Below are 56,550 nucleotides of genomic sequence, written 5' to 3'. Positions count from 1 at the left end.
GAGCAAGATCAGCGGCGCGGGTGGTGCGCTGACGCCGGTGTCGATCCTCGGCGATACGCAGCGCGCGTGGTGGCAGCAGCAGATGGCGAGTGCCTCGACGACGTGGAAACTCTGGGGCAACGAGGTCTCGCTGCTGCGCATGCAGATCGATGGTACGCAAGCCATCGCCGCATTGCTCGCCAGCGGCCTGGTGCAGGCGAACAGCGCGCTCGCGCCGCTGCAAACGGGCATGATCGGCGCACTGGTGGCCGACCTGACCACGGCCAAGGGCGATGGCACCTATCCGACGCCGGCCTATGCCTCGCTCAAGGCGTACTTGCTGACCAATGCGGGCATCTCGAACGGCGTGTTCGACGCAGGCATCGCCCCCGTGCTCAACGCCGCCCTGCCCTCGGTGGCGCTACTGGACAAGTACATCCTCAACGCCGATCAGTGGGATGGCTACAACGCCGAGCGCAAGGCCATGATGGCCTTCCTGAAGAACGGCAGCATCAAGAATGTAGTGGCGCTGACTGGCGATATCCACGCGTTCTTCGCCGGCCCGGTGATGGACGACTACGACGCCACCACGCCGGTGCCCGTGATGGTGGATCTTGTCACCGCTGGCCTGTCGAGCAACTCGTTCCAGAGCTACTTCAAGAGCGTGGTGGATAGCGATGCGGCATTCAAAGCTGCCGCGCCGCTGATCTACACGACCGACTCCAGCGGCACGGTCACCAACACCTTCAACAGCACGCTGACGACGTTCAATCCGTGGCTGAAGTATGTGAATACGGACGCGCAGGGGTATGCGGTGGTGACGTTGACGGCGTCGAAATTGAGCTGCAGCTTCCGCAAGCTCAAGCCGCTGGCGAACGGCGTGGCGCCTGCGCTGCCGGCAACGGAGAGTGTGAAGGTGGTGGAGGTTGCGGCAGGGGTGCCTGCGGTGACGGTGGTTTGACCTGCTGATGGCATTCTCCCCTCTCCCGCGTAGCGGGAGAGGGGAGCAAACAAGCAGCGGGCGATCAGTCGACGCGCTTGTCGCGCTCGATCACAGCATAGGCACTGTGATTGTGGATCGACTCGAAGTTCTCGGCTTCCAGCGTGTACGCCACGATGCGCGCATCGGCATTGAGTCGCATCGCAATATCGCGCACGAGGTCCTCGACGAACTTCGGATTTTCGTAGGCGCGCTCCGTCACGAACTTCTCGTCGGGGCGCTTCAGCAGGCCCCACAGTTCGCACGACGCTTCTTCCTCAGCCATGCGTACCAGTGTTTCCACGTCGAGGTCGCCGGCCAGCTCCACCTTCATGGTGATATGCGAGCGCTGGTTGTGTGCGCCGTACTGCGAGATCTTTTTCGAGCACGGGCACAGGCTGGTCACCGGCACCAGTGCGGTCAGGAACAGGCGGGTCTGACCATCGCGTTTCTCGCCGATCAGCGTGACTTCGTAATCGAGCAAAGACTGCACGCCCGAGACCGGCGCGGTCTTGCTGATGAAGTACGGGAACGTGACTTCGATACGGCCGGCGTCGGCTTCCAGGCGCACGAGCATATCGTCGAGCAGCGCGCGGAACGCTGCAAGATCCAGCGGCGCGCGGTTGTCTTCGAGCAATGCCACGAAGCGCGACATGTGTGTGCCTTTCTGGTCAGCCGGCAGGCGTACGTCCAGCGTGAACGTGCCAACCGTGGCCACTGCGCCGGCCGGCGTCTTCAGCGTCAACGGATAGCGCACGCCTTTCACGCCAACGCGCTGGATCACGATCTGGCGGGTATCGACGCTCGATTGCACGTCGGGCATGACAAAGGCGGGATTGATGTCATTCATCTACGGTTTCCTCCAGGACGCCAGCCGGGGCGCGGCAGCCATCCTTACGGTCGCGGCGTTTTTCGCAGGATTAATTCTCCACGCCGCGCAACGAGTGTGAAACGACGGGTCCATGTACATGGTTCATGCACCGGCCCGCAGCTGCGAACACAAAATGGGAACGGCGATTTTACGGGATATCGGCAAGGCTCGCCGCAGGCGTGCGTGATTCCGCGCATTTCGAGCAGCCCATGCCCTGCCCGTGCGGCGCGTTGCCGGTTTGCGGCGCCCAAAACAAAACCGGCGCGGAATTTCCGCGCCGGTTTCAATCTTACTGAGACCGCTCAGGCCATCACGCCACGCGCGAGGTAGCCACCTTGACCGGTTGATCGGCCAGCTTGAAGCGCTCGCGCACCGAGCGCTCGATACCCGCCGCATCCAGGCCGCATTGCGACAGCAGGAATGCGGGATCGCCATGGTCGATGAAGCGGTCGGGCAAGCCCAGCACCAGCGTCGGGATCTCCACGCCGGCCTCGGCCAGCGCTTCGAGCACCGCACTGCCCGCACCGCCCATCGTTGCACCCTCTTCGACGGTCACCAGGAAGTCGTGGTCGGCAGCCAGTTGCTTGACCAGCTCCACATCCAGCGGCTTCACGAAGCGCATGTTCGCCACGGTGGCGTCTAGCGGCTCGGCTGCCGTCAGCGACGGCTGGAGCATCGAACCAAACGCCAGGATCGCCACGCGCTGGCCGGCACGTGCCTGACCCTGGCGGCGAATCTCACCCTTGCCCACCGGCAGCGCCGTGAGTTCAGCCTGCGTGGCCGCGCCCACGCCCGCACCGCGCGGATAGCGCACGGCGGTCGGGCAATCCTGCTGGTAAGCCGTGGTCAGCAGTTGGCGGCACTCGTTCTCGTCAGACGGCGTCATCACCATCATGTTCGGAATGCAGCGCAGGAACGGGATGTCATAAGCGCCCGCATGCGTGGCACCATCGGCGCCCACCAGGCCGGCACGGTCCAGTGCGAACACGACGGGCAAGTTCTGCAATGCCACGTCGTGAATCAGCTGGTCATAGCCGCGCTGCAGGAACGTCGAGTAGATCGCCACGACAGGCTTCAGGCCCTCGCAGGCCAGACCGCCTGCAAACGTCACCGCATGCTGCTCGGCAATGCCCACATCGTAGTAACGATCCGGGAAGCGCTTCTCGAACTCGACCATGCCCGAACCTTCGCGCATGGCCGGCGTCACGGCGATCAGGCGCTTGTCGGCAGCGGCCGTGTCACACAGCCAATCGCCGAAGATCTGCGTGTAGGTCTTGCGCGATGGCTTGGCAGCCGGGCGGATGCCTTCCTCGGGATTGAACTTGCCCGGGCCGTGGTACAGGATCGGGTCGGCCTCTGCCAGCTTGTAACCCTGGCCCTTCTTGGTGACCACGTGCAGGAACTGCGGGCCGTGGCCTTCCAGGGCGCGCTGGCGGATGTTCTGCAGCGTCGGCACCAGCGAGTTGAGGTCGTGGCCATCAATCGGGCCGATGTAGTCGAAGCCGAATTCCTCGAACAGCGTGGCCGGTACGACCATGCCCTTGGCATGCTCTTCCAGACGCTTGGCGAATTCGAGCACGGGGGGCGCAACGGACAGCACCTTTTCGATGCCCTTCTTCGTGGCCGCGTAGAACTGGCCAGACAAGAGTCGCGCCAGATGCTTGTTCAGCATGCCCACCGGTGGCGAGATCGACATGTCGTTGTCGTTCAGCACCACCAGCAGCGGCAGGTCCTTGTAGACGCCCGCGTTGTTCATGGCCTCGAAAGCCATGCCGGCGGTCATCGCGCCATCGCCGATCACCGCGATGCCAACGCGCTTCTCGCCCTGCGTTCGGGCGCCGAGCGCCATGCCGAGCGCGGCCGAGATCGAAGTGGACGAGTGTGCGGTGCCGAAGGTGTCGTACTCGCTTTCGGCGCGGCGCGGGAAGCCCGAGATGCCACCGTACTGGCGCAGCGTCGACATGCGGTCGCGACGGCCGGTCAGGATCTTGTGGGGGTAGCTCTGGTGACCCACGTCCCAGACCACGCGGTCACTGGGCGTGTCGAAGACGTAATGCAGCGCAATGGTCAGTTCCACCGTGCCGAGGTTCGACGACAGGTGGCCGCCGGTCTGCGAGACCGATTCGAGCACGTAGGCGCGCAGTTCGTCGGCCAGCGTCTCGAGTTGGCGCCGGTCCAGGCGGCGCAGGTCTGCGGGGTCGTCGATGTTGTTGAGCAGCGTGTAGGTCATTTGTGTCCGTTCGGCCGCCGGATTCTGTTTGTCCGGCTTGTCAGTTCAGTTTGAGCGCAGCACGATCAGGTCGGCCAATTCGGCCAGCCGGCCGGCGCGTGCGCCGAATCCCGCCAACGCCTCGTGGGCGTCGGTGCGCAGCTGGGAGGCCAGCTCGCGTGCGGCATCCAGACCAAGCAGCGACACATAGGTCGGCTTGTCATTGGCGGCATCCTTGCCGGCAGTCTTGCCGAGCGTGGCCGTATCGGCAGTGACGTCGAGAATATCGTCTACCACCTGGAACGCCAATCCCACGGCTGCCGAGTAACGATCCAGCGCTGCCAGGCCGTCCGGATCGATGCTTCCGCACAACGCGCCCATGCGCACGCTGGCACGCAGCAGCGCACCGGTCTTCATGCGATGCATGCCTTCCAGCGCGTCGCGGCTCATCGCCAGACCCACGTTCTGCAGGTCGATGGCCTGGCCACCGCACATGCCCACGGAGCCCGATGCGTGCGCCAGTTCGGCCACCAGCTTCAGGCGCGCCTCGGCGCCCAGCGCCGGCGTCTGGGCCAGCACGATGAAAGCCTGCGTCTGCAAGGCATCGCCCACCAGCAGCGCCGTGGCTTCGTCGTAGGCCTTGTGGACCGTGGGACGGCCGCGGCGCAGGTCGTCGTCGTCCATGCATGGCATGTCGTCGTGGACCAGCGAGTAGGCGTGGATCATCTCCACGGCGCAGGCCGCAGCGTCACAAGCCTCGGGGGATGCCCCCGCCACTTCGCCAGCCGCATGCACCAGCAGCGGGCGAACCCGCTTGCCACCGCCGAGGACAGCATAGCGCATGGCTTCATGGAGGGTGTGTGGAATTGTGTCCCTGGACGGCAGTGCTGCGTCCAGGGCGGCCTCGGTCCGGGCGCCCTGCGCCCGCATCCAGGTTGCAAAATCGCTCATTCGAAGTCTGCGCCGTTGCTGTTGTTATCGGTACGTGACTCGGCTGCCAGGGGTTTCAGCGCGTCACCTTCCAGAACCTTGACCTGTTGGGCCACCCGCTCCAGGCTGTGCTGGCAATAGCGCACGAGTTCGGCGCCACGACGGTATGCCGTCAGTGAGGCCTCCAGGGGGAGTTCGCCGCTTTCCATGCTGGCCACCAGCGTTTCCAGCTCGGCCATGGCGGCCTCATAGGAAGCCGGCGGCACGCTTGCGGCCACCGGCTCGTCTGCCTCTTGAGGCTGCGCCGGGGCTGTGGTCGTTCTTGGCATGTCAGGCCTTGATCAGGGTAATTCGCGATTTTACGCCAAACCGTGGGCAGGCCGCAGAACAGACTGATCCATATTGCAGACAGCCCCGTGCGGATAGCGCACATATCAATCGCTTGTGACACGGGCGTGACCGCCATGTGACGTGTGCGCCCGGGTCGTCATTCCGAATGCGCCCGAAAGGGCACCTCCATGACGACCCGGGTCGACTTTTTCGCTAAAAAGGCCAAATAATCAGGCCCTTAACTTTTTGGGTCGGGTACAATCCCCGGCTCGTCAGCGAGTTCGCCCCCGTTGCGTTTTCCACGCATTCTCCAGTCTTGCAGATTGGGGAACCGGACCGGTTTCTGCTCGTCTGACACGGTTTCCCAAATCGATTCATATTTCGATGGTTGGGTTGTTCACTGCTTTCGCCTGTTCATAGGGAGTGGGGATAATGTCCAATCTCAGCACCGCGCTCAAACTTGCGCCGGCTGATTCGCAGTTGCCCGTGGATGTCTATTTCGACGAGGCGCTGCATCAACAAGAACTCGAACTGCTGTTCAAGAAGGGTCCCGGCTACGTCGGCCACGAACTGATGGTGCCGGAATCCGGCGACTTCCAGACGCTGGCCGCCGAGGACGAGGGACGCATGCTGGTGCGCAACCCGGACGGCATCGAACTGCTGTCCAACGTCTGCCGCCATCGCCAGGCCATCATGATGAACGGCCGCGGGAATGCGAAGAACATCGTCTGCCCGCTCCACCGCTGGACCTACGACCTCAAGGGTGACCTGTTGGGCGCGCCGCATTTCGCCGAGCAACCCTGCGTCCACCTGAACCGTTCGCCGCTCCAGAACTGGAACGGCATGCTGTTCGAGGGCGAGCGCGATGTGCGGGCGGACCTCGCGCGCATGGGGGTGGCCGAAGACCTGAACTTCGAAGGCTACATGCTCGACCACGTGGAAGTTCACGAGTGCGACTACAACTGGAAGACCTTTATCGAGGTCTATCTGGAGGACTACCACGTCGTACCGTTCCACCCAGGCCTTGGCAGTTTCGTGTCGTGCGACGATCTCAAGTGGGAGTTCGGCGAATGGCACAGCGTCCAGACCGTGGGCCTGCACGCGGGCCTGAAGCGTCCGGGCAGCATGACCTATCAGAAGTGGCACGAGGAAGTGTTGCGCTTCAACAACGGCAAGCTGCCCAAGCATGGCGCGATCTGGCTGACCTATTACCCCAACATCATGGTGGAGTGGTATCCGAACGTGCTCTGCATCTCGACGCTGCACCCGCTCGGGCCGCGCAAGACGCGCAATGTGGTGGAGTTTTACTACCCCGAGGAAATCGTGCTGTTCGAGCGCGAGTTCGTAGAGGCTGAGCGCGCCGCCTATATGGAGACGTGCATCGAGGACGACGAGATTGCCGAGCGCATGGACGCCGGCCGCCTCGCACTCATGAAGCGCGGCGTCAGCGAGACCGGACCTTACCAGTCGCCAATGGAAGACGGCATGCAGCATTTCCACGAGTGGTATCGCCGCGCCATGGACTATCAGAAGCGCTAGGCGCCACTGTGGTAACCCCGAAACGGACCGTGAAAACGGTCCGTTTTGCTTTGGAGCCGACCTCTTCCGACTGTTACAATCGCCATTCGCAATCGTTGCCGATACAACGAATTTCCCGCCCGGCGCCATGCCATGCGGCTTCAACCCGCTTCACCCGTTACCGCCCCTCGCCATGCAATCGCTCTGGATGCTGTTCGCCGCCTTCGCTTTCTCGTTGATGGGGGTGGGCGTCAAGCTGGCGTCGGACTACTACACCACGGGCGAGATCGTCTTCTACCGTAGCCTGATCGGCGTGACGATCATGTGGATCATGCTGCGCTCGCAAGGCATATCGGTACGTACGCCCCACATGGTCACGCACATCAAGCGCAGCCTGTTCGGCGTGACCGCGCTGCTGCTCTGGTTCACCTCGATCACGATGCTGCCGCTGGCCACGGCGATGACGCTGAACTACATGTCGCCGGTCTGGATCGCGCTGATCATCGGTGCTGGGGCGGCGCTGGCTGGCACGGGCCGAACCGCCGACAAGAAACTGATCGGCGCCATCCTGATGTCGTTCGGCGGTGTGATCTGCCTGTTGCAGCCTTCCGTCGTCGGCCACAACCAGCTCGCGGGCGGCATGATCGGCTTGATCTCGGGCGTGTTCACGGCGCTGGCGTATGTGGAAGTGCGCCAGCTCGGCCAGCTCGGCGAGCCCGAAGGCCGGATCGTGTTTTATTTCTCGGCGGTCGGGCTGGCCTGCGGTCTGGTCTGGATGTTGTATTCGGGGGTCAGTCCGATGACCTGGCGCGGCGCCGGCATGCTGCTGGCGATCGGCATTCTTGCCACGCTGGGCCAGACATCGATGACGCGCGCCTACAAGCGCGGCAATACGCTGCTGACCGCAAACCTGCAATACGCAGGCATCGTGTTCTCCAGCCTCTGGGGCATCCTCGTCTGGAACGACAAGCTTAACTGGGTGTCGTGGCTGGGGATGGCGCTGATTGTCGGCAGTGGCATCGCCACCACGCTGACACGGGCGCGCGATACGGACGAGCATCCCACGCCGGCCACGCCGGTGAAGTCCCCGGAAGCCGAGGTCCACCCCGAGGTTTGATCCCTGAGCGGTGTAGCATTGACGGCGATTCGCTCAACGAGAGAGACCGCTGTCCATGCCATCTTCCACGCCATCACCGCTGATCACCGCCACCGAACTGCAGCAACTTCGCTCCGAAGGCCGCCGGACCGTCATCATTGACTGCTCGTTCGACCTGACCAATCCGGCTGCGGGCCGCGAGATCTACCAGCAGGGCCACCTGCCGGGCGCCTTCTATCTCCACCTCGACAACGAACTGTCCGGCCCGAAGACCGGCGTCAATGGCCGCCATCCGCTGCCCGACGCCGAACTGCTTGTGAACCGGTTGCGCGCGCTGGGCGTGGATGACGATACGCTGGTCGTGGCCTACGACGCCCATGGCGCGATGTACGCCGCGCGGCTGTGGTGGCTGATGCGCTGGGTGGGTCACGGTGCCGTAGCCGTGCTCGATGGCGGCAAGGCCGCCTGGGTGGCGGCGGGACTGCCGCTCGAACCCGGCGCGACGCCCGATCCGGAAACGGGTGGCAACCTGACGCGCCGGCCATCGCTGGTGCGCACTGCCAACGCCAATGCCCTGCTCGCCAATCTCGATCAACCTGCCCTGCTCGTGGTCGATGCCCGCGCACCGGATCGCTTCCGCGGCGAGAACGAGACGCTCGATCCTGTGGGTGGTCACATCCCTGGCGCAGCCAATCGCTTCTTCAAGGACAATCTGGCCGCCGATGGCCGGTTCAAGCCAGCCGATCAGTTGCGCGCCGAGTTCGAAGAAGTTTTCGGCGGCAAACCTGCTGCGCAGACCGTGATGCAGTGTGGATCGGGCGTGACGGCCTGCCACAACCTGCTGGCGATGGAAGCGGCTGGCCTGACCGATGCGGCGCTGTATCCGGGATCGTGGAGCGAATGGTGCGCCGACCCGAAGCGGCCGGTGGCTACCGGTAGCTAATCCACTGGCCACTGCAGGCAAAAAGCGGCGTCACCGGGACGCCGCTTCCTCCTGCTTGGAATGCTGGTGGGCGTGCTGCTCGTGCACGCCATTGGTGATGAACACGATGGCCGTGATGCCGGCGGCCACCAGCAACACCTGCACCGCCGATTCCTTGAGCCGTGGCTTGCGCTGCATCTGCGGCATCAGGTCGCTCACTGCGATATAGAGGAAGCTGCTCGACGCGATCACCAGCACGTACGGAATCCAGCTCGACAGCTCGTCCAGCAGGAAGTAGCCGACCACGCCGCCGAGCACGGCCGCCAGACTCGACAGCAGGTTGAAGGCAAAGGCGCGCGCCTTCGAGAATCCGGCATTGAGCAGCACGATGAAGTCGCCCACTTCCTGCGGAATCTCGTGAGCGGCAATCGCCAGGGCGGTGACCAGTCCGATATGCGGATCGGCCAGGAACGCGGCCGCAATCACGATGCCATCGGCAAAGTTGTGGAAGGTATCGCCCACCAGGATCGTCAGGCCACTGCGACCCGCTTCCTCGCGGTCATGCCCATGGTGATGGTGATGGCCGTCACCTTCGTGATGGTGCGAATGGCGCAGCAGCGAGATCTTTTCGAGAAGGAAGAAGCCCAGCAGCCCGGCCAGCAGCGTGCCGAACAGCGCGCGCGGATCGGCGCCGGATTCGAACGCCTCGGGCAGCGAGTGCAGCAGCGCCGTGGCCAGCAGCACCCCCACCGAGAAACTCACCATGCGCTCCACCACGCGCGAGGCAACGGTCAGCGATAGCACTGCCGCACCCAGGATGCTGCCGACGCCCGAAATGGTCGCCGCCAGCAGGATGTACAAAAGCGTGGAATGGATGATGAACTCCCGGACCGGCCCCCGCCCGACCACCGGGCAGTCGTCGCCGACTGAAACGCTCGCACTAACGCAACATGGTTGCAAAAACGCAAGAGTCGGCATTGTACGTACGTCCGGCCTTGCTTTGCAATCACCCGCGCGGTCGTTGGGGCTACTTCACCGTCATCCGGGTCGATGCGGCATCAGGCAACCTTGTGCTGCTTGAACCAGGCCAGGCATCGCTGCCAGCCGTCCTTGGCCGCCGCGTCCACATAGCTGGCCCGGTAGTCGGCATGGAACGCATGCCCGGCTTCGGGGTAGACCACGAACGTCGACGCCTTCGCATTCGGATTCGACGATTCGGCCAGCGCCGCCTTCATCTGCGCCACGTGTTCCTGCGTGATACCGGTGTCCTTGCCGCCGTAGAGCCCCAGCACCGGCGCATTCAGTTCGCCAGCGATATCCACCGGATTGCGCGGCTTCAGCGGGTTGGGCTGGCCCACCAGTTGGCCGTACCAGGCCACGCCGGCCTTTACGCGCTTGCTGTGCGCCGAGTACAGCCACGTGATGCGCCCGCCCCAGCAGAAACCGGTGATGGCCAGGCGGTTCACGTCGCCGCCATGCGCAGCCGCCCAGGCCACGCAGGTGTCGAGATCGCTCATGACCTGTGCATCGGGCGTCTTCTGGATGATGTTGGCCTGCAGTTCCTGGATGGTGCCATAGCTGCTGGGGTCGCCCTGCCGCGCAAACAGTTCGGGTGCGATGGCCAGGTAGCCAAGCTTGGCAAAGCGTCGGCACACATCGGCGATGTGCTCATGCACGCCGAAGATCTCGCTGACGACCAGCACCACGGGCAGGTTGGTCTTGCCCTCCGGCTGGGCGCGGTACACGGGCATGTTGAAGCCGTTCGACGGCACCGTGATCTCGCCGGCCGTCAGGCCCTGGAAATCGGTCTTGATGGTCTGCGCGGTCACCGGCAGCACGGCTGCGGCAAAAGCCGAGCCTAGCGCGGTCTTGACGAAACTGCGGCGGTCGAAGGGCTGGCCGGGGACGAGACTTTCAATTTCTGGCTTCAGCATGGGGCGGGCTCCGGGAATCAGGCGATATCGGGATGCCGCTCCATGTGACGCCAGCGCGGCGCCGTCGATTCTAAGCAAAGATGGCCGGTAGCGCACGCGCCACCGGCCATCCTTCTTTCGCCCATCGACCTCAGTGCAGCTTCACCCGGGGGCTGGTCTTGCTGCGCAGCCAGTGCGTGACCGTGTCGAGCCCCATGCCGATGGCGCCGTGCAGCGCCAGTACGTGCATGCGATACAGCGACGTGTACATGAAGCGTGCCATCAGCCCCTCGATGAACATCGACCCGCCGATCAGGCCGCCCATCAGGCTACCTACCGCGCTGAAGTGTCCCAGCGACACCAGCGAACCAAAGTCCTTGAAGCCGAACTCCGGCAGCGGCTTGCCTGCGAGCCTGGCGCGAATCGCGTCGTACAGGAACGTGGCCTGTTGATGCGCGGCCTGCGCACGCGGAGGCACCGTGGTCTGCTTCTCGGTCCATGGTGCGGCAGCGCAATCGCCAAACGCAAAGATGTTCGGATCGGTCTCGCTCTGCAGCGTGGGGCCAACCACGATCTGACCCATCTTGCTGACTGGCAAACCCAGGGTGCGCAACACGCCCGGCGCGGTGATGCCGGCCGCCCATACGGTGAGGTCGGCATCGATATGCTTGCCACTGGCCGTGAGCACTGCATCCGAAGTGACTTCGGTCACGCGTTCGCCAGTGAACACATCGACTTCGAGCTTGCGCAGCAGCTTGGTCGTTTCTGCCGACACGCGTTCGGACAGCGCGGGCAGGATGCGCGGGCCGGCCTCGATGACGTGGATACGCACATCGCGGCGCGGGTCGAGCTGGTGCAGCCCATACGCGTTCAGCACATGCGCCGTGTTGCGCAACTCCGCCGACAGTTCCACGCCCGTTGCCCCAGCGCCGATGATGGCGACATCGACACGCGGACGGCCGTCCTCGCCCATGCGCCCCTTGCCATTCTGGGCGCGCACGCATGCCGCGATCAGCTTGCGGCGGAAGCGCTCGGCCTGCGCCACGGTATCGAGGGCAATCGCATGCTCGGCCGCACCGGGCACGCTGAAGAAGTGCGTCACGCAACCGATGGCCAGCACGAGCGTGTCATATGCCAACTCGCGCGCGGGCAACAGTTCGGCACCGTCCTGGTCGATACAGGCAGCCACATGGATGACCTTGCTCTCGCGATCGATGCCCGTCAGTTCGCCCTGCTGGAATTCGAAGTGGTGCCAGCGTGCCTGCGCCACGTATTCCAGTTGGTGAGTGTTGGGATCCATGCTGCCGGCAGCCACTTCGTGCAGCAGCGGCTTCCAGATGTGCGTGGGCGAGCGATCCACCAGCGTGATCTGCGCCTGACGCGACTTGCCGAGCTTGTCACCGAGCCGCGTGACGAGTTCGAGCCCGCCGGCACCGCCACCGACAACGATGATGCGATGGAGTGCGTTGGATGCACGCGGCGCCGCGCTGCGTTGCGGACCGCTTGCGATTGGTGTGGTTTCCGTAGGAGTAGGGGCGCTTTCCTCTTTGCCTTGTGCGTTGCTCATGGTCTACCCGATGTTTTCAATTTGAAAACCGGTGCAGGCCCCTGCGGCGTCTTTCTGTTGTGGTCTCGCACCGCGAGGCCGTTATTCTGTACTGCGAAGATTCTGCTGACTACGACTGGGTTGCTGCCAGTGTGCTGCACAGCAACACGACTGGCAAGGGGTCCCCGGTCGTTTCAGCAAGTACTTCTTTGCATACAGCGGCATCGCAGGGGCGACAGACAAGACAGGTGACTTGCTAGTGCGCCTCTTCCCAGTTCGAGCCGCTGCCCACTTCAGCCACCAACGGCACATTCAACTGCGCCACGCCGCACATCAGCTCGGGCAGCTTCACCTTCACAAGTTCGAACTCTGCCTCGGGCACTTCGAGCACCAGTTCATCGTGTACCTGCATGATCTGACGCGAGCCCAGCTTGTCGGCCTCCAGCCAGTCCTGCACGCCGATCATCGACAACTTGATCAGGTCTGCTGCGGTCCCCTGCATCGGCGCGTTGATGGCCGCGCGCTCCGCTGCCTGACGGCGCGGACCGTTGCCGCCGTTGATATCCGGCAACCACAGGCGACGACCGAACACCGTCTCCACATAGCCCTGTTCGCGCGCCTTCTGCCGCGTCTCTTCCATATAGTTCGCCACGCCGGGATAGCGCATGAAGTAGCGATCGATATAGTGCTTGGCCGCCTCGCGCTCGATGCCAAGGTTGCCGGCCAGCCCGAACGCGCTCATGCCGTAGATCAGGCCAAAGTTGATGACCTTGGCGTAGCGGCGCTGCTCGCTTGTCACGGCCTCGCGTTCCACGTTGAAGATCTCGCCGGCCGTGGCGCGGTGGATATCTTCGCCATTGGCAAACGCGCGCAGCAGATTCTCGTCGCCCGAGATATGCGCCATGATGCGCAGTTCGATCTGCGAATAGTCGGCGGAAACAATCACGTTGCCCGGCGCGGCAATGAACGCTTCGCGAATGCGGCGGCCTTCTTCCGTGCGCACCGGAATGTTCTGCAGGTTTGGCTCGGTCGAAGCCAGGCGGCCAGTCACGGCAGTGGCCTGCCCATAGCTCGTATGCACGCGGCCCGTGCGCGTGTTGACCATGCGCGGCAGCTTGTCGGTGTAAGTCGATTTCAGCTTCGACAGCCCCCGGTAGTCCAGCAGCAGCTTGGGCAGGGGATAGTCTTCGGCCAGTTTCTGCAGCACCTCTTCGTCCGTGGACGGTGCGCCGCTGGCGGTCTTCTTGACCACCGGCAGCTTCATCTGGTTGAACAGGATTTCACCGATCTGCTTTGGCGAACCGAGGTTGAACGGCTGCCCCGCAGCTTCATGCGCAGCGCGCTCGGCTTCCATCATGCGCTGGCCCAGGTCCGCGCTCTGTGCAGCCAGACGGTCCGCATCGATCAGCACGCCGTTGCGTTCGATCTTCTGCAGTACCACCGACACCGGGATCTCGATCTTCTCGTAGACGTAGCGCAGCCCATCGGCCTGCTCCAGTTGCGGCAGCATCTTGCGATGCAGGCGCAGCGTCACGTCGGCATCTTCCGCCGCGTACTCGGTGGCACGCTGCAGGTCGATCTGGTCGAAGCCGATCTGGCTCGCGCCCTTGCCGCAGACTTCCTCGTACGTAATCGTCTTCACGTTCAGCAGGCGTTCGGCCAGGCTGTCCATGCCGTGATTGCGGTACGACGCCAGCACGTAACTCTCCAGCATCGTGTCGTGGGCAATGCCACGCAGCGTGATGCCGTGATTCATGAAGACGTGCGAGTCGTACTTCAGATGCTGGCCCAGCTTCAGACGCGAATCATCTTCGAGCCACGCACGCATCCGCTCCAGCACGAACTCGCGCGACAGCTGGCCGTGGTTATCCATGCCCGCCACATCGGGACCGCGATGGGCCACCGGAATGTAGGCGGCCTCGCCCGGCTCCACCGACACCGAAATGCCAACCAGTTCGGCCACCATCGGATCGAGCGACGTGGTTTCCGTGTCGATGGCTACCAGTGGCGCATCGGTCAGCTTCTGCATCCACGCTTCCAACGCGGCCTCGGTCGTCACGGTCTCGTAGCGGATGTCAGCGGGCGGCAAGTCCTCGGCGGGTGCCTCGGCTGCGCTCGGCGCGGCATCGAACAGCCCCCCCTGCGCAGACTGCGCGGGTTGCGGCGTGGCGCGTGCCCCGGCCGCGCGTGCATTCGGCAATGCCTCGCCCGTGGCTTCGCGCAACCATGTCTTGAAACCGTACTTGCGGAAGAAATCGACAAGCTTTTCCTTGTCTTCGCCAAGGTCGTGCAACGCCTGGAAATCGGCCACGGCATCGCTCAGGTCGCAATCGGTCTTGACGGTCACCAGTTCGCGCGCGCGCGGCAGCCAGTCAAGCGTGTTGCGCAGGTTCTCGCCCACCACGCCCTTGATACCGTCGGCACCGGCCATGATGCTGTCGAGCGTGCCGTACTCGGTCAGCCATTTGACGGCAGTCTTCGGCCCCACCTTGGGCACGCCCGGCACGTTGTCCACGGCGTCGCCGATCAGCGACAGATAGTCGACGATACGCTCGGGGGCCACGCCGAACTTGGCGACCACGCCGGGCGGATCGAGGATCTCGCCGCTCATCGTGTTGACCAGCGTGACGTTGCCATTCACGAGCTGCGCGAGGTCCTTGTCGCCGGTGGAGACCACGGTATTCACGCCTTGCGCCGTGGCCTGGCAGGCCAGCGTGCCGATCACGTCGTCGGCTTCCACGCCCTCGACCACCACGATCGGCCAGCCCAGTGCGCGCACGGCCTCATGGATCGGCTCGATCTGGCGAGCCAGGTCCTCGGGCATCGACGGGCGATGTTCCTTGTAGGCGGGATATAGATCATCCCGGAACGTCTTGCCCTTGGCGTCGAATACGCAGGCGATATATTGTGCGGGGAAATCGTTGCGCAGCTTGCGCAACATGTTGATCATGCCGTAGATTGCCCCTGTGGGCAGACCTTCGCCATTCCTCAGGTCCGGCAGCGCGTGATACGCGCGATACAGATAGCTCGATCCATCGACGAGCAAGAGTGTTTTTCGACTATCCGACATTCCCATGGACTCTAAATTGACTGGTGCCCCCGCAGGCGGCGCAGACGCCGCCCCCCTCGCCGACACGGACGTTTCCGACATTTCCGGTAACACGGTGAATCCGCCGCCCGAGAAAGCCTCGGCACACGCCGCGTCCATCGCCGCAAAAGCCGATGCCGCAGCAGCTGGCAAGACACCCGAGGAACAGGACGCTGCCGCCCGCGCGGCGGCCGCTCGCGCAAATCCGCGCAAGATGATTCCAAGCCTGCGTGCGCTGGCGGATGAAGACCGCGCCACGGCAAAGAAGGCGCGCGCATCGTGGCAAATGTTCACGATTATGGCAGAGTTCATCGAGGCGACCGAGTACCTCTCCGAGATCCGGCCGGCCGTTTCGATCTACGGCAGCGCACGGCTGCGCGAGGACTCGCCGTACTACCAGAAGACCATCGAGATCGCCCGGCTGTTCTCGGACGCTGGCTTCGCCGTGATCTCGGGTGGTGGCCCCGGCATCATGGAAGCCGCCAACAAGGGCGCACACGCCGGCAAGTCCGCCAGCGTGGGTCTGAACATCGAACTTCCGCACGAGCAGCAGGGCAATCCGTACCAGGACATCGCCATGCGGTTCCGCCACTTCTTCACGCGCAAGGTCACTTTTGTGAAGAATTCGGATGCGTTCATCGTGATGCCCGGCGGGTTCGGCACGCTTGATGAACTGGCCGAAGTGCTGACGCTGGTGCAGACCGGCAAGTCCCGCGCCGTGCCAGTGGTCATGTACGGCAGCCGCTTCTGGAAGGGCCTGCTGGACTGGTTCCGCTTCACGCTGCTGCCGATGGGGTTGATTGCCGAACACGATCTGGACCTGATGAAGATCGTGGACGAGCCGCAGGAAGTGCTGGAAGCCGTGTACGAGTACTACGAAAAGCGCGGCGGCGACCACCCGATTCCGCCCAAGGAAGAAATGTTCTACCTGTAAGGCATTACGCGTTGCAACCACCCGCTGGCCGGTGTCGCGACGGACCCGGACAGTGGGTGGACGGAAGGCCACGAGAACAGACCGAAAATGGCAGGAATTGCTAGAATGGAAACCTGTTCATCCTGACTGGGCCGGCGCCGCCGGATTCGGCAGGATCCATCCGCGCAGCGGGCCCTCCCTGCCCGCGCGCACAGGAGCTTCAGATGACTTCCCCTTCGCAACCGGGTGCCAGGCTGGCCGATCTGCATGCAGCGATCCGCCGCCCCGGCTATGTGCTCGCGCTTGCCGCCGCCGTGCTTGCCCTGACCGCCAGCCAGCGTGTGCTGGCGCAGGACTCGGAAACCAGCAACGCCTTGACGCAGCAGGAACTCAACAAGATCAACAACCAGCCGATCGCCCCTGCGTCCAAGAGCCAGCTGAACCAGCCGCGCGAGCCGAGCTTCCAGTTGCGTGAGCGCGATGGCACCCAGGTGACCGAATACAAGGACAAGGGGCGCGCCACCGAGATCCAGGTGCAATCGGGGTTCGGCACCAAGTACGAGATGAGCAAGCCGGAAGATAGCTCGCCGCGAATCCGGGATCACGACGTGAATCGCGTGCCCTCCGTGAACCTCAAGTTCTGAGCCTGAAGGACGTTTTCTGGTTCAGGGCCTCATGTCCTGATACCCTTTAGCCTTTCTTACCCACGATTGCCGCCAAGGCCCAGCCCGGGCGGCCATCGCGCCGGCCCTCCGGCAGCAATGCCGCGGCGGCTGGCCGGCACCTTGTCGTGCCGACCGGCCGCTCCCAGATTCGCACCAATTAAACAGTATGGCCGTTTTCACCACGGTCTCGCAGGACGAGATCGCCCGCTGGCTGCTTGACTATGACCTTGGCGAAGTGCGCGCGCTGCGCGGCATCGCCTCGGGCATCGAAAACAGCAATTTCTTTCTGACCATGGAGCAGGATGGCGTCACGCGCGAGTACGTGCTGACGATCTTCGAACGGCTGCGCAGCGACCAGTTGCCGTACTACCTGCATCTGATGGACCATCTGGCGCGCCACGACATCAGCGTGCCGGCCCCGATGCCCGCTCGCGATGGCGAGATCCTGCGCGAGCTCAAGGGCAAGCCGGCCACCATCGTGACACGGTTGCCCGGCACCTCGCAATTGGCCCCGCAGCCCGAACATTGCGCCGAAGTGGGCGCGATGCTGGCGCGCATGCACCTGGCCGGGCAGGACTATCCGCGCCAGCAACCGAACCTGCGCAGCCTGGGCTGGTGGCAGCAGACCACGCCAGAGATCACGCCATTCCTCGACACGGCACAGCGCAAGCTGCTGACCGACGAGATCGCGCACCAGACCGCCTTCTTTGGCAGCGCCGACTATGCCGCGCTGCAGGGCGGCCCGTGCCATTGCGACCTGTTCCGCGACAACGTGCTGTTCGATACTGCCGGGGGCCAGCAGAAGCTCGGCGGTTTCTTCGATTTCTACTTTGCCGGCAACGACAAATGGCTGTTCGACCTGGCCGTGACGATCAACGACTGGTGCATCGACTTGCCGACCGGCGTGCTCGACCTCTCGCGTGCGGAGGCCATGCTGCGCGCCTATCATGCGGTGAGGCCGCTGACAGCGGTAGAGGCGCGTCACTGGCAAGACATGCTGCGCGCCGGCGCGCTGCGCTTTTGGGTATCGAGGCTGTGGGATTTCTATCTGCCGCGCGAAGCCGATATGCTGCAGCCGCATGACCCGACCCATTTCGAACGCATCCTGCGCCGTCGCCTCGACGACGCAGCGGCGCTCCCCTGGATCTGATTCGCCATGCAACTACTGGAAGTTTCCGCCAAGGAAGGCTATGTCTGGTTCCGCCAGGGTGTCTGGCTGTTCCGCAAGAACCCGCTCGCCTTCCTGATGCTGCTGTTCATCTACCTGATCGCCGCGCAACTGGCGATCTTTGTGCCGCTGCTCGGCATCATCGCACTGCTGGTTTTCACGCCAGGGCTTTACGTAGGCGTGATGACGGCTTGCCGTGAGGTCATCCAGAACAAGCGCGTACTGCCAACCATCCTGTTGTCGGGCTTCCGCAGCAACGGCAAGCAGGCGATGCGCAATCTGCTTGTGCTGGGTGGCATCTATGCGGTGCTGATTTTCACGCTGAGTCTGATCGCAACCTCGGTGGTGGACATCGGCACGGTGGCGCCCATGGTGCTCAAGGGCGAGGAACCTTCGGCCGAAGCCGTACAGCAGCTCTACTATGCGCTGATGATCGGCGCCCTGCTCTATACGCCGATCGCGATGCTGTTCTGGTTCGCGCCGCTGCTGTCGGCCTGGCACCAGGTGCCGCCGGTCAAGGCGCTGTTCTTCAGCTGGACCGCCTGCTGGCGCAATCGCGGCGCGTTCTTCACCTACGCCATGCTGTTCGCGGTGTTGCTGGTAGCGGTGCCGCTGGTGCTGGAGACCGTGTTCGCGGCATTCGGCGGGCAGGAAGTGCTGTCGTTCCTCGTGACGCCGTATTCGCTGCTGATGCTGGCGATCCTGTACTGCTCGTTCTATGCGACGTACCGGGGTTGTTTCAATATCCTGCCGCCGGAAGAGGTGGTGAACGGGGCGCAGCAGCCTTGATATCCGCTTGTCTTGCTCCCCTCTCCCGCACGGCGGGAGAGGGGTCGGGGGAGAGGGTCAGCAGTGCAAATTGCGATGCGCCGGCAAGCAGAACCTCCCGCCCTCTCCCCTACCCCTCTCCCAGAGGGAGAGGGGAGTAAAACAGCGAGGGAGTGAAGCGCTCAATCAATCGGATCCAGCTTCGCCACTGCCAGTGCCAGCCACTTCACGCCGTGGCGCTTGAAGTCGATATTCGCGCGGGCATCGGCACCCTCGCCTTCCAGTGCCTTGATCCGGCCTTCTCCGAACTTGGTGTGAAAGACGTTCTGGCCCACGCGAAAACCCGTGGCTGCGGCGCGTTTTTCCTCGGCGTAGTTCTTCTTGCCGGTATCCATGCCGCCCGTGGGCTTCGTGCCCGTGTACGGCACATCTTCCGCACGCTTGAACCAATCCCGGCCCCAGGCGTTGTCGCGCTCCTGGCGGCTGACGCCGTAGCCGGTCTGGCCTTGCGGAATGATCCACTTCAGCGATTCCTCAGGCAGTTCCTCGAAGAAGCGTGATTTCATGTGGTAGCGCATCTGGCCGTGCAGGACGCGGCTCTGCGCGAACGACAGGAACAGCCGCTCGCGGGCGCGGGTGATGGCCACATACATCAGGCGGCGCTCTTCCTCGATGCCATCGGCTTCCTGTGCGCTGTTGTCGTGCGGGAACAGCCCCTCTTCCAGCCCGGTGATGAATACCACGTTGAATTCCAGGCCCTTGGCCGCGTGGACCGTCATCATCTGCACCGCATCCTGGCCGGCCTGCGCCTGGTTGTCGCCGGCTTCCAGCGACGCGTGAGTCAGGAACGCCACCAGCGGCGTCATCACCACCGGCAACTGTTCGGGGTCGAGTACCTGCTGATCCTGGTCGCCCTGCGCCAGTGCCGGCGGCGCATCGCGCCCCACGGGCAGCATGCGCGCCGGGGCATCCAGCCCGAAGCCATCTTCCACGACGAATGCCTGCGCGGCAGTCACCAGTTCCTGCAAGTTCTCGATGCGGTCCTGGCCCTCTTTCTCGGCCTGGTAGTGCGCAATCAGGCCGCTGGTATTGGTGACGTACTCCACCGTCTCCGGCAACGTCATGCGAGTGGTTTCCGTACGCATCTGATCGATCAGGCGCAGGAACGCGCCCAGCGAACTCCCCGCCTTGCCGGGCACGTAGGCCACGGCCTCCGCCAGCGAGAGGTTGTACTGGCGCGCGGCGTCCTGCAGCGTTTCCAGGGACTTGGCGCCGATGCCACGTGTCGGGAAGTTGACCACCCGGGCGAAAGCGGCGTCGTTGCGCGGGTTCTCGATCAGTTGCAGGTAGGCCAGCGCATGCTTGACCTCGGCCCGCTCGAAGAAGCGCAGGCCGCCGTACACGCGGTACGCGATACCCGACGAGAACAGCGCATGCTCGATCACGCGCGACTGCGCGTTGCTGCGGTAAAGGATGGCGATCTCGGAGCGTGTCATGCCCTGCGCGATCTGGTCACGAATCTCCTCGACGATCCACGACGCCTCCTGGCCATCGGTGCCAGCCTGATACACGCGCACCGGCTCGCCGTGCCCGGCATCGGTACGCAGGTTCTTGCCCAACCGGCGCGCGTTGTGCGAGATCAGGTGGTTGGCGGTATCGAGAATGTGACCATGCGAGCGATAGTTCTGCTCCAGCTTGATCATGTGGCGCACGCGGAATTCCTGCTCGAAATCGCGCATGTTGCCCACGTTGGCGCCCCGGAAGGCGTAGATGCTCTGGTCATCGTCACCCACCGCGAACACCGCCGCCCCGTTGCCCGTGCCATAGCCCGCCAGCAGCTTCAGCCAGCGGTACTGGAGTACGTTCGTATCCTGGAACTCGTCGACGAGCACATGCCGGAACCGGTACTGGTAGTGCTGGCGGATGGCATCGTTGTAACGGAGCAGCTCATAGCAGCGCAGCAGCAGTTCGGCGAAATCCACCACCCCTTCCCGCTGGCACTGCTGATCGTACGCCGCGTAGAGATCGACGAACCGGCGATTGAAATCGTCGTTGGCTTCGACGTCAGCCGGACGCAGGCCCTGCTCCTTGGCGTTGTTGATGAAGTACTGCAGGCTCTTGGCCGGGTACTTCTCGTCATCGACATTGAGTTGCTTGAGCAGGCGTTTGAGCGCCGAGAGCTGGTCCTGCGTATCGAGGATCGAGAAGGTCTGCGGCAATCCCGCGTCACGGAAATGCGCGCGTAGCATGCGGTTGCACAGGCCGTGGAAGGTGCCGATCCACATGCCGCGCGTATTGATCGGCAGCATGGACGACAGCCGCGTCTGCATTTCCTTGGCGGCCTTGTTGGTAAAGGTCACCGCCAGGATGCCGGCCGGCGAGACCCGGCCGTTCTGGATCAGCCAGGCAATCCGCGTGGTCAGCACGCGGGTCTTTCCACTGCCCGCGCCCGCCAGGATCAGGGCCGGTTCGTCCGGCAGGGTGACGGCGGCGAGTTGTTCGGCGTTGAGATTGGCTAGCAGGCTGGACATCGGGACAGGGCCGGAAAAGTAGGCGGCAATTATACCGGCGGCCAACCCTCCCTTACCGGGATGGTTTCCATCGGACGGGGCGCCGGACGCACGCCGAGGCGCCCGAAATGCGCACCGGCACCCCGCCTCCCCTATAATTTGACGTTTTCCCGGCCGAGTGCCATGGCGCGCCAATCCGCCTGCCGGCCAGGGCCCTGACCCGCATCCCACCAGCATCCAAGCATGACCGCAGAAGACCAGTCCCTCGCCAAGAGCTTCGAACCCGCCGCCATCGAGGCGAAATGGGGCCCAGAATGGGAGCGCCGGGGTATCGCCCAGCCTACGTTCGACCCAGCCCGCCCGGACTTTTCCATCCAGCTGCCGCCGCCCAATGTGACCGGCACGCTGCACATGGGCCATGCGTTCAACCAGACGATCATGGACGGCCTGACCCGCCACGCGCGCATGCTTGGCGCCAATACGCTGTGGGTGCCGGGTACGGACCACGCCGGTATCGCCACGCAGATCGTGGTGGAGCGCCAGCTCGAGGCGCAGGGCGTATCGCGCCACGACCTCGGCCGCGAGAAGTTCACCGAGAAAGTGTGGGAGTGGAAGGAAGAGTCGGGTTCGACGATCACGCGCCAGGTGCGCCGCATGGGCGCCTCGATCGACTGGACGCGCGAGTACTTCACGATGTCGCCCGAGATGTCGAAGGCCGTGACGGAGGTCTTCGTCCGCCTGCATGAGCAGGGCCTGATCTACCGCGGCAAGCGCCTGGTGAACTGGGACCCGGTGCTGGGCACCGCGGTGTCGGACCTGGAAGTCGACAGCGTCGAGGAAGACGGCTCGCTGTGGCACATCCACTATCCGCTGGCCGAGGCCGATACCGTACGCGGCCTGACCCACCTGACCGTGGCCACCACGCGCCCGGAAACGATGCTGGGTGACACCGCCGTGATGGTGCATCCGGAAGACGAGCGCTATGCGCACCTGATCGGCAAGATGGTGAACCTGCCGCTGACCGATCGCCAGATTCCGGTGATTGCCGACGAGTACGTCGATCGCGAGTTCGGCACGGGCGTGGTCAAGGTGACCCCGGGCCACGACTTCAACGACTATGCAGTGGGCCAGCGCCACAACCTGCCGCAACTGTCGATTCTGACGCTCGACGCGAAGATCGTGGCCGATGCGCCTGCCGCCTATGCTGGCATGGACCGGTTTGCAGCGCGCAAGCAGATGGTCGAGGACCTGAAGACGCAGGCCCTGCTGGGCGAGGTGAAGCCGCACAAGCTCATGGTGCCGCGCAGCGAGCGCACCAGCAGCGTGATCGAGCCGATGCTGACCGATCAATGGTTCGTGGCCATGAGCAAGCCGGCGCCGGAAGGCACGTTCTATCCGGGCCGCTCGATCGCCGACGTGGCGCTCGACGCCGTGCAGAGCGGCGAGATCAAGCTCGTTCCCGAAAACTGGAACAGCACCTACAACCAGTGGCTGGCCAATATCCAGGACTGGTGTATCAGCCGCCAGCTGTGGTGGGGCCACCAGATCCCGGCCTGGTACGACGAAGCCGGCAAGGTGTTCGTCGCCCGCACCGAGGAAGAGGCCCGCGCCAAGGCTGACGCCGCTGGCAGCACCGGCCCGCTGCGCCGCGAGGAAGACGTGCTGGACACGTGGTTCTCGTCCGCACTGGTGCCGTTCTCGTCGCTGGGCTGGCCCGAGCAGACGCCTGAACTGAAGCACTTCCTGCCGTCGTCGGTGCTGGTCACCGGCTACGACATCATCTTCTTCTGGGTGGCGCGCATGGTCATGATGACCAAGCACTTCACCGGCCAGGTGCCGTTCCATACCGTGTATGTGCACGGTCTGGTGCGCGACTCCGAAGGCAAGAAGATGAGCAAGTCCGAGGGCAATACGCTCGATCCCGTGGACCTGATCGACGGTATCGAACTGGAACCGCTGCTGAAGAAGCGCACCACGGGTCTGCGCCGTCCCAAGGACGCGCCGAAGATCGAATCGAAGACGAAGAAGGAATTTCCGGACGGCATTCCGTCGTTCGGCGCCGACGCGCTGCGCTTCACCTTTGCATCGCTCGCCACGCTGGGCCGCAACATCAATTTCGATACCGGCCGCTGCGAGGGCTACCGCAACTTCTGCAACAAGCTCTGGAACGCCACGCGTTTCGTGTTGATGAACACCGAGGGCCAGGACTGCGGCATGGGCCCGTGCAACGACAACTGCGGCCCGGACGGCTACCTGCACTTCTCGCAGGCAGACCGCTGGATCGTGTCGCTGCTGCAGCGCGTGGAAACCGAGGTTGCGAAGGGCTTCGACGAATACCGCTTCGACAATATCGCCAGCGCGATCTACAAGTTTGTCTGGGACGAGTACTGCGACTGGTACCTGGAACTGGCCAAGGTGCAGATCCAGACCGGCACGCCGGCGCAACAGCGCGCCACGCGCCGCACGCTGCTGCGCGTGCTGGAGACGGTGCTGCGCCTGGCGCACCCGATCATTCCATTCATCACCGAGGAACTCTGGCAGAAGGTGGCGCCGCTGGCCGGCCGCGCCAAGGGTGACGGCAGCGAGACCATCGCCACGCAGTCCTACCCGCTGCCGGCCATGGCCAAGATCGACGAAGCCGCCGAAGCCTGGGTGGCGCAGCTCAAGGCCCTGGTGGACGCCTGCCGCAACCTGCGCGGCGAGATGAACATTTCGCCGGCCCAGCGTATCCCGCTCTACGCACATGGCGACAGCGCCTTCCTGAACGAAGCCGCGGCGCAAGTGCAAGCGCTGGCGAAACTTTCCGAGGTCAAGGTGTTCGAAGACGAGACCACCTTGCTGCAGGAAGGGGCCGGAGCGCCGGTGGCCATCGTCGGTGGCAACCATCTGATGCTCAAGATCGAGATCGACGTGGCGGCCGAGCGCGTGCGCCTGTCCAAGGAGATTGACCGGATCACGGGCGAGATCGGAAAGTGCCGTGGCAAACTGTCCAACGATAGCTTTGTCGCCAAGGCGCCGCCTGCAGTCGTCGCGCAGGAGACCCAGCGTATGTCGGATTTCGAACAGACGCTGGCAAAGCTGCAGGATCAACTACAGCGTCTGCCGTCCTGACGTGCTCATCGCACCCGTCCGGCTCCCGAGTCGGACGGAACCGGACAGACGGCGACCCCATCCTGCGGCACGGTATTACACCGGATTGAAAAGGAAGCTGAAATGGAAAACCGCGTCACCAAGGCCGTCTTTCCCGTAGCCGGGCTAGGCACCCGTTTTCTGCCCGCCACCAAGGCGAGCCCCAAGGAAATGCTGCCGGTGGTAGACAAGCCGCTGATCCAGTACGCCGTGGAAGAAGCCATGGCTGCCGGCATCAACGAGATGATCTTCGTCACCGGCCGCTCCAAGCGCGCCATCGAGGATCACTTCGACAAGGCCTACGAGCTGGAAATGGAGCTCGAAGCCAAGAACAAGCAAGCACTGCTCGACGTGGTGCGCTCGATCAAACCCAAGAACGTGGAGTGTTTCTACGTGCGCCAGCCCGAAGCACTGGGCCTGGGCCATGCCGTGCTCTGCGCCGCACGACTGGTAGGCGACGCCCCGTTCGCCGTGATGCTGGCCGATGACCTGCTGGACGGCCTGGGCGACGAGCCGGTGATGAAGCAGATGGTGGATGTGTACAACCACTACAACTGCTCCGTGCTAGGCGTCGAGGAAATCGCGCCCGAGCAGAGCAAGTCGTACGGTGTGGTCGATGGCCGCGAGTGGGACGAACGCGTCATCAAGATGTCCGGCATCATCGAAAAGCCGGCACCCGAAGACGCCCCATCCAACCTGGGCGTGGTGGGCCGCTACATCCTGACACCGCGCATCTTCGACCATATCCGCGACCTGAAGCCGGGTGCGGGTGGCGAGTTCCAACTGACGGATGCCATCCAGGCGATGCTCGGACAGGAGCAGGTGCTGGCGTACCGCTACAAGGGTGTGCGCTACGACTGCGGCAGCAAGCTTGGCTACCTGAAGGCGACCGTCGAGTTCGCACTCAAGCATCCGGAAGTCCGCGACGAGTTCAGCGCTTACCTCGCGCAACGGGGTTGATCGCTGGTTGGTGCGAAACCCAAGCCAATAAAAAACCGCCTCTTCACGAGGCGGTTTTTTTACATCCAAATCCCGCAAAGACTCAGCGGCGCTTCATGTAGAACACGAACACCTTGTCGACTTCGGCGTGCGACACGAGTTCGTTGCCGGTCTGCTTGGCGAACGCCTGGAAATCGCGTGTGGCGCCCGGGTCGGTGGCCAGCACCTTGAGCACTTCACCGCTAGCCATGTCTGCCAGCGCCTTCTTGGTCCGCAGGATCGGCAGCGGGCAGTTCAGGCCGCGTGCGTCCACTTCTTTCTGGAAGTCCATTCCTCTCACCTTCTATTTCTGATGGATGCCGTATTGTAGCGAAGCGGCGACCATGCTGAAGTCCGTCGGCCGGCGCGGGTCGGGGATATCCTCGCCGGTGGCCCGATCGAAAAAACGCACGGGCAAGCCGCGGCGCTCAAGGAAATCAGCCACTGCAAAGCCGGTGCCGGCGTTCCAGATCTTCATCCTCTCGGGCGCCACCAGCCGATACTCGGCCAGTTCCTCGGACAGCCGGATGTCTCCCTCCGCCTTCACGTGATAGGCGATGATCAGTTCGTTCTTGCGCATGAACTCATAGACGCCGATCAGCGAGGCCGACACCGTATCGAGATTCGTCTCTTCCTTGAGCTCGCGCGCGACGCCATGTTCCGGGGTCTCGTCGCGTTCCATGAAGCCTGTGACCAGCGCGAACATTTTCTCCGGCCACAGCGCATTGCGCGCCAGCAGCAACTGGCCCTCGTATTCGACCACGGCCGCCAGCACCGGCAGCGGGTTGTCCCAATGCACGAAGCCGCAACCATCCTGCACGCAGGCATGGCGATAGCGGCCCGACATCGGCAAGTGTTCCAGCGTCGATCCGCAGCGCGGACAGAATCGATAGGGTTCCATCAGGGGGCTCCAGGGACTGTCTCGTTATTGTGATGCTGCCCGTTCTTGCTTGATATTCGGTTCAGCGGCCGCATGCAGCGCGGATGTCCGCAGCGAATGCCTCCACGGTTTCCGGCTGCAGATCCCACGCGCACATCATGCGGCATCCGCCCGCGCCAATGAACGTGTAGAACAACCAGCCCTTGGCGCGCAGCGCCTCGATGGCCGGCAGCGGCAGTTCGGCAAACACCGCGTTGGCATCGGTCGGGAACATGATGCGCACGCCCGGGATATCCGCGATGCGTTGCGCGAGCAGCGTCGCCATCGCATTGGCATGGCGACCGTTGCGCAGCCAGACATCGTTCTCCAGCATGCCCAGCCAGGGCGCCGAGATAAAGCGCATCTTCGACGCCAGATGACCGGCCTGCTTCACGCGATAGGCGAAGTCCTCCGCCAGTCTGCGATCGAAGAAGACCACCGCCTCGCCTACCGGCAGGCCGTTCTTGGTGCCGCCGAAACACAGCACATCCACGCCGGCACGCCACGTGATTTCCGATGGATGCACGCCCAGCGATGCCACGGCATTGGCAAAACGTGCACCGTCCATATGCACGCGCAACTGGCGCCGCTTGGCGATAGCCGCGATGGCACGCACTTCTTCCACGGTGTAGACCGTGCCCACTTCCGTGGCCTGTGTCAGCGACACCACGCGCGGTTTGGGATAGTGGATATCCGTGCGGCGTGTGACCAGCGCCTCCACCGCATCGGGCGTCAGCTTGCCGTTCTCGCCGGGGGCAGTCAGCAGCTTCGAGCCGTTCGAAAAAAACTGCGGCGCGCCGCATTCATCGGTCTCGATATGTGCCAGTTCGTGGCAGATCACCGAGTGATAGGACTGGCACAGCGAAGACAGCGCCAGCGAATTGGCCGCGGTGCCATTGAAAACGAAGAAGACCTCGCAGTCGGTCTGGAACAGGTCGCGAATCCGGTCGCAAACTTTCTGGGTCCAGCTATCGTCGCCGTAGGCTTTCTCGTGGCCGGTGGCATTGGCTTCGAGAAAATACTTCAGCGACTCCGGACAAAAGCCGGCGTAGTTATCGGAGGCGAACTGCTGGGCGGGGGAAACTGCGGAGGTCATCGGTCAAACCTTGCTGAATGGATTACTGCTTGTCGGCCCAGAGCTCGCCACCGGTGGCCCAGTTCTCGCGCTTGACGTCGGTGATGATGATATCGACCGCACCCGCCGAGCAACCAAGCGTCTCGCACGTGACGCGCGTGACTTCCTCAACAAACTTGCGCTTCTGCTCCACCGAGCGGCCTTCGAACATTTCTACGTGAAACGTGGGCATTCCTTGACTCCTTCTAGGTGTTGTCAGTCTTTGTACGAGGGATCGATTCTATCGAGTTTGCGCAGCAGCGCGGGCCACTCGAGCACGCCCTCCACCGCACCATCGTCGAATAGCTGGAGCGAGGTCCGATCCGCCACGGCAGGCAACGGCTGCACCGTGGCGCTGCCAAGCTGCGCACCCAGCTGGATCTCGCATGCCTTGATCAGCGTGGCCATCAACACGTAAGCCTCGGCCACGGTGCGGCCCAAGGTCAGCGTGCCATGGTTGCGCAGCAGCATTGCCGGATGATCGCCGAGCGAAGCCGTCAGCCGCGTCCCTTCGGCAGGCGTGAAGGCCAGCCCTTCGTAGTCGTGATAGGCCATGCGGCCATGAAAGCGCATGGCATGTTGCGAGAGCGGCAGCAAGCCTTCAGCCTGGGCGGATACGGCGATGCCTGCGGTGTTGTGGAGGTGCATGACGCAATGCGCGTCGGCACGCGCCGCGTGCACGGCGCCATGGAGTGCGAAGCCCGTGACATTGACTGGATGGACCGTCTCGCCCACCACTTCGCCCTGCCCATTAATTTTGACGAGGTCCGATGCGCGGATTTCGTCGAAGGCAAAGCCGAAGGGATTGATCAGGAAGTGACCGGGCTCGCCAGGCACGGTGGCCGAGATGTGCGTGTAGATCAAATCATCCCAGCGTTCCAGTGCGGCCAGCCGATAAGCGGCGGCCAGGTCCACGCGCACGCGCGCTTCCTCGGCACCGATCGGCCAGGCCGGGCCGGCGGCACGCCCGGGATGCAAGGCAAAAGACATGGAGATTGGCTTTCGCGCCGCCCTGCAGCGCCGGCGCGGGGGCGACCGGTTCGAGTGGGCGACGAAGCCAATACTGTAGCGTACTCGTCAGCCGGCTGCCCGTCCGTCCACCGGCATCGTGCGCCACATCCACAAGTAGATAGCGGCGCCCAGCAGCAGCGCGGCCGAGGCCACGCCGAGCGATGCACCAAAGCCACCCGTGCGCGCCACCAGCGATGTTGCCAGCGGCGGCCCCGCAATCTGGCCGATGGCATAGGCGGCCGTCATCAGCCCGATCAGCTTCGACGCGCTGGCGCCCCACAGCCGCCGTGCCTCGCGCATGGCAAAGGACACCAGTGCCGTGAACGGCAGACCCACCAGCAAACTGCTCAGGGCGAAGCCGGTCACCGTGGGCCACACGGCCGCAATCGCCACGCCCAGCGCCTGCATCGCATACAGGTACATCATCATGCGACGGTTGTCGTGGTGCATGCCGAAGCGCGTCACGGCCCACGCACCCACCGCCACGCCGGCACCGAGGATCGGCCAGAACAGATCGGCCCATACGCTGCCGGGCATCTCGTGGCGCGCGATCACGGGCAGGAAAGTTGCCGTGATGATGTAGCCGAAACCCGCCAGCCCGTAGGCCAGCGTCAGCGCCCAGGTTTCGAGGTTGAGGCGTGGCGCAATCGGGGCGGAGGAAGCAGCATGTGCCGCCCCTCCTGTCGGTGACGCTAGTGGAGACGGCGTGCCGAATACGCGCCACACGGGTGCCAGCATCAGCGCTCCGAGAATCGTGAAGGTGATCCAGCCCCAGTTGGCCAGCCAATGAGCGCCGACCATCCCAAAGACCGACACGCCCGTCACGACGATGCCGATACCGGGGCCCGCGAACATCAACCCGCCTAGCGTCGGATGCCCCAGTTCAGCCAACCGCTGCATGCACCACGCGGTGGCGTAGACCATGACCACGGCACTGGCGATGCCCGACAGCGTGCGCCACGTGAGCCATGCCGGCATGCCGCCAGGCAAGGCCATCGCCAGCGTCAGGATGACCGTCAGCACCAGCGAAATCTTGACCATGCGCGCTGGGTCGGGGCGGATCACCAGGCACAGCACGGCACCAAGCAGATAGCCAATGTAATTCAGTGTGGCCAGTGCACCACCCTCTCCCAGCGTCACGGTGCCATCGTGCAGCATCATCGGCAACAGTGGCGTGAACGCGAATCGGCCAATTCCCATAGCCAGCGCAAGCGACACAAAGCCAGCAATCGCCACAGCCCATGGGCTAGCGGTGGGCCGGGTGGTGCGCCCGGCAGGAACCTCGACATCGATAGACATGGGGCGGTTGGCGCGCCTCAGGGGCGACTGGCACGGTTTGACGTTGTTGACTATGCTATGCCCAAACATCCATCACGAAAAATGAATTTCCGAGATGGAAACCATCTGTATTTGGAAAGGATGCACATATGGACCTCGCTGCCCTGGAAATCTTTCGTGCCGTCGTTGAAGCGGGCGGCATCACGCGCGCGGCCGAACGTCTGCACCGCGTGCAGTCGAACGTCACCACGCGCATTCGCCAGCTGGAGCAATCGCTGGGCGTGGAATTGTTCGTGCGCGACGGACGCCGCATGGTGCTCACGCCGGCCGGCAAGACGCTGTTCGAATACGCCTGCCGCATCCTGAAACTTTCCGACGAGGCCCGCCACGCCGTGCAGCCCGCGCGTCCGCACGGCCGGTTGCGGATTGCGTCGATGGAAAGCACCGCCGCGAGCCGGCTGCCCAACATACTGGCCGCCTACCACCACGCGTGGCCCGATGTCGAACTCGAACTCGTGACACTCCCCACCCGGCAGGCCCTCGACGCCTTGCGACGCTTCGATGTGGACTGCGCGTTCGTGGCCGAACCCGTGGACGATCCAGGCCTTGTGACCCGCGCCGGCTTCGAGGAAGAACTCGTGATCATCGCCAGCGCAGGCCACGCCCCCATCACCAGCCCCGACGATCTCGAACGTGCCACGCTGCTCGCTTTCGAGACCGGCTGCAATTACCGCTCGCGCTTCGAGCAATGGTACGGACAGTGCGGCCATGCACCGCACCGCGTGATCCAGCTCGGTTCCTATCACGCCATCGTGACGTGCGCCGCGGCAGGTATCGGCGTGGCAATCATGCCGGGCTCCGTACTGACGCTCTATCGCAACCTGCCGCAGATCAGCATCCATCCGCTGGGCGATGCCGGACGCGTGACCACTGTCTTGGCCTGGTATCCGTCGATGGGCAGCGCCGCGCTGCTGGCACTGGCGGACATGCTGACGAATGCGGATGCTGCTTCCGATCTGGCGCCGATTTCGGCCGCAGCATGAAAGAATTTTCCGGCCCTCTGCGACCTTTGAGAAAAGTCGTATTCCGACATGATTGACACCACGCAAGCCTCGGCGCCGATGTCACAAAAGTTCACATCCGCCCTATTGTGAGTGGCCGATGCGGTGCCTAGGATGAGGGCCATTCTTTGGCTCTTGCCCGACGGACACCATGAGAGGACTGGAACAGTTCGGCTGGTTCGTGTTCAACATCGCGATCCCGCTGCTGGCGCCGCTGGCGTTGCTGCCACTATTGAGACTACCGACATTCTTCAGGGAGCATGCGCGCGGCGCCGTGCTCCGTGCCATGGAGCACGGGCAGTTGCTGTGGACGGCGATTCCGATGAATGCCAGCGCGGGCTACGTCATTGGGCAGCAGTTGAACAAATCGTCGGCCAATCCAGCGCTCATGTGGGTGTTGCTCTGCGGCCATGTCGCGTTGATCGTGCTTGCCTCTGTGCTTGTTCTCATCGGGACTATGGAGGCCAGTCTGCGTTCAGATACGTGTGCGCACGGCCCGAACAGGATCCTGCGTGTATCTGTCACTTTGACTGCGATCACCGCAGCCATGCATCTGGGCGGCTATATCTGGCTATTTCAGCCTGTCGTGCATTAACCGATTCGATCGAAGAATGCGGCCCAACAGTTTATTTCTACTCAAGCAAAGGAAAGCCATCATGCGAAGGTTCTTCTACCGGCTCATGACCGAATCCGATCTGCAATACAAGGTCATAACGCCCATCCTCTACGCCATGGGCGTCTACGCGTTGGGAGTCAACGTGTGGATGGCTTACCTTCACTACACGCGCTAGCGGCTCGCTGCGCGCAAAACAAAAAACGCCCACATGGCGAACCATGCAGGCGTCTTTTCCAGCGCAGTACAACGATCGATCAAACCTTCGCCGACACCCACTCCGTCACACCGGCCAGTGCCTGTGGCAGGCCCGAAGGATCGGTACCGCCTGCCTGCGCCATGTCCGGACGACCACCGCCCTTGCCGCCCACTTGCTGGGCGACGAAGTTGACGAGTTCGCCGGCCTTGACCTTCGACGTGGCATCGGCTGTCACGCCGGCGATCAGGCTGACCTTGCCGTCGGCGACGGCGGCCAGCACGATGGCAGCGCTCTGGAGCTTGTCCTTGAGCTTGTCCATCGTCTCGCGCAGGGTCTTCACATCGGCGCCGTCGAGTTGGGCGGCCAGTACCTTGAGGCCCTTGACGTCCACAGCCTGCGCCATCAGTTCATCGCCTTGCGACGAGGCCAGCTTGCTCTTGAGCTTTTCGAGTTCCTTCTCGAGCGAACGGACCTGATCCTGGACCTGACCGATACGCGGCACGAGTTCGGAAGGTTGTGCGCGCAGCGCGGCGGCGGCTTCGTTCAGGCGGGCATCGAGCGACTGCAGATAGTGCAGCGCGTTGTCGCCCGTGATGGCTTCCACGCGACGGATGCCGGCAGCAACGCCTGCTTCCACGACGATCTTGAACAGGCCGATATCGCCAGTGCGGGTCACGTGCGTGCCGCCGCAGAGTTCCTTCGACGTACCGATCGACAGCACGCGCACATCGTCGGCGTACTTCTCGCCGAACAGGGCCATGGCGCCACTCTTCACGGCATCATCGAACGGCATCACAGCGGCCACAGTAGCTTCGTTGCGCAGGATCTCGGCGTTGACGATTTCCTCGATCTGGCGGATCTGGTCGTCGGTCAGCGGCGCGTTGTGCGAGAAGTCGAAGCGGGTCTTGTCCGGATCCACCAGCGAACCCTTCTGCTGCACGTGGGTACCGAGCACCTCGCGCAGGGCCTTGTGCATCAGGTGGGTTGCCGAATGGTTGCGCACGGTGCGCGCGCGGCGTACGGCATCCACCTGGGCAGCGACGGTGTCGCCCACGTTGAGTACGCCGTTGGCCAGCGTGCCCTGATGACCGAACACGTCGGCCTGGACCTTGGTGGTATCAGCCACGTTGAAGACGGCAGCACCGGACACAAGCGTACCCTGATCGCCCACCTGACCGCCAGATTCGGCGTAGAACGGCGTGTTGTCGAGCACGACCACGCCGGTCTGACCCGGTTGCATCGTCGGCACCGAAGCACCATCGACGTACAAGGCGGTCACGCGCGCGCCTTCCTTGCTCAGTGCGTCATAGCCATGGAACACGGTCTTGTCGCCCGTGTATTCGAGGCCGGCAGCCATCTTGAACTTGCCGGCGGCGCGGGCCTGCTCGCGCTGGCGCGTCATCGCCGCGTCGAACGCGGCCTCGTCCACCGTGATTTCCTGTTCGCGCGCCACATCCTGCGTCAGATCGAGCGGGAAGCCGAACGTGTCGTGCAGCTTGAACGCCAGTTCACCATCCAGCACCTTGCCGCCCTTGGACTTCAGCTCGGCCACGGCCGCGTCCAGGATCGACATGCCGTTTTCGATGGTCTCGAAGAAGCGTTCTTCCTCGGCCTTGAGCACGTCACGGACGCGCGTCTCGGCTTCGGCCAGTTCCGGATAGGCTTCACCCATCTGCGCCACCAGGTCGGCCACGAGCTTGTGGAAAAAAGGCGTCTTCTGGCCCAGCTTGTAACCATGGCGAATGGCACGGCGCACGATACGGCGCAGTACATAGCCACGGCCTTCGTTGCCCGGGATCACGCCGTCGACGATCAGGAACGAGCAGGCGCGGATGTGGTCGGCAATGACCTTCAGCGAATTCTGGTGCAGATCCGCGATATGCGTTTCGCGGCCAGCCGCCGTGATCAGTGCCTGGAACAGGTCGATCTCGTAGTTGCTGTGTACGTGCTGCAGCACGGCGGCAATCCGCTCCAAGCCCATGCCGGTGTCCACGCACGGCTTGGGCAGGCGCGTCATGTTGCCCTGCTCGTCGCGGTTGAACTGCATGAACACGAGATTCCAGATCTCGATGTAGCGGTCGCCATCTTCCTCGGGCGATCCCGGGGGGCCGCCCCAGACATCCGGGCCGTGATCGTAGAAGATTTCCGAGCACGGGCCGCACGGGCCGGTATCGGCCATCTGCCAGAAGTTGTCCGAGGCGTAGCGCGCGCCCTTGTTGTCACCGATTCGTACGATGCGTTCGGCCGGCACGCCCACTTCCTTGGCCCAGATGTCGTAGGCTTCGTCGTCCTCGGCGTAGACGGTCACCCAGAGCTTTTCCTGCGGCAGCTGGTAGACCTTCGTCAGCAACTCCCAGGCGTACTGGATGGCTTCGCGCTTGAAGTAGTCGCCAAACGAGAAATTGCCCAGCATCTCGAAGAACGTGTGGTGCCGTGCGGTGTAGCCCACATTTTCGAGGTCGTTGTGCTTGCCACCGGCGCGCACCGAGCGTTGCGACGACGTGGCGCGCGAGTACGGCCGCTTGTCGGTGCCCAGGAACACGTCCTTGAACTGCACCATGCCCGAATTGGTGAACAGCAGCGTCGGGTCGTTCGCCGGCACCAGGCTGGACGAGCGGACCACGGTATGGCCCTTCGACTCGTAGAACTGCAGGAACTTGCTGCGAATGTCGGAGACTTTCATGTTGTATCGGGCGCTTCCCGCATCGGGGCAGGGCGCAGTGGGTCAGGTTGGATTTTTCGAACCCTTGATTATACGGGCAAGCCCAGCGCTGGGGCAGTCGCTGGCGGACCTGTGGCGCGCACGCCTATGCCGCGCTGGCCAAGGCCCGGCAGCCTGTCCGGTTATCGCCCAAGGAAGTCCGTTCCCGCCCCGCCCTGGCGCGTCGACCCCGAGACCCGGTGATAGAGTGCTGGCTCCTCAGACCTGCCAGCCGTGACCGCCATGGGTGCCTTAAGCCATCTTCGTGTTCTTGACCTGACCCGCGTGCTCGCGGGGCCGTGGTGCGCCCAGAATCTTGCCGATTTCGGCGCCGACGTGATCAAGATCGAGCGGCCCGGCGCGGGCGACGACACCCGCATCTGGGGACCGCCCTGGCTCAAGACCGAAGACGGGCGCGACACGGCCGAGGCCGCCTATTACCTGGCCGCCAACCGCAACAAGCGCTCGGTGACCTGCGACATCAGCACGCCCGAGGGCCAGCAACTGGTGCGCGAACTGGCTGCACAGAGCGATGTGGTGCTCGAAAACTACAAGGTTGGCCAGTTGAAGAAGTACGGGCTGGACTACGAATCGCTGAAGGCGGTCAAGCCTGATCTGATCTATTGCTCGGTCACCGGCTTCGGCCAGACTGGTCCGTATGCGCAACGCCCCGGCTACGATTTCATCGTGCAGGGCATGGGCGGTTTCATGAGCCTGACCGGCGAGCGCGACGACCTGCCCGGTGGCGGCCCGCAGAAAGCCGGCGTGGCGATTTCGGATCTGATGACGGGCCAGTACGCCACCATCGCCGTGATGGCGGCGCTCATGTACCGCGACCGTACCGGTGAAGGCCAGTACATCGACATGGCGCTGCTCGACGTGCAGGTGTCGATGCTGGCGAACATGAACACGAACTACCTGGCTAGCGGCGTGGCGCCGAAGCGCTGGGGCAATGCCCATCCGAACATCGTCCCTTACCAGACGTTCCAGGCCGCCGACGGCTGGATCATCGTGGCGGTGGGCAACGACGGGCAGTTCCGCAAGTTCGTCACGGCGGGTGGCAAACCCGAACTCGCCGACGATCCGCGTTTTGCCACCAATCCGCAGCGCGTGGCACACCGCGACGTGCTGGTGCCGATCTTGTCCGAGATGGTGGCCCCGCGCACGCGCGAGCAATGGATTCTGGATCTGGAGCGTGCTGGTGTGCCCTGCGGCCCGATCAACACGCTCGATGAAGTGTTCGAGAACGAGCAGGTTGTCTCTCGCGGCCTGCGCGTGGACCTGCCGCACCCCACGGCCGGCACGGTCAAGCTGGTGGGCAGCCCGATGCGGATGAGCGCCACGCCGCCCGAGGCGCTGCGCCACCCGCCGTTGCTTGGGGAGCACACCGATGTGGTGCTTGGCGAGACACTCGGCTACAGTGCCGAACACATCGCCACCCTGCGCAGCAAGGGCGTGGTCTGATAGCTTCCGCTTGATCAGGCACGGCCCCCGCCACACACCGGGCAGGCGATCATCGACGCGTATTTTCGAGTTTTCCCGAGTATTCCCCACTCCGAGGAGATTTCATGCTGACCGATGCCCTGCTCGCATTCCTGCACTTCACGGCCATCTTCATCCTGGTAACGCTGATGGCCGCCGAAGCTGTAGTACTGCGCCCGGACATGACCCCCGCAACCGTCCGCCGCCTGTCGCTGTACGACCTGTTCTACTTCCTCTCGGCGATGGCCGTGCTGGCCACCGGCCTGCTGCGGCTGTTCCTGGGCGCCAAGGGCGTGGAGTTCTATATCCACAATCCGTGGTTCCACGCCAAGATGACGGTCTTCGTGCTGATTGCGCTGTGCTCGCTGCCGCCCACGTTCGCCATCGCGAAGTGGCGCAAGCAGGCAAAGAAACTCCCGGAGTTTGTTCCCACGCCCGCCGAGATCAGGAAGACCCGCCGCTGGGTCATGATCGAAGCCCATGTATTTATCCTGCTGCCGCTGTGCGCGGTGATGATGGCGCGCGGAATTGGCGCTCGCTGAAGCGCATCCACCGAAGGCCGGCGCTCGCGGGCCCATTTGAGACGCGGGGACGCAACGCACGTCCCCGCGCACAAGATTCCCATCCTTTCCACGCCTGATATGTTGAAGACCCTGCTTTCTGCCGTTCTGGCCGCCACCACCGCGCTCGCCTCGTTCGCCGCCCCGGCAGCGACGCCGGCCAACTGGCCCACCAAGCCCATCCGCTTCGTCGTGCCTTACCCCGCGGGCGGCCCGCTCGATACGGTGGCGCGCGCCATCGGCGAACAGTTGCGCAACAGTCTCGGCCAGCCGGTCGTGGTAGAGAACAAGCCCGGCGCAGGCGGCAACCTGGGGGCCGACTACGTGGCCAAGCAGCCCGCCGATGGCTACACGATCGTGATGGGCGCCGTAGCCACGCACGCCATCAATCCGACGCTGTTCACCAAAATGCCGTATGACCCGGTGAAGGATTTCGCACCGATCACGCTGGTGGCCGACGTGCCGAACGTGCTGGTGATGCATCCGGGCAAGGCCACCGAACTGCACATCAACAACGTGCGCGATCTCGTCGAATATGCGCGCAAGCATCCGGGCAAGCTCGACTACGCGTCGGGCGGCAACGGCAGCGCCGGCCATCTGTCGGGCGAGCTGTTCAAGAGCATGGCGCGCGTGAGCATGGTCCACATCCCGTACAACGGCGCGTCGCCTGCGCAATTGTCGGTGCTGTCGGGCCAGACCGATCTCATCTTCGATAACCTCGCCTCGGCCTCGGCCAACATCAAGGCGGGCAAGCTCAAGGCGTTTGCCGTGACCACCGCCAGCCGCGCCACATCGTTCCCGGAACTGCCGACCATTGCCGAGGCCGGCAAGGGGCTGGGGCTTGAAGGATTCGATATCTCCACATGGTTCGGCGTGCTCGCACCGGCCGGCACGCCGCCCGAGATCGTCGAACGGCTCAATCGCGACATCGTGGCCATCCTCAAGACCGACGACATGAAAGCCAAGCTGGCCCGCATCGGCGCTACGCCGGCGCCCACCACGCCCGAACAGTTCGGCGCGCTGATTCAGCGCGAACTGAAGAAGTACGGCCAGGTGGTCAAGGCTTCCGGCGCGAAGGTGGATTGAGCGCATCGCTTGGCCGCGCCTTGTCGCGCATGCGCCAGAGGCGCTCCTTGCCGTCGCGGGCATCCTCGGCGGCATTGCGCGGCAACAGCAGGCCAACCTGCACGATACGTGGCCCGTCCATGCGGGTCACCGTAAGCCGCAGGCCGGCAATCTCCACCGCATCGCCTTCAACGGGTGGCGAGGGAAACATGGCGAGCATCGCCGTCTCCAGCGTCCACTGCAGTTCCTCCGGCGTCAGCGGGCGCGAGCCATAAAGCAAAGCCACGTCGGCCAACGCGGCCTGGCCGTCGAGCACGAAGTCGTGCCCCACCTGATCCCAGGCAGGTGGTGTGGCCGCCGTCAGGAACAGCCGCGACAGCAACGGCACGGTGCCGCTCGGCGCCAGCACGGAGACGACATCGCCAGCATGCAGGACAACCTGATCCAGCGGCACCAACGCGCCGTCGCGCGCCACAGTCATCAGCCGGCTGCGCGGTGGTAGCTCCACCTGATCGGCACGCAGGTCCTCCATCGATGAATTGGCCGCCACCACGAACTGCATCAGCTCGAGGGGCGGATTGCGCGTGCCCCGCAAGCGCTCGCGAGAAAGCGGCTCGTCATAGGGCGGGCGCAACACCCGGGCCAGGCGAGCGGCCAGTGCCACGGTGGTTCCCTGGCATAGCAGGCTCGCCAGCACCACGGCGAAGGCCACGCGGAACAGCAGCCCCGAATCCTCCATGCCCTGCAATAGCGGAAACAGCGACAGCACGATGGGCACCGCACCGCGCAGCCCCATCCACGCGACGAACGCCTTCTCGCGGGTATTGAACCGGAATGGCAGCAGCGAAACGAACACAGCCACGGGCCGCGCCACGCACATCAGGAACAACGCGAGTGCCGTCGCCGGCAAGGCGATGTCCCAGATCCGGTGCGGCGTTACCAGCAGCCCGAGCAGCAGGAACATCGCAGACTGCGCCAGCCACGCCATGCCGTCCATCGCGCGCATGGTGTCGCCCGTCACCGCGCGCTCGCGGTTTCCCACGATCATGCCGGTCAGGTAGACCGCCAGGAAGCCACTGCCGCCCGCCGTCTGGACGATGGCCCAGACCATGCAGCCGCCCGAGCACACCAGGATGGCCTGCAGCCCCTCGGCCACATTGACGCGCTCCATGATGTTGGCCAGGCAATACCCCAGTGCCACACCCAGCACCCCGCCCACGCCGAATTGCACCACCAGCCGCATGGCGAGCGCGGGGCCGGACAGGCCATCCGGCGCCGTGATCCATTCGATCAACGTCAGCGTCAGGAAGATCGCCATCGGGTCGTTGATGCCCGATTCGATCTCCAGCACACTGGCCACCCGCTCCTTGAGCCGGATGCCGCTGCTGTTGAGCAGCGAGAAGACCGCCGCTGCATCCGTGGACCCGACAATGGCGCCCAGCAACAGTCCGAGCTTCCAGTCGATGCCGAGCAGCCAGGTTGCGAATAATCCCACCAGCACCGCCGTCAGGACCACGCCGAGTGTGGCAAGTGACAGCGAAGGCCGCAGCGCCACCCGGAAGGTGGCGAAGCGCGTCCGCAGCCCGCCATCGAGCAGGATCACGGCCAGCGCGATATTGCCGACGAGGAAGCTGAGCCAGGTGTTGTTGAAACGGATGCCACCCGGGCCGTCCACACCGGCTGCCATCCCCACCCCCAGGAACACCAGCAAAAACGGCACGCCGAAGCGCGACGAAAACACGCCAAGCAGGATGCCCAGCGTCATCACCACGGCGCCGATGAGAATGGCATGGTCGATGGTTTCCAAGCGCACCTCCGGGGACTGTGAATTGTTCTTTTTCGTTCTTTTTCGGAATGCCGAGGGATGGAATATTCGAGGCGCCAGGTGCGCGCCGGAATCCATCAAGCTTAGCTGACGACCCTCGCCCGATCTGTCCGCTTTCGTCCTGCTTTCCACAAGTCCGCGCACCGCGTTGCTGCGCGTTTTCCCTGCATTTTTCCTTGCATTGTCAACGACTTACCGAAACCTTTCGGACGTCTGCGTAGGGACATACCCTGAGGTTGCCACTTTATGCAGACATATGAAAGGTAGCTGAAAGGATGCGCTTTTACCTTCCACCCTGCCGCGACAGGCAGCCCCTGTCGCGAAGCTTTTCAAGATTCAAATCGAGGAGAATCATTTTGCGCATACGCAGCCAAAAGGACTTTGCCTCCGGCCTGATGTTCATCCTGGTCGGACTGAGCTTTTCCTTCGTTGCCCGTGGCTATTCCATGGGAACAGCCGCCAAGATGGGACCGGGATACTTCCCGTTCTGGCTCGGCATCGTGCTCGCCATCCTTGGCGCGCTCGTACTGTGGGGCTCGCTGTCTTCCAAGGCAGAGAACGACCAACTGGCCCGCTGGGACCTGAAGATCCTGCTGTGGATCCTGGGCTCGGTCGTCCTGTTCGGCCTGTTGCTCAAGCCGCTGGGCATGGTGCTCTCGGTGGTGGTCCTGGTACTGGTCTCCTCGATGGCCAGCCATGAATTCAGCTGGAAGGGCGCCGTACTCAACGCGATCATCCTGGTGATCATCAGCCTGGGCGCGTTCGTATACGGCATCAACCTGCAGATGCCGGTGTGGCCGGCGTTCCTGGCAAGCTAAGGAGACGGCCCTCATGGAATTGTTGACCAACCTCGGACTGGGCTTTTCGACCGCCCTGTCCTTCCAGAACATCGCCTACGCGTTCCTGGGCTGCGTGCTCGGTACGCTGATCGGCGTGCTGCCGGGTCTGGGCCCGCTGGCCACCATCGCGATGCTGCTGCCCGTGACCTACACGCTGCCCCCGGTGGCCGCGCTGATCATGCTGGCAGGTATCTACTACGGCGCGCAGTACGGCGGCTCCACCACGGCTATCCTGGTGAACCTGCCGGGCGAATCGTCGTCGGTGGTGACCACGATCGACGGTTATCAGATGGCGCGGCGGGGTCGCGCCGGGGTGGCGCTGGCCACTGCCGGTCTGGGCTCGTTCTTCGCTGGCTGCGTGGCCACGCTGATCCTGGCTGCCTTTGCTGCCCCGCTCTCGGAACTGGCGTTCAAGTTCGGCCCTGCCGAATACTTCTCGCTGATGATCCTGGGCCTGATCGGTGCCGTGGTGCTGGCCTCCGGCTCGCTGGTCAAGGCGATCTCGATGATCGTGCTGGGCCTGCTGCTGGGCCTGGTCGGTACTGACGTGAACTCAGGCGCCGCGCGCTTCTCGTTCGACGTACCGGAACTGACCGACGGCCTGAACTTCGTGTCGGTGGCCATGGGTGTGTTCGGCTTCGCGGAAATCATCGCGAACCTGGAACAGAAGGATGCCCGTGAGACCTTCACGGACCATGTGACCAACCTCTTCCCGACCAAGGAAGACTTCAAGCGCATGATCCCGGCCATCCTGCGCGGTACGGCACTGGGTTCGATGCTCGGTATTCTCCCGGGTGGCGGTGCGGCACTGGCGTCGTTTGCAGCGTACTCGCTGGAAAAGAAGACGTCGAAATTCGCACACGAGTTCGGCAAGGGTGCCATCGAAGGCGTGGCAGGTCCGGAATCGGCCAACAACGCCGCAGCGCAGACCTCGTTCATCCCGCTGCTGACGCTGGGCATTCCGCCCAACGCCGTGATGGCGCTGATGGTCGGTGCGATGACGATCCACAACATCCAGCCGGGTCCGCAGGTCATGACCAGCAACCCCGCGCTGTTCTGGGGCCTGATCGCCTCGATGTGGCTGGGCAACTTCATCCTGATCATCCTGAACCTGCCGATGATCGGTATCTGGGTGAAGCTGCTGAAGGTGCCGTACCGTTACCTGTACCCGGCCATCCTGACGTTCTGCTGCATTGGCGTGTACTCGGTTCAGAACACCACGTTCGACGTGTTCCAGACCGCAGCCTTCGGCGTGATCGGCTACCTGTTCATCAAGCTGCGCTGCGAACCGGCTCCGTTGCTGCTCGGCTTTGTGCTGGGACCGATGATGGAAGAGAACTTCCGTCGCTCGCTGCTCCTGTCGCGTGGTGACTTCAGCGTGTTCGTGACGCGTCCGCTGTCGCTGGGCCTGCTGATTGCCGCAGCCGTGCTGGTGCTGATCGTGGCCCTGCCGTCGATCAAGGCCAAGCGCGAAGAAGCGTTCCAGGAAGAGTAAGTCTCCGGCGGTCTCGCGGAAATGGAGAAGGGCGCCTACGTGGCGCCCTTCTCCATTTATGCCGCCCCCTTTTCGTCATGCGTTGAACAGGGCTGCGCACGCCGCGCGGATGGCCTCGGTCACGCGCACGCGTCCGTGGTCACGCCGCTCCAGCATGCCGATGATGCGCACCATCGGCTCCCCGCCCGCGCGCAAAGGCACGATGCGCAGCGCGGGGTCGTCGCGCCAGCGCGAACGCTTGAGCAATGGCACCACGGTCACACCCACCTCCTGCCGCACCAGTTCCACCAGCGCCTCGATCGAATTCAGTTCGAGGAACTCGTTGGTCCGCAAGTGAGCGCGCCGCAATGCACGCTCCACCAGTGCGCCCGTCCGCTGGCTCCGGTCGAATCGCAGGAAGGGATTGGCGGCCAACGCCTCCCGCGCGTCATCGCCCCGGCTTCCCCGTCCGGCAATCAGCACGATGGGCTCCTCGTAAAGCGGCGTCCACTGCAGTGTGCCGGCCAGCTGCGCCGAGCCTTCGGCCACGAACGCCGCATCGAGTTCGCCACTTTCCACCATCGCGGCCAGTTCGAACGACTTCGCGCCGATCAGGCGCACGTCGAGCGCGGGATAGGTCCGCTTCATCCCGGCCACGACATGCGAGAGGCCGCCCATGACCGACACGACTGCTCCCACTGCCACGGCACCCGCCATATCGCCGGCACCGGACAGCGGCAGCCGCATTTCGTCATAGAGCGCCAGCAGTCGGCGCGCCTGCGGCAGCAGCGCCCGGCCATCGGCATTCAGCGTGGCCACTCGTCCACTGCGGTCGAACAAGGCACGTCGCAACTCCTCCTCCAATGAGCGCATCTGGAGGCTGACGGCGGCCTGGGTCAGCGCCACCTGCCCTGCTGCTGCGGCAAAAGACCCACGCTCGGCCACAGCAACAAAGGTCTTCAGAAAGCGAATCGTGCTCATAGGTCAACGTAGAAGGAAGGGGCAGCCGATGATCGGCCAATCCACAAGATTTTCTTGTGGATCAAGCAACAAATATTAACTTTCATTGTGACCGAGGGCGCGGAATAATTTGGGTTTCCTGCCGAATTTCCACGCTGTCCGTTCCGTACCGGAGAACAACAATGCAACACTGGCTACGCCTTCTCGGCATCGGCCTTGCCTCGAGCCTGACCATTGCCGCCGCGCCCTCGCGTGCGGACAGCTTCCCGTCCAAGCCGATCCGGCTGATCGTGCCGTTCCCGGCCAGCGGCGCCACCGATCTGCTGGCGCGTGCCATTGCGCAGAAGGTCGGCCAGAACATGGGGCAACAGATCGTCGTGGACAACCGGCCCGGCGCTGGCGGTGCGATTGGTTCGGACATGGCTGCCAAAGCCGCGCCTGACGGCTACACGATCCTGATTGCTACCACCAGCACGCACTCGGTGGGGCCGTTCGTGAATTCGCGCCTGCCCTACAACACCGAGACCGATTTCACGCCGATCGGCCAGGTCGCCACGGCGACCAACGTGCTGCTGGTGCCGAATACGCTGCCGGTCAAGAACGTCAAGGACCTGATCGACTACGCCAAGAAGCATCCTGGTGAACTGAACTACGCCTCCAGCGGCAACGGCACCGTGGTCCATCTGACTGCCGAATCGTTCAAGGCGCAGGCCGGCGTGTTCATCACGCACATCCCCTATCGCGGCACCGCGCTGGCCGTACCCGACCTGATTTCCAGCAAGGTGCAGGTACTGTTCGACAGCATCGTCTCGGGCATGCCGCATGTGAAGGACGGCAAACTCAAGGCATTGGCCGTGACGAGCATGAAGCGCTCGCCGCTGGCGCCGGAACTGCCGACGGTCAACGAGTCGGGCCTGCCCGGCTTCGAATCGGATACGTGGTTCGGCATCTACGGCCCGAAGGGCCTTTCGCCCGAAATCGTCACGCGCCTGAACACCGAGTTCAACAAGGCTATCCAGTCGCAGGACGTGAAGGACCGCCTGGCCAAGCTCGGCGCCGAACCGATTGGCGGCACCCCCGCGCAATTCGCGGCGATGGTAAAGAAAGACAGCGCCCGCTGGGGCAAACTGATCAAGGATCGGAAGATTCAGGTGGACTGATTTTTTCACTCCCCTGGTTTTCTCCCCTCTCCCGCCCTGCGGGAGAGGGGCGGGGGAGAGGGCTGGCGGCTACGATTCGACAGACCGCAATTTGAACCGCTGAACCCTCTCCCCCAACCCCTCTCCCGCGCCGCGGGAGAGGGGAGCAGAACAGAACGTGTATCGGACGACGAGACAACCATGCAAACCTTCAACTGGACCAACCCCTACCCTTCCGTGCGCATTCCGCTGTTTGCGCGCAATGTGGTGTCGACCTCGCACCCGCTGGCCGCGCAGGCTGGCTTGCGCATGCTGCTCAAGGGTGGCAATGCCGTGGACGCTGCGATTGCCGCAGCCGCTGCCATCACGCTGGTCGAGCCGGTCTCGTGCGGCCTGGGCAGCGATGCGTTCGCCATTCTCTGGGACGGCAAGGAACTGCATGGCCTGAACTCGTCGGGCGTGGCGCCGGCTGCGTGGAGCACCGACTACTTCAAGAACAAGTACGGCGCCGACGGCAATGGTTTGGCCAATCGCCCGGTGCGTGGCTGGGACTCGGTGACCGTGCCGGGCGTGATCGCCGGCTGGGCTGCGCTGCATGAGCGCTTCGGCAAGCTGCCGTTCGAAGACCTGATGGAACCTGCAATCGAGATCGCCGAGCGTGGTTATGCCGTGCCGCCGGTGGTGGCGCACAAGTGGGCCGCCGCCGTGCCTGATCTCAAGAACCAGCCGGGCTTTGCCGAGACCTTCATGCCCAACGGCCGCGCGCCGCACGTGGGCGAGAAGTTCGTTTTCAAGGACGCCGCCGAGACGCTGCGCAAGATCGGCGCCACCAAGGGCCGTTCCTACTACGAAGGCGAAATCGCGGAGAAGATCGCCGCGTTCAGCAAGTCGTGCGGCGCGTCGATGACGCTCGATGACCTGCGCAACTATCGTCCGGAATGGGTCAAGCCCATCAGCAAGTCCTACCGTGGTCACGAAGTGCATGAGATTCCGCCGAACGGCCAGGGCATCGCCGCGCTGATGGCGCTCGGCATCCTCGACCAGTTCGACGTCGGCTCGCTGCCTGTGGATTCCGTGGATTCGCAGCATCTGCAGATCGAAGCCATGAAGCTGGCCTTTGCCGATCTCTACCGCTACGTGGCGGACCCGCGCAGCATGGAAGTCACGCCCGAGCAGATGCTCGACGACGCCTACCTGAAATCGCGCGCCAAGCTGATCGACATGCAGCGCGCCACGCATTTCGATTTCGGCATGCCGCGCACGGGTGGCACGATCTACCTGACCGCCGCCGACGAGAACGGCATGATGATTTCGTTCATCCAGTCGAACTACATGGGTTTCGGTTCGGGTGTGGTGGTGCCGGGCACCGGCATCAGCCTGCAGAACCGCGGCGTGGGCTTCTCCATGGATCCGAAGTCGGCCAACGTGGTGGAAGGCGGCAAGCGTCCGTTCCACACGATCATTCCGGCATTCCTGACCAAGGACGGCAAGCCGCAGATGAGCTTTGGCGTGATGGGCGGCGATATGCAACCTCAAGGCCACTTGCAAACCGTGGTGCGCATGCTCGACTACAACCAGCAACCGCAGGCCGCCTGCTGTGCCCCCCGTTGGAAGGTCAACCGCGATTTCACGCTGGACGTTGAAGGCACCATGGACCCCACCACCGTGGACGGTCTCAAGGACCGCGGCCACCAGTTGAAGTCGGTGGACGATCCGTACATGGATTTCGGATCGGGCCAGTTCATCTGGCGCCTGTCCGACGATGGCGAGCACGGCTATGTGGCCGCCAGCGACAGCCGACGTGACGGTCAGGCAGTCGGCTTCTGATTTTTTGCAGTACGTAGTACGGCAGTACCGCAGTAGAAGTCCTGCGAGGCGCCATCGGGAAACCGGTGGCGCCTTTTTTAACGTTTATCGCAGGCGAACGATCAGGGGCCGATCAGCGCAGGCGCGATCATGGGCAAGTTCAGGAAGAACTGGATCACGATGGCGTTGACGATGTCGATGAAGAACGCGCCCACCATCGGCACGATCAGGAAGGCCAGATGCGACGGACCGAAGCGGTCGGTCACCGCCTGCATATTGGCAATGGCCGTGGGCGTGGCGCCAAGGCCGAAGCCACAGTGTCCTGCCGCCAATACCGCTGCGTCGTAGTTGCGGCCCATCACGCGGAACGTGACGAAGATCGCGTAAGCCGCCATCGCGGCGGTCTGGACCGCAAGGATCAGCATCATCGGCAAGGCCAGCGACGACAGTTGCCAGAGCTTCAGGCTCATCAGCGCCATCGCCAGGAACATCGACAGGCTGACGTTGCCAAGCACCGAGAGCGCACGGTCGAACACCGTGTACCAGCCGAGTGCTGCCAGCCCGTTGCGCAGCAGCACGCCGACGAAAAGCACCCACACGAAGGTGGGCAATTGCACGCGCGTGCCCTTGAAGAATTCGGTCAGCGCATAACCGGCCGAGAGGCAGATCAGGATCAGCGCCAGCGTCTCGATCAGCGACGAAGCCGTGATCTGCCGCCCCGCCTGCGGGTTCTCGAAGGTCAGCGGATCGGCGGCATCCGTCCCGAGGCCGGGAACTGTCACCTTGCGCAACAGATGGCGTGCCACCGGACCGCCGATCAACCCACCGAGCACAAGGCCGAACGTTGCGCATGCCACGCCAAGTTCCTTGGCATACGTCATGCCGAATTGCCTGGTGAACGTGTCGCCCCATGCTGCGCTCGTACCGTGCCCGCCGGACAGCGAGATCGATCCCGCCAGCAAGCCCGTGACCGGCTCCAGGCCGAGTGCGCTGGCGAGGCCAACGCCGACCCCGTTTTGAATGATCAGCAACCCGGTGACCACGAACAGGAAGATACCAATCGACTTGCCACCCTGCTTCAGGCTGGCCAGATTCGCGCTCAGGCCGAGCGTGGCGAAGAACGCGAGCATCAGCGGAGTCTGCGTCACCGTATCGAACTTCACCTCGACATCGGCCGTGTAGCGCGCGAGCGCCAGGCAGATCGCCACGATCAGGCCACCTGCGACGGGCTCGGGAATATTGTAGGTACGCAGCGGACGAGTGACCTGCACGAGCTTGCGCCCGACCAGCAGCACCAGCGACGCCGCCACGAGCGTTTCGTAGTTGTTGAGTTCCAGCATGGATGGAGTACCCGAAAAAAGCATCCATTCTTCGCATCGGCAACGATGTCGCCAATCGCCAAATGTCCAAAAACGCAGCGTAGCGGAACTGTCTGGTTCGGCGGGTCAGAAACTGTGCATGGCATCGGGACGCCGTTTCCGTAGACTGGCGTTTTCAACGTCCGCCTGCCATCGACCATGCCCAGCTACGCGTACCGAATCGTCAATGTCTTTGCAGAATCCACATTCGGAGGCAACCCGCTCTGCGTGTTCGAGGATGCCCGTGGCATGGATGACGCCACCATGCAGGCGCTGGCGCTGCAGTTCAACCTGTCCGAAACGACCTTCGTCCTGCCGTCGGAACAGGCCACCGCGGCCGTGCGCATCTTCACGCCCGGCTACGAGATGCGCTTCGCAGGACATCCCACGCTGGGCACGGCGCACGTCGTGCGCGAACTCGCCAGCACGGGCGATGCGCTGACGCTCGAATTCAAGGCCGGCGTGGTGCCCGTCACCGCACAGGCAGACCGCTGGACGCTGACCGCGCCGCACACAGGCGCGCCGAAGACCGCGCCCGCCGGGCTGCCCGATGCCGAGATGGCCTCGCTGTTGGGCCTCTCGGCCGATGATCTGGCCGCTTCGCCGATGTGGGTCGATACCGGCGCCGACCAGTTGCTGGTGCCGCTGAAAACCCCCGATGCCGTACGTCGCGCGCAACCGGACAGCGGCCGGTTGGAGCAGTGGCCGCAAAGCAGCCTGGGACGCAAGACCGCCTATGTGTTCGCCTTCGATCCCACCCATCCGGGCAAGGTGCTGGTTCGCTATTTCTTCACCAAGCAGGGTGGCGGCGTGGCCGAGGATCCGGGCACGGGTTCGGCCTGCGCCAATCTCGGCGGCTGGCTGCTGGCCACGGGACAGGCATTGCCGGCGCAATACGAAGTGGATCAGGGCGAACAAGTAGACCGCCGCTGCCGGCTCGATCTTTCGGTGACCGCCGACGGCGCCATCCGCGTGGGCGGCCGCGTGATTGAACTGGGCCGGGGCACCGTGACGATCTGAACCGCCGATACTTCGCCCGGAGCCTCCCGACATGCTGCGGCATACTGGAGGCCCTGTCGCATCTGCTCAAAGAGTTCGCATCATGCCCCCGCACACACTAGACTCGATCGCCGCGCTGGAAGCGCTGTATGCCCAACCCGCTGGGGCATCCCTGGCGAAGGAAGTCGACTACCTGCATCCTCACTACGGTGCCTTTGTCGAGAAGGCGCCGTTCTGTCTGCTGTCGACCTCGAACCCCAATGGCGGCGATTGCTCGCCACGTGGCGACGCGCCAGGTTTCGTGCAGATCCTCGATGACCGCACGCTGCTGCTACCCGACCGACGTGGCAACAACCGCATCGACAGCCTGCGCAATATCGTGGCGGACCCGCGCGTGGGCCTGCTGTTCATGATCCCCGGCATCAACGAAACGCTGCGGGTCAGTGGCATCGCGACGATTTCCGTCGACCCCGAACTAATTGCACGCTGCACGGTGGAGGACAAACCGCCCACCACGGTACTGGTGATTGCGATTCAGTCGGTCTACTTCCAGTGCGCCCGCGCGCTGGTGCGGTCGCATCTCTGGTCAGCCGACGCTCAGATCGCACGCAGCACCCTGCCGAGCACTGGCACGATGGTCGCCACACTCAGCCAGAATGCGATCGACGGTGAGACCTATGATCGCGAACTGCCGGAACGGTTGCGCAAGACGCTGTACTGAGCGTCGTACTGACTCCGTTACGTCAATGGCTGCCGCGCAGCAGCCATTCCGGCGCATGCGTGCCGAGCGGCACCGATGGCAGCGCCCAGTGCGCCGGCGTCTCCGAAAGCTGCGCGGCGTGACGCACGGTGGTCAGTTCGCCGAACCCCGACTCCTCGATCTGCAGCAGATCGGAGATTTCGTCGATGTGCTGGTCCGGCGTGGCCATGCCGTCCGGTATGCGGCCCAGGCTCCGCAACCACTGTGCGGTCTGTGCCAGTGACACCCGCACATGCCAGCTCCCTCCCTCCGAAGCACGCCGATGCAATGCCGCCATCGCGCCCAGCGCCAGCAGGTAACCCGAGGCATGGTCGAGTACCTGCGCCGGCAGCGGCACCGGATCGGCGCGCCCCGCCGCCTGCGCCTCGTCGCCATTGATCCCCGTGGCCGTCTGCACGAGCGAGTCGAATCCGCGCTTGCCAGCCCACGGTCCCACATGGCCATACGCCGACAGCGACACGTAGACGATGCCGGGCCGCGCACGCGCCGCCGCTTCGGGACCGACGCCGAGCTTATCCAGCCCACCCTGCCGATAGCCCTGCACCACCACGTCGGTGCCATGCAGCAGCTTGTGCAGCGCGCGCTTGTCCTCGGCATCGCGCAGGTCCAGTTGGCAGGACCGCTTGCCTCGGCCGGTGTCGATTACCAGCACCTCCATCGCAGGCAGGTGTGCCGCAGTGACCAGCAGCACGTCGGCGCCATGGGCCGCCAGCGTGCGACCTGCCACCGGTCCGGCGATGATCCGCGTGAAGTCGAGCACGCGAACACCGCTTAGCGGGCGGGCATCGACATTGATTTCGGCATGGGGCGGCAGTTCGGGCAAAGGCTGGGGCGGCGCCTCGCCGATCTTCTCGATGATCACGGGCGGCAGGCCACGCAGCGCCTGGGCCTGCGGATGCGCCAGCCACTCGTCGTGGGTCCGCATCGCCGAGACGACCATGCCGGCATCCGATGCCACCTGCTCGAAATCCTCGGCCTTCCACTTGCCAAGCGCGGTGCGCACGGCATCCTTCTCCGCCGCGCATTGCAGGATGCGCAGCACGCCGTCCCGGTGATGGGGGAAATTGGTGTGCAGGCGCACCCAGCGCCCGTCACCGCACGGATACAGGCCGGCGATCTTGTCCCACAGCTCCGGGGCCGGACCACCATTGACGCGCAGGTAGCGCTCGCTGCGGAACTCGGCCAGTGCGTGGCGCATATCCACGGATACCTCCTGCCAGCGTCCGGTGCGCTGTGCCCAGAGCGCTGCCGCAGCCAGCCCCGACGCGCCCAGGCTGACCTGTGCGGCGGTGCCGATCGCGAAGCTCGACGGCAGTATCGGATCAGCGCCTGTGAGGTGCAGGTGGCGGAGGGCCTCGGCCGGCAGGGCCAGGTCCTGCCATAGCGCAGCCAGTGCATCGGCAGGATGGGTGGAAGAGGCGGGAGAAGAAGGGGTATTCATGGCGTGTGTTCCTGCAGCAAGGCGGGGCGCGGCATGCGACGATCACGTCGCACGGCAGAACGCCTCGCAAAATGGGCGGGGAGCCGATCTGCGGTGAATTCTGCACCACTTCGCCACGCCATGCAGGTGAGACGATTCTTAAAATCACCGGGTCGTCACAGGTTAGTGACGGGTTAGCCCGCAAGCACTGTAAAATCTCGCCATTCCAGGCAACACCAGGACCGGGGCTGACCGATCCCTGCCCGTCCGCCAAGCTATCGAGCCGCATGCCACGCGGCGCCACCATGAGCCAAGACAACAAGCCCAACGACACGCCAGCCGCCTCCAACTTCCTGCGGAGCATCATCGACCAGGATCTCGCCGCAGGTACCTACGCCGGACGCGCCGACCAGCAGGGCGCGCCGCTGCCGACCGTCATCACGCGCTTTCCGCCGGAGCCGAACGGCTATCTGCACATTGGCCACGCCAAGAGCATCTGCGTGAACTTCGGCCTGGCGCGCGACTATGCCGGCCGCTGCCACCTGCGCTTCGACGATACGAACCCCGTCAAGGAAGACACCGAGTACGTCGACTCGATCATCGACGCCGTGCACTGGCTGGGCTTCTCGTGGGACGCCAAGTCCGCCGATGCCGCCCCGCACCTGTACTACGCGAGCGATTACTTCGACCGCCTGTACCAGTTTGCCGAGACCCTGATCGAGCGCGGCGTGGCCTACGTGGACAGCCAGACCGCCGAGCAGATTGCAGCCAACCGGGGCAACTTCTCCGAGCCGGGCAAGCCGTCGCCGTTCCGCGACCGCACGGTCGAGGAAAACCTGACGCTGTTCCACGAGATGCGCGACGGCAAGTTTGGCGATGGCGAGCACGTGCTGCGCGCGAAGATCGACATGTCCGCGCCGAACATCGTGCTGCGCGACCCGGTGCTGTACCGCATCCGCCACGCCCATCACCACCGCACGGGCGACAAGTGGTGCATCTATCCGATGTACGACTTCACGCACTGCATCTCGGACGCCATCGAGAACATTACGCATTCGCTGTGCACGCTTGAATTCGAGAATAACCGTCCGCTGTACGACTGGGTGCTCGAACACCTGCGCGACGCCGGCGTCTTCCCCGCCCCGCTGCCGCACCAGTACGAGTTTGCGCGTCTGAACCTGACCTACGCGATCACCAGCAAGCGCCGCCTCAAGCAATTGGTGGACGAGCAGCGCGTGGACGGCTGGGACGATCCCCGTATGCCCACCATCGTCGGCATCCGCCGCCGCGGCTATACGCCGGAATCGATCCAGCTCTTCTGCGACCGCATCGGCGTGTCCAAGGCCGATAGCTGGATCGACATGAGCACGCTGGAAGGTGCCGTGCGCGACGACCTCGATGGCCGGGCTCACCGCAGCGTGGCCGTGCTGGACCCGGTCAAGCTGATCCTGGACAACTACCCCGAGGGGCAGAGCGAGGCATGCTCGGCGCCGGTGCATCCGAAGCAGCCCGAACTGGGTCGCCGCGAGTTCCCGTTCTCGCGCGAACTGTGGATCGAGCGCGAAGACTTCACCGAGACGCCGCCCAAGGGCTACTTCCGCCTGTTCCCGGGCAACAAGGTGCGCCTGCGCCATGGCTACGTGATCGAATGCACGGGCGTGGACAAGGACGCCGACGGCAACGTGATCGCCGTCCACGCGAACTACCTGCCGGAAACGAAGAGCGGCACGCCGGGGGCCGACAGCGTCAAGGTCAAGGGCAACATCCACTGGGTCAGCGCCCTGCATGCGCAGGAAGCGGAAGTGCGTCTGTACGACCGCCTGTTCAACGATCCGAACCCGGATGCTGGCGGTAAGAACTTTCTTGATGCACTGAATCCCGAATCGAAGAAGGTCATCAAGGCCTACCTCGAACCGGGCCTGGAAAACGCGAAGCCGGAAGACCGCTTCCAGTTCGAGCGCATGGGCTACTTCGTCGCAGATCGCGTGGATTCGAAACCGGGCAAGCCCGTGTTCAACCGCACGGTCGGACTCAAGGACAGCTGGGGCGGCAAGTAATGGCGCAGACGATCACATTCCCGCTCGAAGGCGAGTTTGTCGCGCTGAACGACCTGCTCAAGCTGGCCGGGATCTGCGATAGCGGCGGCGCCGGCAAGGCGCTGGTCGCGTCGGGCGAGGTGTCGGTGGACGGCACGCAGGAGTCGCGCAAGACCGCCAAGATCCGCGCCGGACAGGTTGTCGCCGTGGGCGGCACCGGTGGTGTGCGCATCAAGGTCGTGGCCGCATGAAGGTTCGTCGCACCAGGTCACGCGGCACCGCCTGGCTGTCCTGATTGTCCGATGGCGGCGCGCTGGGCGCCGTCACGTCAACCCATCATCCAAGGAGCACGCATGCCGATCGCGTTCTGGTGTGTCCTGCTGGCGGGGCTGATGCCCGTTTTGACAGTCGCGATTGCCAAGGCCGGAAGCGGCCGTCGCGGCTTTGACAACCACGATCCTCGCGCGTGGCTGGAAAAACAGAGCGGGCGGGCGCGGCGCGCCGACATGGCGCACCGCAACCACTTCGAGGCCTTTCCGTTCTTCGCCGCAGCCGTGTTGTCCGCGTCGTACCTCGCGGCACCGCAGGCACGCATCGACGAACTGGCGATGGTCTTCATCGTCATCCGCATTGCCTATACCATCTGCTACCTGACCGACCGGGCCACGCTGCGTACGCTGTGCTGGACGATTGGCATGCTGACCGTCATCGGCATCTTCCTGCTGCCGGTGTTTGTTCACTGACTGTTCCCTCACAACCCTAGCACCATGCCGCGCGCCCTCCGCCATATCGCCATCGTCGGCGCGCTGCTCGCATCGAGCGCCTCCGCCTGGGCAGCCCCTACCAACTACACGGTGGACCCCGTCCACACGAGCGTGTACTTCGGCGCCAGCCACTACGACCGCACGACCGTACGGGGCCGTTTCGCCAAGATCGACGGCCGGATCGTCTACGACCCGCAGACCGGTGCCGGATCCATTGATTTCACGGTCGACACCGATTCCCTCGACACCGGCAATCGCAGCCTGGATGGCGTGCTGCGATCCGAGCAATTCTTCGATGTGCAGTCGTTCCCCGTGGCACGGTTCCAGGCCAACCGGTTTGTGGTCGAGGCAGGCAAGCTGACTGCCGTGGAAGGGACGTTGTCGTTGCACGGCATCTCGCAGCCGTTTCGGCTCGAAGCCAATCGCTTCAGTTGCGGCCAGACGGTGCTGTTCGGCATCCGGCGAGATGTCTGCGGCGGCGATTTCCGGGGTAGCCTGTCGCGCAGCGCTTTTGGCATGACCCGTTTTCTGCCCGAAGTGGGCGACATCGTCACATTGCAGATCGCCATAGAGGCTGCGCCGTCCGGCGCCGCGCCCTGAGCCAGCAATTCCTCCGTCGATGACGACCCGGCATCACCTTTAAACGCAAAATCTTCCGTAGAATCAGCGCCTTGCCGATTTACATCCTGCCGCGTTCGAAGTATGCGGTACTGGTCCGACGCGAGCCAAGATGAGCCTGATTTCTCCCAACGACGTCGTCGCGGCGTCGCTTTCTGCTGCGGGTGCCTGCCTGGCCCTGAGCATTCCCGCCAATTTCCTGCGTCGCTTCCCGCTGTGGGCATTCAAGACCTACGGCCGTGGCGCGATATTGCTGCCATTGCTCTCGGCGATGGTCGCCATGCTGCTGGTACGCATCGCACTGGCTGGCCAGATCAATAGCGATGGCGGCCTGGCGCTGGTAGCGGCGGCAGCGTTCCTGGTGCTTTTGTTTGTCTCCGCGCTTCTGCGCTTCTGGCTCGGCGACTACCGCAAGTCCTGAACAAGCGCGCGCCACCGCACGCCAGCCATCCGGTTTTCCATCGCGGCGCCACGCGGATCACGTATGATGCGGCCTTTCGCGTGTCCCCCACCCTGGGGCGGCACGCGCTGCATTCCGTTCCCATGGCGCTCAAATCCACGATCTTCAAGGCCGAATTGTCCGTATCGGACATGGACCGGCCGTACTACGGCAGCCACGCGCTGACCATCGCCCAGCATCCGTCCGAGAACGACGCGCGCATGATGGTGCGCCTGCTGGCCTTTGCCTGCGAAGCGTCCGAAACCCTCGCCTTTACGCGCGGCCTGGACGAGCCGGACGAGCCCGACCTCTGGGACAAAACGCTGACGGGCGATATCGAGCACTGGATCGAACTGGGTCAGCCCGACGAGAGCCGCCTCAAGCGCGCTGCCGCCCGTGCCGACCGCGTGACCGTCTATACCTATCAGAGCGCCAGCGCCCGCGAATGGTGGAAGGGCATGGCGGGCAAGGCCAGCAAGCTGCGCAACGTGACCGTCTACAATGTGCCATCGGAAGCCGTGGATGCGCTGGCGCAGATGGCCCAGCGCGCCATGCGGCTGTCCGTGACGATCCAGGATGGCGATATCTGGGTCAGCGACGACGACCATAATGTGCAGTTGACGCGCGACGTGCTGCAACGCGCCGACTGACACCCCTCAGCAACCAGAAAAGGAAGAACGCGATGCAAACCACTCCCTCCGGCCTGCAGTACGAAGATACCGTCGTTGGCTCGGGCGACGAAGCCAAGGCAGGCACGCACGTGACCGTGCACTACACCGGCTGGCTGTACGAGAACGGCCAGGCCGGCAACAAGTTCGATTCGAGCAAGGACCGCAACGACCCGTTCATCTTCCCGCTGGGCGCCGGCCATGTGATCCGCGGCTGGGACGAAGGCGTGCAAGGCATGAAGGTTGGCGGTACGCGCCGCCTGGTGATCCCGGCCGAGCTGGGCTACGGCGCACGCGGCGCCGGCGGCGTAATCCCGCCGAACGCCACGCTGCTGTTCGAAGTGGAACTGCTGGGCGTCTAAGCCCCCTGCTCTTCCGCAACCATGAAAAACGGACGCCAAGGCGTCCGTTTTTCGTTGAGGGCTGAGAGCGCTGATCGGGATCAGAACCCAATCGCCGCATTGCCCACGTCGACCCGCACCTTGTCGCGGTCCAGCAGCCGCCCCGCATGACGCGCGAAGTCCTGTGCCCATTCGGCATTGCCCGCGAAGCGGGCCTCGCCCGAGAACTTGGCCACGTTAAGGATCTTGTCGATCACAAGCACCTTGCCCACCGGGCTAGATGCCTGGCAGTCAAGTTCGGCGTACTCACGGTCGAACCAGCGCCACGCGGCGTCCTCGGTCACCGCCGACAACTCGGCGTCTCCCAGCGTGAATTCAAATTCCTTGCCGCTGCCAAATACCACGGTCAGGGTGCGCGCCATCTTGGGTTCTCCGAAGTTCAGTGACTGTTCCACGAGGTTAGGGTGCCTATTGTAGTGACTTGGCACCCGGTCAGGGCGCCCGCTCCGATCAAGCCTGCGCCGCCGACCGTTGCCTGCTGCACACACCCCACCAACAAACCGTTGTTTGCTTGCGACGTGTCAATGCGCTTTGGATTATTCTTTCACCCATGGCCATCACCAGACAGGATCTCGAAGCGGACAGGCTGCGCACGACGCTGTGCAGCTCACCGGTCGCGTCGTCCCTGCTGTCCGATGCCGATGTGGAGCGCTCGCTTCATCAGACGCTGTCGCAGCGCCCTGAACAGCCCGGCCTCGACGGCGATGTCTGGGTATTCGGCTACGGCTCGCTGATCTGGAATCCGATGATCGTGCATACGGAAAGCCGCCTGGCCACCGTCCACGGCTATCATCGCGGCTTCTACCTGTACTCCAAGATCAATCGCGGCACATGGGATCACCCAGGTCTCGTGCTCGGCCTCGACCGGGGCGGCTGCTGCACCGGCATGATTTTTCGCGTTCCGGCGCATGTCGTGGAACAGGAGTTCCGCGTGCTGTGGCGTCGCGAGATGATGACCGGCGCGTATCACCCGCGCTGGCTGCGCGTGAAACTCGATACCAATCCGGAAGCGCCTGCCCAACGCGCCCTGGCGTTTGTGATGAACCGCGAGCACGCAAGCTACGCGGGCCGCCTGCCAGATGCACGCGTGGTGGCCTGCCTGCAGCACGCCTGCGGACTTTATGGCCCGGCGCGCGACTACCTCCATCAGACCCTGCTCGGCCTCGCCACACACGGTGTGGAAGATCCCTACCTTGGCCGGCTGTGGCGCCAGCTCCAGGCTAGCGACGCTGCGGAGGCCGCTGCCGATTCATGCCCGGTTGCCACGCCGCTCGCCGTGTCGGCCTCGGCAGCCACGTGCCCCGGTGACGCCATCGCGGCCAGCACGCATCCACACGAAACCGTCTGATCGTCCTCCACATTCACCACCATGACGCGCTTCCAGACACGGTCCCGACGCCAGGCACTTGCCGAGTTGATCGGCCTGACGGGATTGCTGGTGACAGGGGGATTGCTGGCGGGCCAGGGCAGCCAGACACTGGCCCGCTCGATGAGCGGCGCACGCGACGCGTCGTCACCCTCCCCTGCTT

General features: G+C 64.0%; 51 protein-coding genes (1 of these 51 only partly in view). 30 read left to right on the top strand and 21 right to left on the bottom strand.

Annotated elements, in window-relative coordinates:
• A protein-coding gene (locus FFS21_RS15875; protein ID WP_137925751.1) for an alkaline phosphatase D family protein crosses the window boundary here: on the top strand, window positions 1-940 show its end. 1,088 nt of this gene lie to the left of the window's left edge; only the last 940 of its 2,028 coding nucleotides appear in the window; its start codon lies off the left edge, out of view; it ends in the stop codon at window positions 938-940.
• Window positions 941-1,004: 64 nt separating this feature from the next.
• Here the strand turns inward: FFS21_RS15875 and folE2 are convergent, their stop codons facing one another.
• The 4 genes from folE2 to FFS21_RS15855 all read right to left on the bottom strand — a co-directional run bounded on the left by folE2 (window position 1,005) and on the right by FFS21_RS15855 (window position 5,297).
• Entirely contained in the window at window positions 1,005-1,808 is an 804-nt protein-coding gene (gene folE2, locus FFS21_RS15870) for a GTP cyclohydrolase FolE2 (RefSeq protein ID WP_137925750.1), read from the bottom strand.
• 331 nt (window positions 1,809-2,139) lie between these two features.
• Window positions 2,140-4,059: a 1-deoxy-D-xylulose-5-phosphate synthase gene (gene dxs, locus FFS21_RS15865; protein ID WP_137925749.1), complete on the bottom strand. Its 1,920-nt coding sequence runs from the start codon at window positions 4,057-4,059 to the stop codon at window positions 2,140-2,142.
• Window positions 4,060-4,104: 45 nt separating this feature from the next.
• Window positions 4,105-4,989, bottom strand: a complete 885-nt coding sequence (locus FFS21_RS15860; RefSeq protein WP_137925748.1) for a polyprenyl synthetase family protein — start codon at window positions 4,987-4,989, stop codon at window positions 4,105-4,107.
• Window positions 4,986-5,297 carry an exodeoxyribonuclease VII small subunit gene (locus FFS21_RS15855; protein ID WP_137925747.1) on the bottom strand — a complete coding sequence of 104 codons (312 nt, stop codon included), beginning with the start codon at window positions 5,295-5,297 and terminating at the stop codon, window positions 4,986-4,988. Before FFS21_RS15855 ends, FFS21_RS15860 begins: the two co-directional genes overlap by 4 nt.
• Before the next feature lie 433 nt (window positions 5,298-5,730).
• Between FFS21_RS15855 and FFS21_RS15850 the strand changes: the two genes are divergently transcribed.
• The 3 genes from FFS21_RS15850 to FFS21_RS15840 all read left to right on the top strand — a co-directional run bounded on the left by FFS21_RS15850 (window position 5,731) and on the right by FFS21_RS15840 (window position 8,855).
• Window positions 5,731-6,837 carry an aromatic ring-hydroxylating oxygenase subunit alpha gene (locus tag FFS21_RS15850; RefSeq protein ID WP_137925746.1) on the top strand — a complete coding sequence of 369 codons (1,107 nt, stop codon included), beginning with the start codon at window positions 5,731-5,733 and terminating at the stop codon, window positions 6,835-6,837.
• Between the two features lie 172 nt (window positions 6,838-7,009).
• Window positions 7,010-7,933, top strand: a complete 924-nt coding sequence (locus FFS21_RS15845) for a DMT family transporter (RefSeq protein WP_137925745.1) — start codon at window positions 7,010-7,012, stop codon at window positions 7,931-7,933.
• Between the two features lie 55 nt (window positions 7,934-7,988).
• Window positions 7,989-8,855 (top strand): sulfurtransferase, encoded by an 867-nt coding sequence (locus FFS21_RS15840; protein WP_137925744.1) that lies wholly within the window; start codon window positions 7,989-7,991, stop codon window positions 8,853-8,855.
• 30 nt (window positions 8,856-8,885) lie between these two features.
• Here FFS21_RS15840 and FFS21_RS15835 read toward each other — a convergent pair whose 3' ends face one another.
• The 4 genes from FFS21_RS15835 to polA all read right to left on the bottom strand — a co-directional run bounded on the left by FFS21_RS15835 (window position 8,886) and on the right by polA (window position 15,363).
• Entirely contained in the window at window positions 8,886-9,695 is an 810-nt protein-coding gene (locus tag FFS21_RS15835; protein WP_202126689.1) for a ZIP family metal transporter, read from the bottom strand.
• A gap of 197 nt (window positions 9,696-9,892) precedes the next feature.
• Window positions 9,893-10,768 (bottom strand): dienelactone hydrolase family protein, encoded by an 876-nt coding sequence (locus FFS21_RS15830; RefSeq protein WP_137925742.1) that lies wholly within the window; start codon window positions 10,766-10,768, stop codon window positions 9,893-9,895.
• Between the two features lie 130 nt (window positions 10,769-10,898).
• Window positions 10,899-12,314, bottom strand: coding sequence for an NAD(P)/FAD-dependent oxidoreductase (locus FFS21_RS15825; RefSeq protein WP_137925741.1), 1,416 nt, complete (start codon window positions 12,312-12,314; stop codon window positions 10,899-10,901).
• A 235-nt stretch (window positions 12,315-12,549) separates the two neighbouring features.
• A complete protein-coding gene (gene polA / locus FFS21_RS15820) occupies window positions 12,550-15,363 on the bottom strand; it encodes a DNA polymerase I (RefSeq protein ID WP_137925740.1) in 2,814 nt (937 codons plus the stop codon).
• Window positions 15,364-15,367: 4 nt separating this feature from the next.
• On the opposite strand from polA, the gene FFS21_RS15815 reads away from it, so the two are divergent.
• The 4 genes from FFS21_RS15815 to FFS21_RS15800 all read left to right on the top strand — a co-directional run bounded on the left by FFS21_RS15815 (window position 15,368) and on the right by FFS21_RS15800 (window position 18,916).
• The gene (locus FFS21_RS15815; RefSeq protein WP_171020422.1) at window positions 15,368-16,315 is read left to right on the top strand and encodes an LOG family protein; all 948 of its coding nucleotides are present in this window, start codon (window positions 15,368-15,370) and stop codon (window positions 16,313-16,315) included.
• Window positions 16,316-16,518: 203 nt separating this feature from the next.
• A complete protein-coding gene (locus FFS21_RS15810; RefSeq protein WP_137925739.1) occupies window positions 16,519-16,938 on the top strand; it encodes a DUF2782 domain-containing protein in 420 nt (139 codons plus the stop codon).
• Window positions 16,939-17,125: 187 nt separating this feature from the next.
• Window positions 17,126-18,109 (top strand): homoserine kinase, encoded by a 984-nt coding sequence (locus FFS21_RS15805; RefSeq protein ID WP_137925738.1) that lies wholly within the window; start codon window positions 17,126-17,128, stop codon window positions 18,107-18,109.
• A 6-nt stretch (window positions 18,110-18,115) separates the two neighbouring features.
• The gene (locus tag FFS21_RS15800) at window positions 18,116-18,916 is read left to right on the top strand and encodes a BPSS1780 family membrane protein (protein WP_137925737.1); all 801 of its coding nucleotides are present in this window, start codon (window positions 18,116-18,118) and stop codon (window positions 18,914-18,916) included.
• 161 nt (window positions 18,917-19,077) lie between these two features.
• On the opposite strand, the gene FFS21_RS15795 is transcribed toward FFS21_RS15800, so the two are convergent.
• Window positions 19,078-21,426, bottom strand: coding sequence for a UvrD-helicase domain-containing protein (locus tag FFS21_RS15795; protein WP_137925736.1), 2,349 nt, complete (start codon window positions 21,424-21,426; stop codon window positions 19,078-19,080).
• A 222-nt stretch (window positions 21,427-21,648) separates the two neighbouring features.
• On the opposite strand from FFS21_RS15795, the gene FFS21_RS15790 reads away from it, so the two are divergent.
• Both FFS21_RS15790 and galU read left to right on the top strand, forming a co-directional pair.
• On the top strand, window positions 21,649-24,516 hold the full coding sequence (locus tag FFS21_RS15790) for a valine--tRNA ligase (protein ID WP_137925735.1): 2,868 nt from the start codon (window positions 21,649-21,651) through the stop codon (window positions 24,514-24,516).
• A gap of 102 nt (window positions 24,517-24,618) precedes the next feature.
• Window positions 24,619-25,494 (top strand): UTP--glucose-1-phosphate uridylyltransferase GalU, encoded by an 876-nt coding sequence (galU, locus tag FFS21_RS15785; RefSeq protein ID WP_137925734.1) that lies wholly within the window; start codon window positions 24,619-24,621, stop codon window positions 25,492-25,494.
• A gap of 82 nt (window positions 25,495-25,576) precedes the next feature.
• On the opposite strand, the gene FFS21_RS15780 is transcribed toward galU, so the two are convergent.
• The 6 genes from FFS21_RS15780 to FFS21_RS15755 form a co-directional block, all read right to left on the bottom strand.
• Window positions 25,577-25,804 carry a sulfurtransferase TusA family protein gene (locus FFS21_RS15780; protein ID WP_130389494.1) on the bottom strand — a complete coding sequence of 76 codons (228 nt, stop codon included), beginning with the start codon at window positions 25,802-25,804 and terminating at the stop codon, window positions 25,577-25,579.
• 12 nt (window positions 25,805-25,816) lie between these two features.
• Window positions 25,817-26,413, bottom strand: coding sequence for an NUDIX domain-containing protein (locus FFS21_RS15775; RefSeq protein WP_137925733.1), 597 nt, complete (start codon window positions 26,411-26,413; stop codon window positions 25,817-25,819).
• Between the two features lie 61 nt (window positions 26,414-26,474).
• Window positions 26,475-27,527 carry a threonine aldolase family protein gene (locus tag FFS21_RS15770; RefSeq protein ID WP_137925732.1) on the bottom strand — a complete coding sequence of 351 codons (1,053 nt, stop codon included), beginning with the start codon at window positions 27,525-27,527 and terminating at the stop codon, window positions 26,475-26,477.
• 22 nt (window positions 27,528-27,549) lie between these two features.
• Window positions 27,550-27,738: a 4-oxalocrotonate tautomerase gene (locus FFS21_RS15765; protein WP_137925731.1), complete on the bottom strand. Its 189-nt coding sequence runs from the start codon at window positions 27,736-27,738 to the stop codon at window positions 27,550-27,552.
• Between the two features lie 23 nt (window positions 27,739-27,761).
• Window positions 27,762-28,535, bottom strand: coding sequence for a class II aldolase/adducin family protein (locus FFS21_RS15760; protein WP_137925730.1), 774 nt, complete (start codon window positions 28,533-28,535; stop codon window positions 27,762-27,764).
• 87 nt (window positions 28,536-28,622) lie between these two features.
• Entirely contained in the window at window positions 28,623-29,855 is a 1,233-nt protein-coding gene (locus tag FFS21_RS15755; RefSeq protein WP_137925729.1) for a YbfB/YjiJ family MFS transporter, read from the bottom strand.
• Between the two features lie 128 nt (window positions 29,856-29,983).
• On the opposite strand from FFS21_RS15755, the gene FFS21_RS15750 reads away from it, so the two are divergent.
• From FFS21_RS15750 to FFS21_RS32700, 3 genes are all read left to right on the top strand, one after another.
• On the top strand, window positions 29,984-30,877 hold the full coding sequence (locus FFS21_RS15750; RefSeq protein WP_137925728.1) for a LysR family transcriptional regulator: 894 nt from the start codon (window positions 29,984-29,986) through the stop codon (window positions 30,875-30,877).
• A gap of 169 nt (window positions 30,878-31,046) precedes the next feature.
• The gene (locus tag FFS21_RS15745) at window positions 31,047-31,490 is read left to right on the top strand and encodes a hypothetical protein (RefSeq protein WP_137925727.1); all 444 of its coding nucleotides are present in this window, start codon (window positions 31,047-31,049) and stop codon (window positions 31,488-31,490) included.
• Between the two features lie 61 nt (window positions 31,491-31,551).
• Window positions 31,552-31,686, top strand: a complete 135-nt coding sequence (locus FFS21_RS32700) for a hypothetical protein (RefSeq protein ID WP_255459330.1) — start codon at window positions 31,552-31,554, stop codon at window positions 31,684-31,686.
• A gap of 79 nt (window positions 31,687-31,765) precedes the next feature.
• On the opposite strand, the gene alaS is transcribed toward FFS21_RS32700, so the two are convergent.
• Window positions 31,766-34,390 carry an alanine--tRNA ligase gene (gene alaS / locus FFS21_RS15740; RefSeq protein ID WP_137925726.1) on the bottom strand — a complete coding sequence of 875 codons (2,625 nt, stop codon included), beginning with the start codon at window positions 34,388-34,390 and terminating at the stop codon, window positions 31,766-31,768.
• Between the two features lie 261 nt (window positions 34,391-34,651).
• Here alaS and FFS21_RS15735 point away from each other — a divergent pair, with 261 nt between their 5' ends.
• The 3 genes from FFS21_RS15735 (at window position 34,652) to FFS21_RS15725 (ending at window position 37,536) form a co-directional block, all read left to right on the top strand.
• A complete protein-coding gene (locus FFS21_RS15735) occupies window positions 34,652-35,872 on the top strand; it encodes a CaiB/BaiF CoA transferase family protein (protein WP_137925725.1) in 1,221 nt (406 codons plus the stop codon).
• Between the two features lie 104 nt (window positions 35,873-35,976).
• Complete coding sequence (locus FFS21_RS15730; protein ID WP_137925724.1) at window positions 35,977-36,432, top strand: DUF2214 family protein; 456 nt, start codon at window positions 35,977-35,979, stop codon at window positions 36,430-36,432.
• Between the two features lie 99 nt (window positions 36,433-36,531).
• The gene (locus FFS21_RS15725; RefSeq protein WP_137925723.1) at window positions 36,532-37,536 is read left to right on the top strand and encodes a Bug family tripartite tricarboxylate transporter substrate binding protein; all 1,005 of its coding nucleotides are present in this window, start codon (window positions 36,532-36,534) and stop codon (window positions 37,534-37,536) included.
• Here FFS21_RS15725 and FFS21_RS15720 read toward each other — a convergent pair.
• Window positions 37,508-39,322 (bottom strand): potassium/proton antiporter, encoded by a 1,815-nt coding sequence (locus FFS21_RS15720; RefSeq protein WP_137925722.1) that lies wholly within the window; start codon window positions 39,320-39,322, stop codon window positions 37,508-37,510. The two genes, FFS21_RS15725 and FFS21_RS15720, sit on opposite strands and share 29 nt — an antisense overlap.
• A 374-nt stretch (window positions 39,323-39,696) precedes the next feature.
• On the opposite strand from FFS21_RS15720, the gene FFS21_RS15715 reads away from it, so the two are divergent.
• Window positions 39,697-40,158 (top strand): tripartite tricarboxylate transporter TctB family protein, encoded by a 462-nt coding sequence (locus FFS21_RS15715; RefSeq protein WP_137925721.1) that lies wholly within the window; start codon window positions 39,697-39,699, stop codon window positions 40,156-40,158.
• Window positions 40,159-40,171: 13 nt separating this feature from the next.
• The gene (locus FFS21_RS15710; protein WP_137925720.1) at window positions 40,172-41,674 is read left to right on the top strand and encodes a tripartite tricarboxylate transporter permease; all 1,503 of its coding nucleotides are present in this window, start codon (window positions 40,172-40,174) and stop codon (window positions 41,672-41,674) included.
• Window positions 41,675-41,749: 75 nt separating this feature from the next.
• Here the strand turns inward: FFS21_RS15710 and FFS21_RS15705 are convergent, their stop codons facing one another.
• Window positions 41,750-42,634: a LysR substrate-binding domain-containing protein gene (locus tag FFS21_RS15705; protein ID WP_137925719.1), complete on the bottom strand. Its 885-nt coding sequence runs from the start codon at window positions 42,632-42,634 to the stop codon at window positions 41,750-41,752.
• Window positions 42,635-42,795: 161 nt separating this feature from the next.
• On the opposite strand from FFS21_RS15705, the gene FFS21_RS15700 reads away from it, so the two are divergent.
• The gene (locus FFS21_RS15700) at window positions 42,796-43,773 is read left to right on the top strand and encodes a Bug family tripartite tricarboxylate transporter substrate binding protein (RefSeq protein ID WP_137925718.1); all 978 of its coding nucleotides are present in this window, start codon (window positions 42,796-42,798) and stop codon (window positions 43,771-43,773) included.
• A 180-nt stretch (window positions 43,774-43,953) separates the two neighbouring features.
• On the top strand, window positions 43,954-45,579 hold the full coding sequence (ggt, locus tag FFS21_RS15695) for a gamma-glutamyltransferase (RefSeq protein ID WP_137925717.1): 1,626 nt from the start codon (window positions 43,954-43,956) through the stop codon (window positions 45,577-45,579).
• A 101-nt stretch (window positions 45,580-45,680) separates the two neighbouring features.
• Here the strand turns inward: ggt and gltS are convergent, their stop codons facing one another.
• On the bottom strand, window positions 45,681-46,898 hold the full coding sequence (gltS, locus tag FFS21_RS15690; RefSeq protein WP_137925716.1) for a sodium/glutamate symporter: 1,218 nt from the start codon (window positions 46,896-46,898) through the stop codon (window positions 45,681-45,683).
• A gap of 177 nt (window positions 46,899-47,075) precedes the next feature.
• Here gltS and FFS21_RS15685 point away from each other — a divergent pair, with 177 nt between their 5' ends.
• Together FFS21_RS15685 and FFS21_RS15680 are read left to right on the top strand one after the other, a co-directional pair.
• Window positions 47,076-47,936 (top strand): PhzF family phenazine biosynthesis protein, encoded by an 861-nt coding sequence (locus FFS21_RS15685; RefSeq protein WP_137925715.1) that lies wholly within the window; start codon window positions 47,076-47,078, stop codon window positions 47,934-47,936.
• An 82-nt stretch (window positions 47,937-48,018) separates the two neighbouring features.
• The gene (locus tag FFS21_RS15680; RefSeq protein WP_137925714.1) at window positions 48,019-48,636 is read left to right on the top strand and encodes a pyridoxamine 5'-phosphate oxidase family protein; all 618 of its coding nucleotides are present in this window, start codon (window positions 48,019-48,021) and stop codon (window positions 48,634-48,636) included.
• 22 nt (window positions 48,637-48,658) lie between these two features.
• On the opposite strand, the gene FFS21_RS15675 is transcribed toward FFS21_RS15680, so the two are convergent.
• A complete protein-coding gene (locus tag FFS21_RS15675) occupies window positions 48,659-50,116 on the bottom strand; it encodes a CoA transferase (protein WP_137925713.1) in 1,458 nt (485 codons plus the stop codon).
• A 284-nt stretch (window positions 50,117-50,400) separates the two neighbouring features.
• On the opposite strand from FFS21_RS15675, the gene FFS21_RS15670 reads away from it, so the two are divergent.
• From FFS21_RS15670 to FFS21_RS15640, 7 genes are all read left to right on the top strand, one after another.
• Window positions 50,401-52,152 carry a glutamine--tRNA ligase/YqeY domain fusion protein gene (locus tag FFS21_RS15670; RefSeq protein ID WP_137925712.1) on the top strand — a complete coding sequence of 584 codons (1,752 nt, stop codon included), beginning with the start codon at window positions 50,401-50,403 and terminating at the stop codon, window positions 52,150-52,152.
• Window positions 52,152-52,382 (top strand): RNA-binding S4 domain-containing protein, encoded by a 231-nt coding sequence (locus FFS21_RS15665; RefSeq protein WP_137925711.1) that lies wholly within the window; start codon window positions 52,152-52,154, stop codon window positions 52,380-52,382. The genes FFS21_RS15670 and FFS21_RS15665 overlap by 1 nt, the downstream gene beginning before the upstream one ends.
• Window positions 52,383-52,484: 102 nt before the next feature.
• A complete protein-coding gene (locus FFS21_RS15660) occupies window positions 52,485-52,874 on the top strand; it encodes an MAPEG family protein (protein ID WP_137925710.1) in 390 nt (129 codons plus the stop codon).
• 24 nt (window positions 52,875-52,898) lie between these two features.
• Entirely contained in the window at window positions 52,899-53,495 is a 597-nt protein-coding gene (locus FFS21_RS15655) for a YceI family protein (protein WP_137925709.1), read from the top strand.
• A gap of 130 nt (window positions 53,496-53,625) precedes the next feature.
• Window positions 53,626-53,934 (top strand): hypothetical protein, encoded by a 309-nt coding sequence (locus FFS21_RS15650; RefSeq protein ID WP_137925708.1) that lies wholly within the window; start codon window positions 53,626-53,628, stop codon window positions 53,932-53,934.
• 122 nt (window positions 53,935-54,056) lie between these two features.
• Window positions 54,057-54,602 (top strand): YaeQ family protein, encoded by a 546-nt coding sequence (locus FFS21_RS15645; RefSeq protein ID WP_137925707.1) that lies wholly within the window; start codon window positions 54,057-54,059, stop codon window positions 54,600-54,602.
• 32 nt (window positions 54,603-54,634) lie between these two features.
• On the top strand, window positions 54,635-54,982 hold the full coding sequence (locus FFS21_RS15640; protein WP_137925706.1) for an FKBP-type peptidyl-prolyl cis-trans isomerase: 348 nt from the start codon (window positions 54,635-54,637) through the stop codon (window positions 54,980-54,982).
• Window positions 54,983-55,062: 80 nt separating this feature from the next.
• Here FFS21_RS15640 and FFS21_RS15635 read toward each other — a convergent pair whose 3' ends face one another.
• Window positions 55,063-55,383, bottom strand: coding sequence for a hypothetical protein (locus FFS21_RS15635; protein WP_137925705.1), 321 nt, complete (start codon window positions 55,381-55,383; stop codon window positions 55,063-55,065).
• Between the two features lie 188 nt (window positions 55,384-55,571).
• Here FFS21_RS15635 and FFS21_RS15630 point away from each other — a divergent pair, with 188 nt between their 5' ends.
• The gene (locus FFS21_RS15630; RefSeq protein WP_137925704.1) at window positions 55,572-56,369 is read left to right on the top strand and encodes a gamma-glutamylcyclotransferase; all 798 of its coding nucleotides are present in this window, start codon (window positions 55,572-55,574) and stop codon (window positions 56,367-56,369) included.
• The last annotated feature ends 181 nt before the right edge of the window (window positions 56,370-56,550 follow it).

This window comes from Cupriavidus sp. 2SB (genome assembly GCF_005503625.1).
In the GTDB taxonomy this organism is placed as follows: Bacteria; Pseudomonadota; Gammaproteobacteria; order Burkholderiales; family Burkholderiaceae; genus Cupriavidus.
The sequence above is the reverse complement of the archived record's forward strand: the minus strand, read 5'-3'. Positions and strand labels throughout refer to the sequence as shown.

What these genes read in the sequence shown, in the direction of transcription:
- folE2 (WP_137925750.1), bottom strand. Translation starts at nt 1,808, where the DNA reads ATGAATGACATCAATCCCGCCTTTGTCATGCCCGACGTGCAATCGAGC.
- dxs (WP_137925749.1), bottom strand. Translation starts at nt 4,059, where the DNA reads ATGACCTACACGCTGCTCAACAACATCGACGACCCCGCAGACCTGCGC.
- FFS21_RS15860 (WP_137925748.1), bottom strand. Translation starts at nt 4,989, where the DNA reads ATGAGCGATTTTGCAACCTGGATGCGGGCGCAGGGCGCCCGGACCGAG.
- FFS21_RS15855 (WP_137925747.1), bottom strand. Translation starts at nt 5,297, where the DNA reads ATGCCAAGAACGACCACAGCCCCGGCGCAGCCTCAAGAGGCAGACGAG.
- FFS21_RS15850 (WP_137925746.1), top strand. Translation starts at nt 5,731, where the DNA reads ATGTCCAATCTCAGCACCGCGCTCAAACTTGCGCCGGCTGATTCGCAG.
- FFS21_RS15845 (WP_137925745.1), top strand. Translation starts at nt 7,010, where the DNA reads ATGCAATCGCTCTGGATGCTGTTCGCCGCCTTCGCTTTCTCGTTGATG.
- FFS21_RS15840 (WP_137925744.1), top strand. Translation starts at nt 7,989, where the DNA reads ATGCCATCTTCCACGCCATCACCGCTGATCACCGCCACCGAACTGCAG.
- FFS21_RS15830 (WP_137925742.1), bottom strand. Translation starts at nt 10,768, where the DNA reads ATGCTGAAGCCAGAAATTGAAAGTCTCGTCCCCGGCCAGCCCTTCGAC.
- FFS21_RS15825 (WP_137925741.1), bottom strand. Translation starts at nt 12,314, where the DNA reads ATGAGCAACGCACAAGGCAAAGAGGAAAGCGCCCCTACTCCTACGGAA.
- polA (WP_137925740.1), bottom strand. Translation starts at nt 15,363, where the DNA reads ATGTCGGATAGTCGAAAAACACTCTTGCTCGTCGATGGATCGAGCTAT.
- FFS21_RS15815 (WP_171020422.1), top strand. Translation starts at nt 15,368, where the DNA reads ATGGACTCTAAATTGACTGGTGCCCCCGCAGGCGGCGCAGACGCCGCC.
- FFS21_RS15810 (WP_137925739.1), top strand. Translation starts at nt 16,519, where the DNA reads ATGACTTCCCCTTCGCAACCGGGTGCCAGGCTGGCCGATCTGCATGCA.
- FFS21_RS15805 (WP_137925738.1), top strand. Translation starts at nt 17,126, where the DNA reads ATGGCCGTTTTCACCACGGTCTCGCAGGACGAGATCGCCCGCTGGCTG.
- FFS21_RS15800 (WP_137925737.1), top strand. Translation starts at nt 18,116, where the DNA reads ATGCAACTACTGGAAGTTTCCGCCAAGGAAGGCTATGTCTGGTTCCGC.
- FFS21_RS15795 (WP_137925736.1), bottom strand. Translation starts at nt 21,426, where the DNA reads ATGTCCAGCCTGCTAGCCAATCTCAACGCCGAACAACTCGCCGCCGTC.
- FFS21_RS15790 (WP_137925735.1), top strand. Translation starts at nt 21,649, where the DNA reads ATGACCGCAGAAGACCAGTCCCTCGCCAAGAGCTTCGAACCCGCCGCC.
- galU (WP_137925734.1), top strand. Translation starts at nt 24,619, where the DNA reads ATGGAAAACCGCGTCACCAAGGCCGTCTTTCCCGTAGCCGGGCTAGGC.
- FFS21_RS15780 (WP_130389494.1), bottom strand. Translation starts at nt 25,804, where the DNA reads ATGGACTTCCAGAAAGAAGTGGACGCACGCGGCCTGAACTGCCCGCTG.
- FFS21_RS15775 (WP_137925733.1), bottom strand. Translation starts at nt 26,413, where the DNA reads ATGGAACCCTATCGATTCTGTCCGCGCTGCGGATCGACGCTGGAACAC.
- FFS21_RS15770 (WP_137925732.1), bottom strand. Translation starts at nt 27,527, where the DNA reads ATGACCTCCGCAGTTTCCCCCGCCCAGCAGTTCGCCTCCGATAACTAC.
- FFS21_RS15765 (WP_137925731.1), bottom strand. Translation starts at nt 27,738, where the DNA reads ATGCCCACGTTTCACGTAGAAATGTTCGAAGGCCGCTCGGTGGAGCAG.
- FFS21_RS15760 (WP_137925730.1), bottom strand. Translation starts at nt 28,535, where the DNA reads ATGTCTTTTGCCTTGCATCCCGGGCGTGCCGCCGGCCCGGCCTGGCCG.
- FFS21_RS15755 (WP_137925729.1), bottom strand. Translation starts at nt 29,855, where the DNA reads ATGTCTATCGATGTCGAGGTTCCTGCCGGGCGCACCACCCGGCCCACC.
- FFS21_RS15750 (WP_137925728.1), top strand. Translation starts at nt 29,984, where the DNA reads ATGGACCTCGCTGCCCTGGAAATCTTTCGTGCCGTCGTTGAAGCGGGC.
- FFS21_RS15745 (WP_137925727.1), top strand. Translation starts at nt 31,047, where the DNA reads ATGAGAGGACTGGAACAGTTCGGCTGGTTCGTGTTCAACATCGCGATC.
- FFS21_RS32700 (WP_255459330.1), top strand. Translation starts at nt 31,552, where the DNA reads ATGCGAAGGTTCTTCTACCGGCTCATGACCGAATCCGATCTGCAATAC.
- alaS (WP_137925726.1), bottom strand. Translation starts at nt 34,390, where the DNA reads ATGAAAGTCTCCGACATTCGCAGCAAGTTCCTGCAGTTCTACGAGTCG.
- FFS21_RS15735 (WP_137925725.1), top strand. Translation starts at nt 34,652, where the DNA reads ATGGGTGCCTTAAGCCATCTTCGTGTTCTTGACCTGACCCGCGTGCTC.
- FFS21_RS15730 (WP_137925724.1), top strand. Translation starts at nt 35,977, where the DNA reads ATGCTGACCGATGCCCTGCTCGCATTCCTGCACTTCACGGCCATCTTC.
- FFS21_RS15725 (WP_137925723.1), top strand. Translation starts at nt 36,532, where the DNA reads ATGTTGAAGACCCTGCTTTCTGCCGTTCTGGCCGCCACCACCGCGCTC.
- FFS21_RS15710 (WP_137925720.1), top strand. Translation starts at nt 40,172, where the DNA reads ATGGAATTGTTGACCAACCTCGGACTGGGCTTTTCGACCGCCCTGTCC.
- FFS21_RS15705 (WP_137925719.1), bottom strand. Translation starts at nt 42,634, where the DNA reads ATGAGCACGATTCGCTTTCTGAAGACCTTTGTTGCTGTGGCCGAGCGT.
- FFS21_RS15700 (WP_137925718.1), top strand. Translation starts at nt 42,796, where the DNA reads ATGCAACACTGGCTACGCCTTCTCGGCATCGGCCTTGCCTCGAGCCTG.
- ggt (WP_137925717.1), top strand. Translation starts at nt 43,954, where the DNA reads ATGCAAACCTTCAACTGGACCAACCCCTACCCTTCCGTGCGCATTCCG.
- gltS (WP_137925716.1), bottom strand. Translation starts at nt 46,898, where the DNA reads ATGCTGGAACTCAACAACTACGAAACGCTCGTGGCGGCGTCGCTGGTG.
- FFS21_RS15685 (WP_137925715.1), top strand. Translation starts at nt 47,076, where the DNA reads ATGCCCAGCTACGCGTACCGAATCGTCAATGTCTTTGCAGAATCCACA.
- FFS21_RS15680 (WP_137925714.1), top strand. Translation starts at nt 48,019, where the DNA reads ATGCCCCCGCACACACTAGACTCGATCGCCGCGCTGGAAGCGCTGTAT.
- FFS21_RS15675 (WP_137925713.1), bottom strand. Translation starts at nt 50,116, where the DNA reads ATGAATACCCCTTCTTCTCCCGCCTCTTCCACCCATCCTGCCGATGCA.
- FFS21_RS15670 (WP_137925712.1), top strand. Translation starts at nt 50,401, where the DNA reads ATGAGCCAAGACAACAAGCCCAACGACACGCCAGCCGCCTCCAACTTC.
- FFS21_RS15665 (WP_137925711.1), top strand. Translation starts at nt 52,152, where the DNA reads ATGGCGCAGACGATCACATTCCCGCTCGAAGGCGAGTTTGTCGCGCTG.
- FFS21_RS15660 (WP_137925710.1), top strand. Translation starts at nt 52,485, where the DNA reads ATGCCGATCGCGTTCTGGTGTGTCCTGCTGGCGGGGCTGATGCCCGTT.
- FFS21_RS15655 (WP_137925709.1), top strand. Translation starts at nt 52,899, where the DNA reads ATGCCGCGCGCCCTCCGCCATATCGCCATCGTCGGCGCGCTGCTCGCA.
- FFS21_RS15650 (WP_137925708.1), top strand. Translation starts at nt 53,626, where the DNA reads ATGAGCCTGATTTCTCCCAACGACGTCGTCGCGGCGTCGCTTTCTGCT.
- FFS21_RS15645 (WP_137925707.1), top strand. Translation starts at nt 54,057, where the DNA reads ATGGCGCTCAAATCCACGATCTTCAAGGCCGAATTGTCCGTATCGGAC.
- FFS21_RS15640 (WP_137925706.1), top strand. Translation starts at nt 54,635, where the DNA reads ATGCAAACCACTCCCTCCGGCCTGCAGTACGAAGATACCGTCGTTGGC.
- FFS21_RS15635 (WP_137925705.1), bottom strand. Translation starts at nt 55,383, where the DNA reads ATGGCGCGCACCCTGACCGTGGTATTTGGCAGCGGCAAGGAATTTGAA.
- FFS21_RS15630 (WP_137925704.1), top strand. Translation starts at nt 55,572, where the DNA reads ATGGCCATCACCAGACAGGATCTCGAAGCGGACAGGCTGCGCACGACG.